Raw genomic sequence first — 57,671 nt, forward strand, 5'->3', positions numbered from 1 at the left:
TTTCCTGTTGCAATCGTAGTGTTACCTACTTTAATAGTTACATCTGCATTCGGTTCTGCCGTTCCTTCTGCTTTTGTAGAATCAGAATTTAAGGCATTAATTGTCGTTGGCGCAATATTACCTTGTGTAACCGTAGTATTTGCACTTTCTGTTTTGCCTTTCGCTGTTGCACTTGCCGTTACGACCGTTCCAAATGCTTGTTTTGGAATAGTTAACATATACGTTCCATCAGAAGCTACCGTTCCACTTGCAATTTGGTTGTTGTTTTGATCTTTAATCACAATCGTTGCGTTTGGTTCTGCGGTTCCTTCTGCTTTCACAGAATCCGTTGTAAGTGAGTTAATCGTCGTTGGTGCAATATTACCTTGGGTGACGGTTGTATTCGCACTTGAAGATTTACCATTCTTCGTTGCGGTTGCCGTTACAACCGTATTGACTGCTTGTTTTGGAATCGTAATGCTATATGTGCCGTTCGCTTGAACAACACCACTTGCAATTTGGTTGTTGTTTTGATCCTTAAATACAATCGTTGCGTTCGGTTCTGCGGTTCCTTCTGCTTTCACAGAATCTGTTGTAAGTGGATTAATTGTTGTTGCAGCAATATTACCTTGTGTGACGGTTGTACTCGCACTTGCTGTTTTTCCACTCGCACTTGCCGTTGCCGTTACCACAGTTCCAACAACTTGTTTTGGAATTAAGAGAAGATACGTACCATCTGATGCTACTCGGCCACTTGCAATTTGATTATCATTTTGATCTTTAATCACAATCGTTGCATTTGGCTCTGCGGTTCCTGCTACTGATGTAGAGTCCGTTGTCAAAGCACCAATTGTTGTCGGCGCAATATCTCCTTGAATAACGGTTGTGTTTGCACTCGCTGACTTACTATTTTTCGTTGCATCAGCTGTCACAACTACTCCAGCCGCTTGTTTTGGAATGGTGATGCTGTAGTTTCCATTCGCATCCACTTTTCCTGTTGCAATCGTAGTGTTACCTACTTTAATAGCCATATCTGCGTTTGGTTCTGCTGTTCCTTCTGCTTTCACAGAATCTGTCGTTAAGCTATTAATTGTCGTTGGTGCAAGGTTACCTTGAGTAACCGTTGTATTCGCACTTGCTGTTTTTCCATTTGCACTTGCTGTCGCGGTTACGACTGTTCCAAATGCTTGTTTTGGAATCGTAATACTATACGTACCGTCTGATGTTACTCGGCCGCTTGCAATTTGATTATCATTTTGGTCTTTAATTACAATTGTTGCATTCGGCTCTGCGGTTCCTTCCGCTTTCACTGAATCTGTTGTTAATGCATTAATCGTTGTTGGGGCAATATTGCCTTGGGTAACTGTTGTACTCGCACTTGCTGTTTTTCCACTTGCACTTGCTGTTGCCGTTACTACAGTTCCAACAACTTGTTTTGGAATCACTAGAAGGTACGTGCCATCTGACGCTACACGACCACTTGCTAATTGATTATCATCTTGATCTTTAATCACAATCGTTGCATTTGGCTCTGCTGTTCCTGCTACTGATGTAGAGTCCGTTGTCAAAGCACCAATTGTTGTCGGCGCAATATTACCTTGAGTAACCGTAGTACTTGCACTCTCTGTTTTTCCACTTGCACTTGCTGTTGCAGTTACAACCGTTCCAACTGCTTGTTTCGGAATTAAGAGAAGGTACGTACCATCTGACGCTACACGACCACTTGCTAACTGATTGTTATTTTGATCTTTAATCACAATCGTTGCATTCGGCTCTGCTGTTCCTTCGGCTACTGTAGAATCCGTTGTCAAGGCACCAATCGTTGTTGGCGCAATATTGCCTTGGGTAACCGTTGTGTTCGCACTTGCTGATTTGCCATTCTTCGTTGCGGTTGCCGTTACAATCGTACCAGCAGCTTGTTTCGGAATCGTAATGCTATAGGCTCCACTTGCATTAGATGTACCCGTTGCAATCGTCGTTTGGCCGGCTTTTATTGTAATTGATGCATTTGGCTCTGCTGTTCCTTCTGCTTTCACAGAGTCCGTTGTTAACGCATTAATCGTTGTCGGCGCAAGGTCTCCTTGCGTTACCGTTGTGGTTGCCGTATTCGATGTTACACCATTTTTTGTTGCCGTTGCTTCCACAACTGTTCCAACTGCTTGTTTTGGAATCGTAATGCTGTAATGACCACTAGCATCTGCTTTTCCTGTTGCAATTGTTGTTTGACCGACTTTAATTGTCATATCCGCGTTTGGTTCAGCCGTTCCTTCTGCTTTCACGGAATCGGTTGTTAGACTGTTAATTGTCGTTGCGGCAATCGCTCCTTGAGTGACTGTTGTGGTTGCCGTATTTGATGTTTTGCCATTTTTTGTTGCCGTTGCCTCAACAACTGTTCCAACTGTTTGTTTTGGAATCGTAATGCTGTAGGCTCCACTTGCATTAGATGTACCCGTTGCAATCGTCGTTTGACCGACTTTTATTGCAATTGATGCATTTGGTTCCGCTGTTCCTTCTGCTTTTACAGAATCCGTTGTTAACGCATTAATCGTTGTCGACGCAAGATTTCCTTGCGTGACTGTTGTATCCGCACTCTTCGTTTGGCCGTTCTTCGTTACAGCTGCCGTGACAACTGTTCCAACGGCTTGTTTTGGAATCGTAATGCTGTAGTTTCCATCAGAACCTACTTTTCCACTCCCGATTTGCGTATTGTTTTGGTCTTTAATCACAATATCCGCATTTGGTTCCGCTGTTCCTTCTGCTTTTACGGAATCCGTTGTTAATGCATTAATCGTTGTATCTGCAATAGTAGCAACTAGTGGTACTCTTGTTCTTGCAATTTCAAGATTTTCTGAGTTATAACCAATCGCATAGATTTCATCTGTTGCTGCATTTGTGATAGCTGTACGTGCATAATATTGGAAGGTACCATCTGTTCCAACTGGAATCTTCGTAAGAGGCGTCCCATTTACAACAAGTCCTACTTTGACAACAGAACCTGTGTATGTTCCGCGTACATAAGAATCTGCACCACCAACAACAAAGGTATTCGGTGTAATCGTTCCAACTTTTAAGTCGCCATCTTTCACCGTCACACGTTTCCGGTCTAATTCTTGATTGGATGCATCAAGACCCACTAAATACGCGACTTGATCCGTATTTGTTATCACGCCTTTTGCATAATATTCAAAGCTTCCTGTAACAGGAATGGTTGATTTTCTAACACCATCTACTTCGAGATACACTTTTGTAATATCCCCTGTTACTTCGGCTTGAATGCGACTGTCATAGCCCACATAGAAGTCTTCCTTCACCGTTACGGTTCCCGTATGTTCACGCGTAACTTCAGTAGAGGCACTCGATGTTTTTCCATTTGCAGTGGCTGTCGCCGTTACCATTGTCCCTTCTGCTTGTACAGGGATAGTGAAACTATAACGTCCGTCAGAACCTGCAGCTCCTTGGGCAATCGTTGTCGTACCTGCTTTAATCACCATGCTTGCATTCGGTTCCGCAGTTCCTTGGGCAATCGTTGATGTTGTTGTTAATGGATCAATCGTCGTTTGTGCAATTGTTGCGCCCGCTGTTACGGTCGTATTTGCACTCGATGTTTTTCCGTTCGCTGTTGCAGTAGCTGTGACAACTGTTCCCACACTTTGTTGTGGAATCGTCAAGCTGTATTTCCCATCAGAGCCTACTTTTCCACTTGCAAGTTGCGTATTGTTTTGGTCTTTAATCACAATATTCGCGTTTGGCTCAGCCGTTCCTTCTGCTTTTACAGAATCCGTTGTTAACGAATTAATGGTAGTTTGCGCAATACGATCATTGATGACTGTTGTATTTGCACTTGATGTCTTACCATTCGATGTCGCGGTTGCTGTTACAACTGTTCCAGCTGCTTGTGGTTGAATCGTCACCGTGTAAATTCCATCAGAACCAATTCTTCCACTTGCAATTTGGTTGTTATCTTGATCTTTTAGAACGATTGTTGCGTTTGGCTCACCAGCCCCTGAAGCCGTTACGGATTCAGTATTTAATGGGTTAATGGTAGTTTGCGCAATACGATCATTAGTAACGACCGCAACGGCACTCTCTGTTTTTCCATTTTTAGTTGCTGTCGCTGTGACGATCGTTCCAACCAATTGTTTCGGAATCGTCACACTATAAATACCATCAGAACCTACTGTTCCACTCGCAATTTGATTGTTATTTTGATCTTTAAACACAATCGGCGCATTTGGTTCTGCAGTACCTTCTGCTTTCACAGAATCTGTGTTCAATGGGTTAATCGTTGTTTTCGCGATACTACCTTGAGTGACGGTTGTGTTGGCACTCGATGTTTTCTCGCCAATTGTCGCGGTTGCCGTTACAACTGTTCCGACTGTTTGTTTCGGAATGGTAATGTCATAGCGACCATCAGAACCCGCTTGCCCCGTCCCAATTGTACTCGAACCTACTTTAATCACTACATTCGAGTTAGGTTCAGCGGTTCCTTGTGCTTTTATCGAATCCGTTGTTAACGCATTAATCGTTGTTTGCGCAAGGTTCCCTTGTGAAACGGTTGTATTCGCACTCGATGTTTGGCTATCTTTTGTTGCCGTTGCCGTTACAATTGTTCCTATGGCTTGTTTTTAAATCGTCAAGCTATACGTGCCATCAGAAGCCACTTGACCATTAGCCAGTTGGTTATTATTTTGATCTTTAATCACAATAGCCGCATTTGGTTCAGCGGTTCCTTCTGCTTTTATTGAATCTGTTGTTAAGGAATTAATTATGGTTTGCGCAATAGCTCCTTGTGTGACGGTCGTATTCGCACTCGACGTTTTGCCAGCTAATGTAGCTGTTGCGGTAACGATTGTTCCTACGGCTTGTTTTGGAATACCTAAGCTGTAATTACCATCAGCGGAAACCCTACCTGTTGCAATTGTATTTCCACCAACTTTAATCGTAATATCTGCGTTGGGTTGGGCAGTTCCTTCTGCAAGAGTAGAATTAGTCGTTAACGCGCCAATAGTTGTTTGCACAAGATTCCCTTGTGTAACAATTGTAGAATCGCTTTCTGTCTTACCACCTTTTGTTGCCGTTGCCGTTGCCGTTACAGTTGTTCCCACCACTTGCTTCGGAATGGTTACACTGTACGTACCACTTGCGGTTACAGTACCAGTTGCAATTTGATTGTTGTTTTGATCTTTAAACACAATGCTTGCACCTGGTTCAGCTGTTCCTTCTGCTTTTATTGAATCCGTTGTTAAAGGATTGATGACTGTTCGTGCAATATTGCCTTGGGTAACTGTTGTATTTGCACTTGCTGTTTTATCATTCTCTGCTGTCGCAGTTGCCGTTACAACCGTTCCTGCGGCTTGCTTCGGAATAGTTACACTGTACGTACCATTAGCGGCTACATCGCCACTTGCAATTTGATTGTTATTTTGATCTTTAAACACAATCTTTGCATTTGGCTCAGCTGTTCCTTCTGCTTTTACAGAATCTGTTGTTAGTGCATTAATCGTTGTCGGCGCAATTTCTGCATCTAAATCGACAATGCTAAAATCGCTCATTTGAATGGTCCCATTCGTTGTTTCAAACATAACGTGAGACTTGTCTGAAAGTGCTGTAAATGTACCAGTTGTTAATTGACCGTCAGCATTTGCAAAGCCATAAGGACTGTTATGATGAGAGTAGAGTGCATCGCGATCGGTTACATTCGGGAAATAATTGTCCCCATTATTAACAGCCACCTCTACTTTTCCAGTTCCCCCAGTTGGCGTAACTCTATATTGAATTCGATAGTTATGTCCTGCCACCGTGTCGAAACCTTGACCTATCCCAAAAGATGTAGCGTAAGGTTGTGTTTGATTAGCACGTATTTGACCTATTCCATTCCCAGAGAATTTAGCGGCATAATTATCATTATTCCACGTATATTCCCAACCATCTTGAGATGTTCCCCAACCAGGCCTTGTTAAATTACCTGTATTTGGTACACCAATCCAATAGATAGGATACCACTTTAGTTTACTGCTGAAACTTGCATCCACAAGATTTCCGCTACCTGCTTCCAAATTGGCTTTAAGATTATTTACGCCAGCATTAGCTGCATCTGCCGTTACTACATTAAACGGTATCGATGTCGCAATAGTCGACGCAAAAACAGTTGCTGCCACTGTACTAAGTGCAATTTTTTTCAACTTTGATTTTTTGATCTTCAAATTGTCAATTCTCCTTCTTAATTGTTTTTTGAACATAATAAAAGATAGAAAATTTACATTAGGGTTCTAATCCCTAAACTCTTTTCTACTAAATCGCTTCCCGTCTATAGATATCTAATTTTTTCGTCAATCCTCCTCTTCTAAAACAAATTGATATTCTATACTTTTTCATAGTAACACTTAAAACCTATTGAAAATGGCTATAAAAATAGATTTTCCAATTGATTTTTTGTAAATTCTGTGACAAAATGACACAACTAAACTTCAAACAGCAAAAAAAGCGAGAAAAATAAATTTCTCACTTTTTTTCGTTATTTTATACCTTTTTAAATCAGAATTTTTGAATTAGAATAACGCCTATCAGCATAATAAGAACCCCTAAAACACGGTAGCGATTAATCGGATGGCGAATAACTCCGAACCAGCCGAAATGGTCAATTAAAAGAGCGATGAGCATTTGACCACAAATCGCGAGAACAACAACCATTGCGGAGCCGAGCACTGGCAGAAGCAGGATATTAGACGTGATGAAGAAAACGCCCATTAGGCCGCCTGTGAAAATCCACCACGGTACTTTTCCGACACCGCGAAGTTTAAAAGTGACTCTTTTCTCAACGACAAGGCAAATGATGAAAAGCGCGATTGTTCCGACTGAAAATGAGATTAGCGAAGCGACAAACGGAGACCCGACGGCTTCGCGAAGTTTTCCGTTGATGGACGTTTGAACGGGCGACATCATTCCAGCGAAAAAGCCCATCATCATGAATAAAAATACTGTTTTTGGAGCTTGTTTAACCAAATGAATCCCTCCCTAAAATCTTTGCATCAAAAAGACGCCGAAAAACATGAGTAACACTCCAATGAGTCGTTCGGGGTTTAGTTCATGGACAGGCAAATTGAACCAGCCGAACTGGTCGATTAAAATTGCCATAATCATTTGTCCACAAACGGTCACCATAACGGTTAATGCCGCGCCTAATTTTGGTAAAAGTAAAATGTTATTCGTTAAGAAAATGATGCCGAGCACACCGCCGCCAAACCAAATCCACCATGGGCTTGTAGCGATGGCCTCGCTAAACACACTATAATCACGAAATGTAATTAATGAAATAATAAGTAAAACGGTGCTGCCGACTGCAAATGAAACGAATGATGCGATGAACGGTGATTGTGTGTACCCTTTTAATCGCGTGTTTACAGATGTTTGAACGGGCAGCATCATGCCAGCTAGAATACCGGCTAGTAAGTAAAAAGCAATCAATTTTTTTCCTTCTCCCTCTCTAATTCACTCCCTTAGTTTACGCGTAAATATGCCATTTGTAAACACCATTACTGTTCAGCATGTTCAAGCATTTTATAATGCGCATCTAATGCGCTTTTGGCATTTTCATAAACAAGATTTAATAGTGCTTTCTTTTCGCCTTTTTTAGGCGTGCGGACTTTGATTTCGAGCGTTTCTGCTAATAATTTCGCGTTTAGTTGTTCTGGGATGAGTAGTTCTTTTGGTTTTAAATGGTTGGGATGCGAATAAAATGTGACGAGGTAGCTTTCGACCATTTCTTCGAGGTCCGTTGTATACTCAAATACTTTTGCGGTTCGGCCAACGATGGCGCCATTTCGAACGAAGAAAACTTGAACGGCGAGAGCCGCTTCTCCGGCGACAAAATTGGCTACGTCGCGGTGGCCAAAATCGCGGGTGATTACTTTTTGTTTTTCGGTAAGGCGTTCTAACACGCTTAAAAGTTCATTTGTTTCTTTGGCTCGTTCAAATTCGAGCGCCTCCATTTGGCTTGCCATACGCATTTTCATTTCCCGTTTGACTTCTGTTTGTCCGCCGTTTAAAAAGTGCCTAATCTTTTTGATTTGCCTTGTATACTCTTCTTGACTCACATTTCTAGCACAAGGGCCAATACACATGCCTAAATGATAGTAAAAACATGGTCGGCCTCGCTTTCCTGAACAATAACAGAGGGGGTAAAGTTTTTGTAGCAATTCAAGGGTTTCTGTTGCCATGTAACGGCTTGCGTATGGTCCAAAGTAATGGGCACCGTCTTTTTCGATGTCTTTTGTGAGCTCAAGATGCGGGTTTTTTTCGTTTGTGATTTTAATGTAGAGATAGCGGATTTCTTCTTTCAACATGACGTTATAGGGCGGCTGATATTTCATGATGAGCGTCATTTCGAGCAGAAGTGCCTCTTGTTCGGTGTCTGTAAGAATAAGTTCAAAATCGTGGATATGGTGAACTAAACGTTTTGTTTTCCCAATTTGCGTTTTTGTAAAATAGGATTTTACACGTTTTTTTAAGTTTTTTGATTTTCCAATATATAAAATTTCGCCTTTTTTGTCGCGATACATGTAGCAACCTGGCGACTCTGGCAAAGTTTTGAGTTTTTGCTGCAACTCGCTATTCATTTGACGACCTCCAAAAACGTACGTTCGCCCTTTTATTTTAGCCCTTTCGGATAGTTTTGTAAAGACGAGACAGGAAATGTCTTTTGTCAAATTGAGTTGTTTATTCAAATTCGCTCACTTTATATTGAAATAAATGTGAAAGTATATGATAATATTATATTCAACCATTATCCTCTATATGTAAAATATAAAATAATCTTGTAAGTTCTATAAACTATACTGGTATCTTAACCTACTCTACTATCATATACTTTCATACATCAAATAAAACAGCTCTTTATCCGCAAATTTGGATAAAGAGCTGTTATTATCGAATTCATTTTCTACTAATCTTAATACATCTCTTATGATTTATTTATACTTCACTAGGTCATAAGGATAATAATTAACATTTTGGAGCTCCGCATCATCAAGTTGCATAATTTTAGCAACTGCCCCACTTTCATAACTCCAATATCCGTTATAGATAGCATGAGGGCTTTTATGTGAATTATACCAACCGGCATCACGATGACCTTGATACCATTCTTTTTCCACATATTGCTTCAGTAATGTTTCCGCTACCTCTTTAGTTTGAGCTTGCGTCACAGCTTTTAAAGTTTCATATGGTCTAGTGAATGCAAGTTCATTAGTTTTCACCCATGAATTATCTACACTATGAAACATATAATCAATCAGAAAATCATGAAAACCTTCTCTTTGTACTAACTGCTGCAATATTTCAAGCTCTTTAGTCTCCTTTAAGAGTATTCCAAGTGAAACAGCTTGAAGTAATTGTATATAACTTCCAGTTTCTTTATCCCATGTTGAATCAAGTGTTTCAACAAAGTAAGAATAAACTTCTTTAATCTCATTTTGGGTTTTACCCATTGAATATAACGAGTTTATTTTATCAAGATAATAGTTGGATAAAATTATATTAGCAGTCCTCACCCTCGGACTATTTTTTCCATATTCATCTATAATTATGAGTTTCATATCAGCATATTTCTTTATCAATCTATTTATTTCATTGACACGATTTTCAAAGTACAGAGTATCTTTAATAGTATCTCTCATAACGTTCTCCTTTACTGTTTTATTTTTTACCTGCTGAATCTAAAATACTCTCAACAGCATTCCCATTTACATCAATATTTACTAATATCGATTGAACATTTTCAGGATGCATTAATAATTCATCTTTTATTAATTCGGCAATTTCTGGACCAACCGCTTTTTCTAATCTATTACTTCCTAATATCCAACTTTCACTCATTTGCAAGCCATCTTGTGTTTGTTTTAATTGAGATGTATTAAACTTGGCTTCCGCAATAATATATTTTGGAGGTGGTGATGCACATTCATAGACTCCATCAATTCCCGTTTGAAGTTTATCATTCAATGTAGTCACACGCTTTCCTATCCGTGTCGCGTCTTTCAAATCTTCTATATAGTTATCCGCAACCATTTCACCAAAATTACCTTTTACTTTACTGCTATCTAGTAACGTATTCCCATTTTTCACATCATCAATTACTTGATATTGCTTTAACTTATCTGGATTGATAAATTCATCACTTTGAGTCACGATTTTCGCATTCTTCAGTATCTTATTCAACCCAAATCCAGCAATCATAAAAGCAATATCTGTACCTGCGCTCAAGATGACTTCGTTTCGCTCTGCTTGCGTTAATGGATTTCCATTCACATCTAAACCGCTCAATGCGTGATAAGCATCCTTCGCTGTCAGAACAGTTCCTGATACAGTAGCCGCTGTAGCCGAAATTGAACTAACTGCTGTTGGAACTGCAAAACCTGCTGCTCCAGCCGTCGCAATAATTACTCCTCCTACACAAACAATCACAAGACCCGTTGTGATGATATTGCTCACTTTTTCTAAGCCTGTTTCGTAATCGAAATCAGCTTGACGATATAGCGTATTAATGAATGTATCATAATTGATTTGAAAGTCCATTTGCCCTGTTTGTTCTAAAAATAGCTCATATTGAACTTGTTTCATTCGTCTTGTAAAGGGACTATTCATTAAATCCGTAAATGTAATCGAGTCTTTATAAGTCATACTTGTAGATCGCGTACTTGGCGCACTTATCGCAACTCCTGGCTGCCATGTTTCGCCTTGTACAGCAAACTGATTCACCGATACATCATAACGGGAAATATCAACCTGACTTAAGCGTTCGACAAATTGCTCCATATCCTTTTTAAAAGGTGTATCAATCAAATGACTTGTCGCCTCATAAAAGGTATCTAGAGAATTCCTAAAAGCCCACTGATTATCGTGTAGCTCATTAATTGTATCATGTTGATTAGTATAATTGAAATAGAAATCGCCTGAAAGATTCTCATCATATAAATAATCGTTTAAGTCTTTCAACCCTCGATCTACGCTATATAATTGGTCAATTATCTTAGTCATTCGACTATCAATGTCATGCATACAATCCGAAATAATACTGTCATTCAAATAAATCTGTTCAGCCATTCTGATACACCTCCTGTATCAGATTATCCCAAAGCTTAGCTAATTTTTCGTCAGTTTCTTTAAAACATAATAGTGCGTCCAAACAGTATTCATTAATCAAATTATAATATGTGATAAGCATTTGAATTTTTCCATATAAGTCAGCACCCATACCTTCCATAACTATAGTACCTTGGTATTGCCTTGATGTAGGGTTAAAAATATACTGTACATCTTCTTTGGCTTGTCCTTCAGAATAAAAAATTAGTTCTTGTAAATTTTCAAATGCAGGTATTGAAGTTTGTGCTATTGAGTTCATTAGTTGTTCTAAAGTATTCATAACACGTTCCAATTCATCTGCATTTATAATTACTTCTTTTCCCATATTATCGTTCTCCTGTCAGTATTTGTTCTGCTATAGATTGTATCTGTGGTATTCTAGTCACTAACCATTCAAATGCATTAATACTTGTTGGCTCTTGAAATCGATAATCTGAATCTAAAAAATACAATTGCTTATTCTTCATGCCAATAACTAATTCTTCCTCTAAGAGATAAGCATGATCAAATATTTCCATAACTAATGTAAATTCTCCGAGAGTAAAATATGTAAAAGCTTTTCTTTGAGTCAAGTTAGCATCATAATATTCCTGAGCAGATTGTTTCATAATAGGATGATGTAAAACAGTTTGTACCATTAACAATGCATCTCCAACTAATAATTCATAGTAAACATCTTCTCTTGAACCAATTTGTTTCAGAATTACACAGAGTCCATCTTCAGCAAGACCAAAAATATAATCTTGGATATGAATATATTTGTATGATTCAGAGTACTTTTTCAACAACTCAACATAGACTACCGTAGCATCAGAAACAGCACCTTTTTTTGTTAAAATATTTTTTTGAACAAGTTTTTCAATTGTATAGTCATTAGGTTCTTTATATGGAATACCAAATAATGATGGAATATTTTTATATTCAGCTAAATAGTAAAGTTCCTGCGCATTAAGCATTCGAGTTGTCTTCATCTCTAATCGATTCCTTTTAGTTTTTTATAATTGTCTAATTCTTCAAAAGCCTTATAATTTTCACCAAAGCTATGTATCGCTTTATTCAACTCGGTGGAGCTGTTTAACAATGCCCCGTGATACTTGACAACCATCTCCATTAAAGCCTTGATATGGACGTAATGGTCACCACTCCAACGCATACTTTCCATATCCGCTTGCAATCCCTTCGCTACTGAATAGCTATTCTCTAGTCCCTTTTTCACTTCAACAAGTTGTAACCATGCTTGATACCAATCATCATTATACGATTGTTCACGACTCATTTCTCTTCCGCCTCCAATCGAGTAATTTCACTATTCCAAAAATCAACTTTATTTTTTGCTTGCGTTTTCATAGCATTCATGTCTTCTAGTGAAATTTCTTGATTACTTTTAATCCTAGTAGCGGTAGATAAAAGCAGTCTCGCTTTTATATCAATAATACTTTCGGGTTGGCTATAAGGATTTAAATAACTGGTCATTTCTAAAGAAACTTCTTCCTTCCTCGCAATTTGAATATCTCGTTCAATTTGTTCAATTTTAGTAACTAAGTTTTTATATTTTTTTGTTTGCTTTTTGCTGCGCTTACTTCATCACTATCAAACCATCCAAACATCTTACCCCTCCAATACTTATCTTCTTTCGGATTAAGTTCTGAAAATCACAATTTAATTATATACAAATTAATACTATCTGACAAATCGTTATGTAGTATCGACAGACACTCAAATTTCAGAAATAAATTACGATAAAGTAACAAAAAACTCATCAGTAAAATTTTGAATTTACTGATGAATTTTTTGTTACTTATATTTCTTATTTATGTAATATTTCGCCATTCTCTCTATTTGCAGCCTTTATAAAAAGCCGAAAAGCAGGAAGTCTTTTCGGCTTTTCCATTTGTCTGGAAATCAAATAATTATTTGGAATTACAGTGTAACCATGTAGGAACCTGCTTTACTTCATTTTTTGAATCTTACAACAGCCAAATACACCCTACAAAATCTCAATATAACCTTTCGTGCCATTTACGCGGATCATTTGGCCGTCTTTGATTTGGCTGGTTGCGCCGTCTACGCCTACAACTGCCGGGAGGCCATATTCGCGTGCAATGACGGCGCCGTGTGTCATCAAGCCGCCGACTTCTGTCACTAAACCTTTAACCGAAACGAATAAAGGGGTAAAGCTTGGGTCGGTGAATGTTGTTACAAGAATGTCTCCTGGTGCGAGTGCCGCGTCTTCCATTTTCGTAATGATTCGGGCCCGACCTTCTACAACACCTCTTGAAACGGCAAGTCCGGGAATGGCGCCGTCAGGTAAGTTGTCCATTTTATATTCACCTGTTACCACTTCGCCTTCTGAGGTCATCACCCTAGGCGGCGTAAGCGTTTGATACCAGTCGTATGCCAATTTTCTTTCTCGGATGATTTCATCGCCTAATATCTTAGTTTCAAAAACTTTTTTTAGCTCGGAAAGCGTCACATAATAAATATCATCCGCTTGGCTGATAATTCCTTCTGTGACGAGTTTTCTTGCTTCATTTAGCAAGGCTTGTTTGTAAACAAAATAATGCGTGACCATGACGTATTTTGGATATTCACGAAACCCACTAAACGTGCGTAGTGTCGCAATGACTTTTTTTGTTTCCACAACTTTTTCTGCGCCATTTGGCTTTTTAGCGAGGCGTTCTAAAAGTGACTTTTTCTTATTTAAAACTTCTTTTAAGCCATTTTCATATTTTTCTTGGCGCGCACCTTTTTCAAAATTTTTCAAGTTACTCAAAATCATTGGGATAAGGATCTCGGGTTCCTCGCTCCACCTAAGTTTCGTTAAATCAATTTCCCCAACGCAGCGCATACCATACACTTGTAGATAGTCTAATAAGGCGGCGCGCACTTCTTCTCCCCCTTTAAACCGAGGAAGCTCTTCTAAGAAATTTTTAGTGCTCACTTGTTCTAAAAAGGTGATGATTTCAGGGTACGGGCGAATGACATCGGCTACATCAAGAAGTGCGAGCCCCATTTCTGATGTGATGTTGTCTGGAAGCGATTGCGACAGCACGTCAGCCACATTTTCCTCACCCAGCCACTCATTCATTTTGTCATTTAACCAGGCGGCTGAATCCATTGCGGCCATAATGGCAGCCATTGTTTCTTTTTGCGCTAAGAAACCTTTCACTTTGGCAATGTCCGCTTGAATAAAGTCAATTAAGTCTGCACCAGAATACTTATTTATTTCAGTTTTCAGTTTGGAAAGTGCGTTTTCGCTTGCGTTCACTAATTTCACTACGGTTTCTGGATCTAATTCGCTCGTTTTTGGGACTGCAGCAAGTTTTTTCTGCTTATTTTCATCTATTTTAGTTTCATCGAATTCATCGTTTATTTCAACAAAATTATCACGTTTCAAAATGGTTTGGAGTGCATCTTTTGTTAGCGGTTCGGAACTGAATGATTCTAAAATCGCATACCTGCTTTCTGGAGCAAGGAGTCTTGGCAACACGTCAACAAATAAACGGCCACCTGCTTGGAAGCGCTCGCCAAATGACGTTTCCACATAGACGGACATGCCAAGTGGCAAAAGGGAATCGGTCATCATTTGCTGGTGCCCAACTGACAAATAAATTCGCTTCGTCTCATCTGGATTTTTCGGAAGCGGAAACAGCGTTGTAATTCGGCGACTTTGTACGATGAAAAATTGGTCATCAAATCGGCACCATTCTATGTCTACTGGATAGTCGAAATGCTGTTCAATTTGCTTACCGAGTTCTGTGAGCTCAGCAATTTGTGTTTCCGTTAATACTGGTCTATCCTGCTCGCGCTTACTAAGCGCTACTTTTCGAACTCCTTTTTCCTCCTGAGTAAAAAAAGCTACCTCTTTTTGCGCGACCAGCTGAGAGGTAACTTTGCCCTGCTTGATGCGGTAAACGTCCGCCTGAACTTGCCCAGAAACAAGTCCTTCTCCCAAACCGTAACTTGCATCGATTGTCGCGACCGAGCGATTACCGGAAAGTGGATCTGCTGTGAAAAGTACTCCCGCGGCCTCTGCTGGCACAAGTTTTTGAATGACGACAGCGAGTTCCACGTGTTGCGAAAACCCGTTCTGCATGCGGTAGCTAATCGCTCTTTCATTATACAGTGAAGCCCAGCACTTACGAACATGTTCTAAAATGGCCGCTTCTCCGGTGATATTTAAAAATGTATCTTGTTGGCCTGCAAATGAAGTGCCTGGCAAGTCTTCTGCTGTGGCGCTTGAACGCACGGCGAAGGCCGTGTCTCCCTCATAGGAATGAAGTTGCGCTATAATTTCATTTGCCACTTCATTTGGGATGGCTTGATTTAACATGAGGTTTCGGAGCTCTTGGCCAGTTTCGCGAATGGCATTTTGTTGCCCGATTTCAAGGCTAGCCAATTGGTTTAGTGTTTGTTCTATTTCGCTTGAAGTTGTCATCATTTTTTTGAAAGCTTCTGTTGAGATGCAAAATCCTTCTGGGACGCGTACACCTTGTATACGACAAAGCTCACCTAGATTCGCTGCTTTTCCTCCAACAAGAGCTATATCTTTTTGACTAACCTCTTTAAGATTATAAACAAATGGGCGCATTTGATTTCCTCCTCGTTTTCGAAGTAGACTTATTATAGCAAGCAAAATTCTTAATAAACAGTCTATAATTCGCATTTTTTATCTGTTATAATTAAACTAGAGATACAGAATTCTTTCATGGTTTGCCCTAAAACGGGGAAAAATAAACCATGATTTTATTTTTTAGGAGGTTTTTTTATGGATGATAATGTTTTTGAACTTATGGCGGAAAAATATGATTCACCTGATCGTGAGGCGCTTGCTACTATTATTGCTACACGGATTCGTGCGGAACTTAAGGATTCAAAAAGTCACACTATACTTGATTACGGGAGTGGAACGGGGCTTGTTGGCTTGGCGCTTTCAGATTTAGCAAAAAAAATGGTACTCGTCGATTCTGCTGAAAAGATGGTACAAATTATTCAATCAAAAATTACGCAAAAAGGAATTTCAAATGCGCAAGCTGAGGTTTTTGACTTAACAGATAATGCTTTTCCAGAAAAAGTTGATGTTATCTTGGTTTCATTAGTTTTGCTACATATTCCTGATACAAAGCTGATTTTAAAACGCTTTTATGAAACTTTAAATGATGGTGGAAAATTAATTATTGTTGACTTTGATAAAAATGAAGCAGTTTACCACCCGAAAGTTCATAATGGTTTTAGAAGCGATGAACTTCAAGTTTTATTACAAGAAGCTGGTTTTTCATCTAGCGAAATCACTATTTTCCACCACGGCGAAAAAGTTTTCATGAAACAAGATGCCGACCTTTTTATTGCTGTTAGTATGAAATAAGGAGCGTTCACGATGGAATTATGGGATGCATATGACAAAAACAAGCAACTTCTAAATGTTACTCTCGAGAGAGGTAAAACTATTCCATATGGTTTTTTTCATTTTGCACCCAAATTTTCAGTTGCTCAAAAAGCAATTATTCACCGGAAATTTTATCTTTCGTGGCTGGGCTAAGCTACCTCTCCAAACGTGCAAGGAACATCGTTAAAAAGACGGCTATTCCTACCATAGCTGCACCAAAAATGGACGTTAAGTTTATCCCGAAATAATCCGTCACAAACCCGCCAATAAATGCTCCAGCTGCAATTCCAATATTGAAGGCGGAAATATTAAGGGCGGATGCCATGCTTACCGCATTTGGCGTATAGTTTTCGGCTAATTTAACCACGTAAAACTGTAGTCCAGGGACATTCATGAATGCGAAAATCCCCATTAAAAAGACCGTAATTAAACCAAACAGAGCGTTTTTCCCTGTAAAAAAAAGAAGTAGTAAAGTGATGGCTTGAAGTAGAAACATGAAAAACAGTGCTCGTAATGTATTTTGGTTGGCCAAATGTCCGCCTAGTGTGTTGCCAAACGCGACCATAAGTCCATAAATAATTAAGATGATGACGACCGCTTGCGCTGAATAGCCCATGCTTTGTTCGAGTAGCGGTGACATGTAGGTGTAGACGACAAAAGTTCCGCCGTATCCAAAAGCTGTGATCAGTAAAATGAGTAGGATGCGTGTGTTTCGAAGCACTTGTCCGATACTTTGAAAACTTATTTTCCCGCCCTTTTCTAGCTCATTTGGTACTAAAAAATAATTGCTAATGAGTGCGATGATACCAATTATCACGATAAAGAAAAATGACATCCGCCAATTGCTAATTTGTCCGATAAAAGTTCCAAGTGGCACGCCCGTCACAGTCGCGACTGTCAAGCCAGTAAACATAATTGAAATGGCGCTAGCTCGCTTATCTGGACTCACTACGCTTGCCGCGATAACTGCCGCGATGGACATAAAGACACCGTGTGCAAAAGCTGAAACAACACGACCAATGAGTAAAATAGTGAACGTAGGTGCCGTCATCGCAATTAAATTGCCGACAATGAACGTCATCATGACAAGTAATAGCAATGTCTTTCGGTTCATGCTAGCCGTTAATGTTGTAAAAACGGGCGCCCCAATCATTACACCTAACGCATAAATAGATACCGTTAAGCCCGCCGTGCTAATCCCCACATTCATATCACTCGAAATAAGTGGGAGCAAGCCCACGCTAATGAATTCTGTCGACCCAATTCCAAAAGCGCTAATTGCTAGTGCTAGTAAAGTAAACGCTGAATTTGATTTTGTTTGAATTTGTTCCATTGTTTTCCCCTCTCGTCTTGACCAATTGTTTAACATGTTATACAGTATCTTATATGCCGCATAAAATAACAAGAAGGTACTTTTAAGTTATATACGCACCTTTTTGTTCCTATAGGAGGGGAAATGATGACGAAAGTGTATAATATCGGTGTTGAAGCCACGCTCGAAGTTATTGGTGGCAAGTGGAAAACTGTGATTCTATGTCATTTACGCGAAGGCAAAAAACGCACTGGCGAACTTAGGCGGCTCATTCCAAACATCACGCAAAAAATGCTCACGCAACAATTACGTGAACTAGAAGATTCTGGGGTCATCATTCGGAAAGTTTATGAACAAATTCCACCAAAAGTAGAATATTACTTGAGTGACTATGGTCATTCTTTGTCGACTATTTTAAACCAATTATGCCTTTGGGGTGAAAATCATGTAGATAAACTTCTGGAGCGAAATGATGATGTTATCTTACTGAAACGCGACGGAGAATAAAAAAGCTGGAATTCAGACGAATTCCAGCTTTTCTTATATTTTCTTCACGAATTCTGATTTTAATTTCATGGCACCAAAGCCATCAATTTTACAGTCAATGTTGTGGTCGCCTTCGACTAATCGAATGTTTTTAACTTTCGTCCCGATTTTCAAAGCAGAAGAGCTTCCTTTTACTTTTAAATCTTTAATGACTGAAACCGTGTCACCATCTGTTAGCAGGTTCCCGTTTGCATCGCGCACAACGAGCTCTGTGTCAGCCGTAGCTGTCGCCTCCGCGCTCCACTCATGACCACATTCTGGACAAATAAAAAGTCCACGGTCCTCGTAAGTGTACTCTGATTTACATTCTGGGCAATTTGGCAAATTTGACATTTTAAACACATTCCTCCATTCATTTCTTCTATTATAGCTCAAATACTCACAATTTCACAGCGCTTTTTCATTTTCTGCTTAACAAATCGCTGTTAACCCGATATAATAAAATTAGTGTTTTTAACGTAAATATGGAAAGAGAGTGTTCTTATGGGCCGTAAATGGGCAAATATTAAGGAAAAAAAAGCTTCAAAAGATACAAATAACAGTCGAATTTATGCAAAATTTGGGATTGAAATATATGTCGCTGCAAAACAAGGCGAACCAGATCCGCATGCCAACCAAAAGCTGCGTTTCGTTATTGAACGCGCGAAAACTTACAACGTACCAAAACATATTATTGACCGCGCTATCGAGAAGGCAAAAGGGACAGGCGATGAAACTTACTCCGAACTTAGATACGAAGGTTTTGGACCAAACGGATCCATGGTCATCGTGGATGCACTCACTAATAACGTCAACCGTACCGCGTCTGATGTTCGCGCCGCATACAACAAGAACGGCGGAAACATGGGTGTGAGCGGTGCAGTTGCCTACATGTTCGATAACACAGCCGTTTTCGGCGTAGCAAATAAAGATGCCGAAGAACTACTTGAACTTTTAATGGAACAAGACGTCGACGTGCGCGATATTATTGATGAAGATGGTCAAGCCATTATTTACGCTGAACCAACTGAATTCCACAACGTCCAAGAAGCACTTAAAGCTTCTGGCATCGAAGAATTTACTGTTGCCGAAATTGAAATGCTTCCCCAAAGTGAAGTCACCCTAGAAGGCGATGATTTAGAGAAATTTGAAAAACTAATTGATGCGCTTGAAGATTTAGAAGACGTACAAAAAGTTTATCATAATGTGGATTTGTAAAAGTTAAGGTATCAATAAACAAGCATAGAGCCATAATACTCCATTTTTCATGGGATATTAAGGTTTTATGTTTTTCTATTTTTATTTCCGAGACAAAAATTAATTTATTATTTTCTCAGCATCAGTCATTAATTTTTTTACATCTATTATTTTATTATTACTATTACTTCTTAGAATTTCTGCGGAACTCGCAATGGTCAAAGTGCTGAGAAAATCCAAAATATCACTAACTAAATTTAGGAAAATAAATTCTATGAAAAACATAATTTACTTCTTGCTTGCTCTTTTATTAACAGTAGCCCTAGCATCCTCCTCAGCTTTTATATATTTATATTTCGAAAAAGATTTTTCAACTCTGTTTTTGATTAGTATTATTATTAGCAACATTGTATTACTATTTTTAGGAGCATTACTCATAATTAAGCTACTAAAAACCCGTCATTTCTTTAGCGCTCTAATCGCATGTCTAGTAGTGGTATTTAGTATAGGTTTTGCCCTAAAAATCTCTAATTGGGATGGGAGCATCGTTACAGGTTTTTATAATATTGCAGGTAAAGAAAAAGTAAATGATCAATATTATTTAGAACTTTACTACTTAGATTTAGACACATATTTAAAATTTCGAGTAGATGAAAAAGAGTATAACTCTGTTGATGTGAGTGATAGAAAAGGCTATTTGTTAGCTTTTAAATATATAAAAATCAACGGGAACATTTTTTCAAACTTAGACCATATAACTACGCAATCAACTGACATTTCTAGTGAAGAAGATATATAACATAAAAACCATTCCTTATAAAGCTTTAGCAACTATGATAAAAGTAGTGAACAATCTAAAAATATAACAAATTAATTTTATTGGAGATTCTAATTTATGAAGAAAAAGATAACTTATTTTGCTGTCATTTTACTATTTATTTGTAGTATTTCAATCGCCTCCTTGTATACATTCTTGTACTTTGAGAACGATTTTTATGGCTGGTTCCTAGCTGTAATAATACTGTCAGATGTTGTCCTGCTATTTTTAGGCTTGAATATTTTTATTAATCTCGCTAAGGGGCATCGTCTATTTAGCGGGTTAATAATAATGGGGATTGCAATACTAGGAATTTATTTTTCTATGAATACTTCTATTTTAAGTAACGGGATGTCGTCTACTGGTTTTTGGAACATTATTGATAAACAAGCAAAAGATGATACATATCATATTGTTATTTATAACGGAGACATTGATAAAAATATAGAGTTTGAAACATCTAAAAGAAACTATCAGGCAGTTAAAGTGAGTACTAAAGAAGGCTATTTAATGGATTTTAAGTATATAGAATTAGGCGATAAACTATTTTCCAATCTAGCCCATATAGATACTACCCCTGCTGAATATACGCTTGATGAAGAAATTGATTAACAAAATAAATACTAAGACTAGTAGGGGAACCTGTGCACGTGGTTCTGTCTACTAATCTTAGTATATTTTTTTATTCAAATAGCTCTACTACCTCTTCTTTATGTCTTGATAAGGAGTAGAAGCCCACACCTCACTTTATCCCTTTGAGTTTCTCAAGCGTCAAGTCCGTATCGCACAATATCTCTAAGTTTCGCGCCAACTTGTCGTTCGGGAAGTCCCACCAGGCGAGTTCTTTTAAACAAAGTGTTATCTCTTTAGAAAAGCGGTCTTTTATTTTCCGTGCGGGATTCCCGCCGTAGATTTCATACGCCCCCACGTTTTTAGTGACCACCGAATTCGCTGCGATGATGGCTCCGTCGCCAATTTGAACGCCTGGCATTACCGTCACATTTTGCCCAATCCAGACATCATTTCCAACAACAGTATCACCTTTATATGGCAAATCCGTTAATTTTGGCGTCACCTTCTCAAAGCCGCCGCCCATAATGTTGAACGGATATGTTGTGGCAGAAGCCATCCGATGATTCGCCCCGTTCATAATAAACGTAATACCTTTTGCAATCGCACAGAATTTCCCGATTATCAATTTATCCCCGAGAAAATCATATAAATGTTCCACATGCGCCTCAAAATTTTCTGGCCCGTCTGGATCGTCATAATATGTATAATCCCCCACAATAATAGACGGATTCGTCACACAGTTTTTAATAAACGCAACCGAGCGAATGTCAGGATTTGGATAAAGCTCATTTGGGTTTGGTCCAATCATTTCTCTCTCCTCCTCACAAAATTTATCCTCTTTATTATACCATTTTTAACATCTCAAAAATCAACCGCCTAGCTTCCTCGGACTCTGGGATTTCGAAAAGCGGATAAATGTGGGGAAGCTCGCCTGCCTCGTAATATGTCACATTTGGAAGTCCCTTTTCAAAAAAAAGATGGGTGTCAGGGTTTGTGATGTCGCGCGTGCTTGAGAGAATTAAAATTTCAGGGATGCCTGAAAAATCGCCAAAGAACGGGCTCACTAGGCTGTCCGTGTAGTCTCGGCCGTTCGCGTACCACGTGCGAATCTCTTTTAGCGCCGTCGTCCCGACCACATTATCGCGCTGCTCCACCTCAAAAATGGCCGGATTATCCAGGCAAAAATTCATGAACGGGGAGATTCCAACCACTTTTTTGGGTAAAGCTAGGTTTTCTAGCTTCAAAAACTGGACAAATGACAGCGCGATGGCTCCGCCTGCCGAATCTCCTACGAGCGACACATCTCCCGGATATTTCAAATAGACTTCCTTCAAAAAGCGCATCACATCGTCAACATGGTAATCAGGCGCGAGCGGATAATTTGGTACCACTAACCTAGCACCTGTTTCAAGTGCAATTTGTTCGATGAATTCGTAATGCATGGACGTTATCGGCAAAATGAAGCCGCCGCCAGCTAAATAGATAATGGTTTGTTCCGTTTTAGTTTCTGGCGTGATTTCAAAATAGGAATGTGCGCCAATTTCATGTTTGGACACATTAAAACGTTTAGCAAGTTTTGTCGGTACGGCCGGCTGTTTTTGCTTTTTCGCAATCGCTTTTTTTAACTGCTCGCCTTCCAAATTCCAAATTTTCTTCACATTAGCGACTTTCGTTGCCAGTTCAATCACGCGTAACATCATGCTTTTTTTCATATTTCGTCCTTCTTTCTACTACTTCGCAAGCCATTATATCACAAAATGTCACCCTCCTAGTGACAAAAATTTGCTGTTTTCAAAATACCATTCCTCTTATAATAAAACTAGGATCCCAAACGATAGAAATTGGAGTGATTGTGATGCCCATTATGGCGGAAAATGGAATTGATTTACAGTTGGAAGGAAAAACGAAAAACGAAATTTTAGGAAAAATTGCCGAGGTCGCGCATCAAACGGGCAAAGTAAGCGATACGAAATTGTTTTTTGAAGATTTATGTAAGCGTGAACAAGAGTCGACCACTGGATTTGGCGGTGGCGTTGCGATTCCCCACGCCAAGTCAGACGCCGTGAATGAAGTTGGTATCTTATTTTTTAGAAGCACAGAACAAATTGAATGGCAGGCACTGGACGGTGCGCCAGTATTTTGTTTTATTTGCTTGATGGTACCTGCAAATGGCGGCGAGGAACATTTAAAACTGCTTTCAAAGCTTAGCCGCAAATTGGTTGACCCTGATTTTGTAAGCGCATTAAAAACGGGTGAAGAGCATCAAATTTTAAGTCTCATTCGTTCAGTAATTTCTTAAAAAAGGAGAGGTTTAGGTTGAAAATTGTAGCTATCACGAATTGTCCTGCTGGCATCGCCCACACGTATATGGTCGCTGAGGCGCTGGAGCGAAAAGCGGTGTCGCTTGGGCATACGATTAAAGTGGAAACGCAAGGTGCGAGCGGGGTCGAAAACCACTTGACGCCGGCGGAAATTAAAGCGGCGGATTACGTCATTTTGGCGTTAGGACGCACGATTAGCGAAGAAGACTATTTCCGTTTTGCTGGGAAAAAAGTAGTTGAAATTAAGGTTTCTGAAGCGCTTAAACAAATTGAAACGCTTTTTGATGATTTGGGCGCCAAAGCAACGACATTTGGCAGCGATCAAGCGGTTAAGATGGGCAAACAGGAAACGCCATCTGGTTCTGTTATGGGTCATCTGATGGCTGGTGTTTCAGCAGCACTTCCGTTTGTTATTGGCGGTGGTTTACTTGTTGCAATTGCTAATATGCTCGTGCAATTTGGCATGCCGTATACTGATATGACAAACGGCGATCCGTCATTCACTTGGATTGTTGAGTCCATTGGTTATCTTGGCTTTAAATTTATGATTCCAATTATGGGCGCTTATATTGCGAGTTCAATTGGCGATAAGCCGGCATTTGCGCCTGCTTTCTTGGTAACTTATTTGGCGAATGATAACACGATGCTCGGCACACAATCAGGCGCTGGTTTCCTTGGTGCCGTTGTCCTCGGACTTGGCGTTGGTTATTTTGTGAAATACTTCCGTAAAGTGAAACTAGGCAAGGCACTTCAGCCGCTCCTAGGTTCGATGATTATCCCTTTTGTCACGTTATTTGTTTTTGGAATTTTAACCTACTACGTTCTTGGGCCTTTGATGGGTGGTATGATGGACGGCATGCTTCATTTCTTGAACACGATTCCGTCATCGATGAAATTTGCCGCGGCCTTCCTTGTTGGCGCTATGCTTGCCTTTGATATGGGCGGTCCGATTAATAAAACAGCCTGGTTCTTCTGCTTCGCTCTTCTGGATAAAGGGATTTACGATTGGTACGCAATTGTTGGTGTTGTGGCACTTATGCCACCAATGGCCGCTGGTATCGCTACATTTATTGCCCCGCGCCTGTTTACAAAACAAGAAAAAGGCGCTGCCATCAGCTCGATAATTGTTGGGGCTACCGTTGCAACAGAACCAGCAATTCCTTATGCGCTTGCCGCGCCGCTGCCGATGATTACGGCGAACACAATTAGTGGCGGAATTGCTGGCGTTCTAACGATTATGTTTGGTGTTGAACGTTTAGCACCAGGAATTGGAATTTTCGACCCGCTAATTGGACTGATGTCTCCTTGGTATTGGTTCTATCTGGCGCTATTCATTGGGCTCGCGCTAAATATTTTCTTGATTATTACGTTAAAATCGATTTGGTTAAAACGGAAAGAGGCGAAATTAAAAAATGAAGAAAGACTTACTGAAACGACTGGTGAAGGCATCTAGCGTAAGCGGCGACGAAGAAGAAGTGCGACAAATTTTAAAGGAAGAACTAGGAAGTGTGGCCGATGAAATTAGTTACGATGGTTTAGGCAGCTTTATTGCGCGAAAAGGTTCTAGCGGCCCTAAAATTGCGGTCGTTGCGCACATGGATGAAGTTGGCTTTATCGTGAAACATATTACAGCAGATGGTTTCATTTATTTTGACACGGTTGGTTCGTTTTGGAGTCAAAGCTTACTCAATCACCGCGTTGAAATTCGTACGGAAGACGGGGCAAAGGTTTTAGGGATTATCGGGTCGGTTGCCCCGCATGCATTATCTGAAAGCGAGAAACAAAAACCTGCTGCTATTTCTGAAATGTTTATTGATATTGGCGCAGATTCTTATGAAGCCGTTCTAAAAAGAGGGGTTAACATCGGGGATTTTGTGACACCAGAAGCGAATTTTGCTGCTCTTTCAGACGATAAAATTCTCGGAAAAGCGCTCGATAATCGGGCGGGCTGCGCGCTCATGGTGGAAATTTTCAAGGCATTTGATAATGCGAATGCGACGCTTTACGGCGTGGCGACGGTGCAAGAAGAAGTCGGCCTGCGCGGGGCACAAACTTCGGTTCAAAAAATCGAGCCTGACATCGCCATTATTTTAGACACGCTCGTCGCAGGTGACACGCCGAACATCAACCCGATTCATTTCCCGCTAAAACTAGGCGGCGGTGCTGGCATTCCGCTTTTCGATAAACGCTACTTGGCACACAAAAAACTGACAAAGGCTTTTAAAATGTTAGCAGGAAAACTGGATATTCCTTTGCAATTTTGCACACTGAAAACGGGCGCAACTGATGGCGGGCGCTACAACGTGATGGCTTCCGGGCGCCCGGTCATTGCCTTCACATTGCCAACTCGTTATTTACACGCAAATTCAAGTATGATTTCCTGCTGCGATTACAATGCGACCAAGCAACTCGTTTCTTCCTTTGTAAACACATATAGCACGTCAGTCCATACGGAAATTAGTCAGTTTTAATACAAAAACAAGGAAGCTTAAAAATTAAGCTTCCTTGCATAGTAGAAAGGGATTTTAAAATGACCTATCATTTCGACCAAGTTATTGACCGGAGAAATACGTTTTGTACGCAGTGGGACTATATTCAGGACCGCTTTGGGGAGGAAGGCTTATTGCCGTTTTCCATTTCAGATACGGATTTCAAAGCGCCGGAACCTGTTATTCGAGCCGTTAGCGAACGCGTTTCGCACGGTATTTTTGGCTATTCGAGATGGAACCATCACGCCTTTAAATCGAGTATCACTGGTTGGTATAAAACGCGTTTTAATGCCAATTTTGAAGAGGATTGGGTGCTTTATAGTCCGACTGTGTGTTACGCCATTTCCGTTTTAATTGAACTGAACAGTCGTCCGCATGATAAAATCGTCGTTTTCTCTCCGCTTTATGATGCTTTTTTCAACATCATTAAGGAGCAAAATCGTGAACTTGTCTTGAATCCATTGCATCTTGAAAACGGACGTTATACAATTGACTTTCACTCACTTGAACAGGGACTTCAAACGGCTAAAGTGTTATTATTAACAAATCCGCACAACCCAACTGGGCGCGTTTTCTCAAAAGAAGAGCTTTTAAAAATTATGGCACTTTGTAAGGCATACGATGTTTTTCTGATTTCGGACGATATTCATATGGACATCGTGTATCCAGGCTCTGCCTATACGCCGGTTCTAAGCCTTGGCACGGAGCGGGTTGCGATTTGTTCGTCCGCAAGTAAAACGATGAATACGCCGGGGCTGATTGGCTCCTATTTGCTCGTTCCAGATGAAAATTTGCGGGAAAATTTTTTGCGCATTTTAAAGGGGCGTGATGCGCTTTCTTCGGTCAGCATTCTCGGCATGCACGCGCTAATCGCGGGGTATAATGAGGGGGCCGACTACGTCGATGAACTGCTCATTTATTTGGATAAAAACATGAACCTCGTGCGCGATTTCTTTTCGGCCGAGTTACCAGGCATCGCATTTTTGAAACCCGAAGCCACGTATCTTGCTTGGCTAGACGCGAGGTCCCTCAATTTGACGGATGCCGCCATTCAAGAAGCGCTTGTCACAAAAGGAAAAGTGGCCGTCATGTCAGGCGCGACTTACGGAGCCAGTGGCTTCCTCCGCCTAAATGTCGCCTGCCCGGAAAGCAAACTTCTAGATGGACTTTCGCGCATGAAAAAAGCTTTAAATTAGGAGGTGAACAACTTTGAACGAGCGGCAAATGAACCTGATCCAACTACTATTACATCAAAATCAAACTGGTCCAGAGCTTGCCAAGCAATTATCGGCATCAAAAAGAACGATTTTACGCGACATTCATGCGTTGAATGACGAACTCATTTTAGTGGCGAAAATTACTTCGGTTGAAAACGGCTACGCGCTTATCATTTCAAACGAAGATAGCTTTAATCAGCTTTTCAAGCGCACGGCAAGCGATGCGGAACTCCTTTTGTTTGAGCTAGCAACACGCGATTTTGTCACGCTCGATGACTTATCTGAAACCTTATTTTTATCAAAACCGATGCTAACTGATAAAATGGCGTCGTTGAAACAAAGCTACGCGAAACGGCTTTCGATCCTGTCGAAAAAAAATTATGGTCACTTTTTAGATGAGCCTAAGTCCCGCAAAATTACACTGCTCGCCAATTTGATTTTGCAGAAACCAGCTTTCTTTTTAACAAAACTTGGTTTGGCGCCTACTATTTTTGAGCGATTGACAGAAAATATACGCAGTGAGCGCCACGCGTTTCATTATGAACACGCCCACTCTGCCCAAATTGCAAGTATTTGTTTGGCCATTTATGCGCTGCGTTATGAAACCGATCTTCCTGACACAAAAATAAACGGCATTTTAGAACAATCTGGTATTTCTTGTGCCCATAATATCGGTAGTATGGTGCAAACTTTTCTTTCTGAGCAAAATAAACTGATTGCATCGCTTTCAACCGAAAAGATTTTAGATTTATTGCAACTTACTTGCGAGGAGCACGGGGCGCCTTTTTACGATATCGAACTGGCGACGAGTCTTGCGAGTCATCTGAAGCGAAGCGTTGCCTATCCGATTATTCTTGCGGACCGGAAGCTTCATAATATCGCGAATATTAAGGCGCTTTATCCGCTTGCTTTTGACCTTAGCATTCATTTTATTAGTCTTGTGAGGCAAACTTTCTCTGTCCAAATTTATGAGATTGATTTGATTGGGCTATATTTTTCTTGCGCGATGGACCGTGTTAAGACCGCGCCGATTGAACTCGTGCTTTTTTCTAGTCAATATGCGATTGCAAACATTAATAAGCAGGCGATTGAGCGCGCGATTCCAGAAGTGAACGTTAAACTGGCGATGAATCTCGCCGAACTGCAAAGTTTGGTTCAAAATCGCGCGATTAAACTGGTTTTAAACAATCAAGACGGCGCCGCGCCGCAACTAGCAACCGAAAGTTATACAATCCGGCAAATCATGACGGAAACCGATTTACGAGCCATTCGCGACTTGCTCGAAAAAATTGATATTGAGCGGCATTTGGAAGATTATTTCCCGAAGACGACCGAAACCGAGTTCCACAACGAAAAAAACGCATGTTGGCAAACGGTCATTCAAGACTTAACGGCTTTTCTTGTGCAAAAAGGGGTTTTATCGGCTGGCGAACGCGAAAAAATTGTGAGTCGGGAATCAAAAGAAAACAATTTGGTGATTAACCATTTGGCCGTCCCGCACTGCACAACAAATCGCGGCACACCGTTTCTTGGTATCTTCGTCCATTTAAAACATGCTGTCCAAATTGAAGGCGAAACCGTACAAAACGTCCTTTTATCTTGCATCAACCCGAATGTGCGTAACGAATTGAAAATTTTCAGCTACTTGTATGATGTTTTAAACAAAATCGACAGTAGTGTTATTTTAAGTTGGAAAACACACGGTGAATTCATGCGAAGTTTAAACCAAAAAGATTAAGTATTTGGTGGTATAATAAACTCATCTTAACTAAAGGAGTTACTTGTATGAATAATCCCTATGTTCCACTAAATTTATTTACCAATTTTAAAGAATCCGCTGAGCGCTTCCCTGATGTGCCCATTTTCTTTGATGAAACGCTCGCCGGATTTGCCGAACTTGGTCTAGAAACGACGTATGCTGGCTGTTTAGATGCGATTGTGCAGAAAGCCACACAGTTAAAAAAGGCGGGCGTCAAGAAAGCAGACAAAATCATCATTTACAAATCCGCAAAATTTGATACCTACTTGTTCGCCGTGGCCGCAAGTTACCTCGGGGCAGTCCCCGCAATGATTTCGCCACACCTTCCCACTACTACAATGGAAATTTTAGCAGAACGCTTAGATTTGCCCTTCTTACTTTTCGATGCAGCAACGGCTGACAAAGCCCGTGCAATCTCCAATTTGAGCACAGGACAACTCATTTGCGCCGAGGAACTAGCAAGCTTCGCTGTAGAAAAAATCGCTGAGCAAGAAGAACTCCCAAAAGATATGATTTCCTACATGACGCACACGTCCGGCACAACTGGCATCCCGAAATTAATTGCCCACAGCGCAAACTCCATGGGTTGGCGCACCAAATGGCAGCGCAATATTTTAAGCCTTATTCGCGAAAAAGAATTAGCCGCTTTTCATATTTCGCCCGTTCATTCGCGCTTTAACATCGGCATTTCATCCTTGATGTCACAAGGCTTCCCGCTACTTCCAATTGCAAATCCAACAAAAACGAGCATCGAACGACTTTTCAACAAATTCCAGCCGAAAATCGTCGAAACGCACCCGAATAATTTCGTGCAGTGGGTTTCACTCGCTCGCGAAAAACCGGAAATTTTCAAGTCCGTCAAATACTATCACTCCACCTTTGACGCCATCAACAAAGAAACCATGGCCACTTTCTTAAACACATCTTCTGAAAAACGGCCAGTTTTCATGCAAGTTTACGGTCAAAGCGAGTGTGGGCCAATGATTTTGCGTTTCCATACGAAAAAAAGCCTGCAAAACCTCGACGCCCGTAACATGGGTTACGGAATGAAGGGTTTAACTGAAGTTCGAATCGTAAATGATAAAGGCGAGCCCGTTCCAAACGGCACGCCCGGTAATATCCACATGCTTTCAAAAGGAAGAGCCCTTACCTATTTTAAAGAAGACGCGCGCTTCACTGAAAATACGTACGGCTTATGGTGGGACAGCGGCGATTACGGCGTAAAAAATGAAACCGGCGCCCTATACCTCCTTGACCGCCAAGTCGACCTCGTTGAAAATATCGAAAGCACCCTCGCAATTGAGGACAAACTGCTAGATTCCCTCGATTTTCTCGATGAAGTTGTCATCATTCGCGGCAAAGACGGCAGTCCGCAGCCGATTATTTCAGTATGCGCCGACCACGAAATGAACTGGGACGCCTGGTTTAACGAACTAACCGACCTCCCGCACATAAACGAACCAATCATCATGGCTTACGACGACATTCCTCGCACAGCCACAATGAAAGTCCAACGCTTACGCCTAGAGGAAGAGTTGAAAGCGAAGTAAAATGCGACTTGATTTAGCGAAGTTGGGGCATTAAGAAAAACAAGCATAAATCTTGTAATAACACCATCTTAAAAAATGGCTTTTACTGGATTTATGCTTGTTTATTTTTATGAAACAAAACCTTTATGTTCCATACAATCTTACATTACCAAGACGTGTTAAACACTTCCACATCATTTGGCAAATTTTTCAATGCACTTTCAACTGGTAGAATGACGTCATTCCAAATGAGTTTTGTTTTCTTCTTCGTCTATTTTTATACACACATTTTCAATTAACATCCTTGCATCTTCAAAATAGCGCGTTAAATCAATTAAATTTGCCCTAAGCAATAACAGCTCCGTTAAATTGCCATCCAAACTTTTCTTTCCATCATCTGAAATACTATCAATATGTTTTAAAGCTATTTTTATATCCTCATCAAAATCTTCCCAGTAATTTTTTATATCTCGAATCTCATTTTCAGGAATCAAATTATTTTTATAATCTATATTTAACTTATCAATTTTTACAAACAGTGAAAGAAACTTATTCTGTATATCCATTACTTTATTTTCCTCCCTAAAGCTTTAATAGTTTTACCTTTATTAAAATTCCATCCAAATTTAACACTTTTTAACAATAAATAATACATGTTTTGTGTCTACTTTATAACACTAAGCTACAAATATTTTTTAATCAAATAAACATCATGTCCTACTAATACTATTATATAACATACAGATAATAAACAATCGTACCCAAATAGAGAACTTCAACTCTAAGAAAAGGAACTCACTTTACTATTGATTTTTAGATTTCAATGGATTGCTTCAACTTTTCTGAAAGTTTATATTTGATTTAAGCAGCTTCCGAACACCTATTTTTCAAAATAAATGTGTTATCATACTGATGAAATCAATAATTAACAGACTTCAAAAACCGTATTCTAAAAAAAGGATGTAACCTGCTCGGTAGCTAGGTTATATCCTTTTTGTTTATTTGGAATTTGCTCAAGCGTTTTGAATTGGTACTTTTTCGTTTGCATCTGCTTGGCTAGTAATCTGCGTTTGTGGTGTACCGTCGGCGAACAAGCCGATGAATGATGTGCCACTTGCAACTAAATAGCCGAAGAAAATCGTGAGTGCGGCAATAAAACACGCAATAAATACGTTTGTTTTTGAAATTGTTTTTTGATTTGGCTTTTTGCGTTCCTCGGAAAGACCTAGGCCAATTTTTTGTTCCTCGCGACGATCCTCGATATATTTTTTCTTTGCCTCTTTGGTAATGCTGTTATACCAATTAACAAAATTGATATAGGACTCCGAAACGGTTTCCTTATCGCCATCTTCGCGAATACGACCATAATGCATCCACACAATACGATCACATAAGTTTTTCACTTGTGTAATAGAATGGCTGACAAAAATAATCGTTTTCCCACGAGCTTTAAATTCATTGATTTTATCAACACATTTTTGATAAAACGTTTGGTCCCCGACGGATAACGCTTCATCAATAACGAGAATATCCGGGTCTAAATGGACCGAAATGGCAAAGCCAAGACGCGATTTCATACCACTCGAATAGTTTTTAATGGGTTGGTTGATGAAATCTCCAATGTCCGCAAAGTCAATAATGGACGGAATTTGCGCTTCAATTTCTTTATTCGTCATGCCGTGCATAAGGAGTTTCAAACGAATATTTTCAATTCCAGTAAGCGGACCTTTAAGACCTACTTGAATCGCAATTAAAGATGCCTCACCATTAATTTCTACTTCACCAGAAGTCGGCACGATAACGCCCGAAATAATACTTGAAATGGTTGATTTCCCAGAACCGTTAATTCCGATAAGTCCCACTGTTTCGCCGTCACGGATTTCGATACTTACATCACGGAGAGCCCAAAAACTATCGGTTTTTTTATTTAAAAGCGCCGCAGTAATCTTTTCTGTTTTATTTTTAAGTAAATCATATTGTTTTGTGACATGTTTCAGTCTGATTTTAACAGGTTTATCTGTCATTTTTATTTCACCATCCGGTAATTTACTTTTTTATAAACTGACATTCCTATTTTACCTAAAGTGGCAAGGAAAGTCTAGGAAGATTCATTTAGAAAGTGCTATAATGAGCTTAAAATCTGGGTTTTAGAAAGGAAAATAATGATGCCTATGCAAGAATGCAACTTTTATGAACTTGAAATGACGCATTTAAACGCCGAAAATCGTTCAACTATGACTGAAATCTTAAATCTGTTAGACGAAAATTACTTGGAGTTTGGTAAATCTGGAAATAAAACGCAAAAAAAAGATTATTTAAATGCCTCATTGCCGGCTGATCAATATGAAATTTTAGAGTTTGAATCGCATTCATTAGGGCAAAAAAGCCAACTAACAACTTATACGCTACTAAATCATACAACAAATGAAACAAGCTTGCGTAGCAGCATTTGGAAATATCAAAATGGGCACTGGAAATTATATTTTCATCAAGGAACGCCTGTAAATTAACAGATACGCCTAGTTTTGCGAGTCTGATTTCTCCTGAAGCAATTTGTCTTTCAAACTTTTTTCCACATTGTTTCTGTACACGAAAACTTCTGCCAAAATGAAAAATGCAATCGCTAATAGGAATGTGATTCCGATTGACAAGGAAAAATAATAGCCGGGGATAAAAATCGTATGTAAAAGGGAATATAAAACTTGTGGGATAATGGCGTAACAGAGCGTTAATGTTGCGATTTTCTTAATACGCTTGACGTTTCTCTCACGAAACGGTGTTTTCCCTTTTGAAAAGCTTCTAAAAATTTCACTTGCTAGCCATAATGCACCAACTAGGAATATTAAAGCGATAACGGCAACAAAAAAGCCGATACCAGCTTCAAGTGCTACATTTGTTTTTTCTGCCGCAACTGAAGAAGACATAGTAAAGCTAAAAGGGCTATTTTCATCAGGAAAATCGTTAAAACTAACTTCTCCCCCGTTTAGCAACATCGTTCCGCTTACGATTAATGTACCCGCGTAAATTATCGCTAACAATTTCAAAAATGCATGCAAAAAGTAACTCCATTTTGTTAGTTTCATCACTGTTTCTCCTTTTTAGTTTAATTCCGTATATTTTTGACGGGAAACCTTGCTTTTTTCTATAGGATATTTTGCTTTATTCTTCTCCAATTTGGCTAAAATTAGTTCCTCAATATTTAAATTTAAATCAGCTGCCAACATGTAGCTATAAATTAAAACATCTGCAATCTCATCACGAATATTTCCCATGTTTGCTTGAATAGCTTCCTCGCTCGTTTTCCACTGGAAATTTTCAAGTAGCTCTGCTGCTTCAATCGACACCGAAAGCGCTAAATCCTTAGGCTTATGAAACTTGCGCCAATCGCGCTCTTCGCGAAAATCATTAATTTCTTTCATCACATCACTCATTTTCAATCCGCCCCTTTTATTTTTATTATAACAAAAATGCAGAACTACAAGATTACATTTTTTAAAACGTGGTAAAAATGTAATATGTTGAGCAAACTATAAAAATGAGATGAATGTAACTTCTCACAGATTTTAAAAATTTATACGAGGTGTGTCATGAAAAAAATAATTTTTTACAGCGGGAGCTTTTGTATTCCATTCGGCATTTGTTGTATCGTTTTTTATTCGCTGCACATTGTGCCCTTTGGAGATCAAGCATTTTTAGTGAGTGACATTGGTTCACAGTACATGCAATTTTTGCACTTATTTCATAATTTTTTTACAGATGGATTTAGTCTTTATTCTTTTTCAAATGGTATTGGAGATTCTGTTTTATCGCTTAGTGGCTACTATTTGGCAAGCCCTTTCAATCTGATTAGCCTCATGTTCAACGAGGCGAATATGCCGATTGCGCTATCTTGGATGATGATTTTAAAAATTAGTGCGATGGGCTTTTCCATGAGTTATTATTTAGCTAAACACTACAAAACGACCAGTTATTCCATATGGTTATTCTCTACAGCGTATAGTTTTTGCGGTTTTACCATTGCCTATGGTGTGAATTATATGTGGCTGGATGCACTGGTTTTGCTGCCTTTTGTTGTTTTAGGGCTGGAGAAAATTTGGCTTTTGAACCGCGGGACTATGTACGTGATAGCACTTTTTCTTACCATCGTAACAAATTATTATTTAGGTTACATGGTATGCCTTTTTGCGGTTATTTACAGCCTTTATTTGTACGCAATCCGCTATAAAAAACGGGAGGACTGGCGCTTTCGCACACTGCTTTCACGAGGGAAAAAATTTGTTTTTTGTTCGCTTTTTGCTGGTTTAGCGACGAGTTTTATTTTAATCCCGTCCATTTTAGGGATGCTGAATACGGAAAAAACTAACTTTGCGTTTAGTACACTTTTACCTTATCCAAAGTTCTTTGTTTCTTTCTTGTCGCAATTCGGAGTAGGGACAATTCGGTTTGATTCGCGGCTTGATCACTTACCTACCATTTATTCAGGAATATTGATCACTTTATTTTTCATCATGTATTTTTTAATCCGCAGCATTCCTAAACGAGAAAAATTAATTGGTGCTTACTTATTTCTCGCGATTTTTGCTACATTTATCATCGAACTTTTCAACACAATTTGGCATATGTTTCAGGCGCCTGCTGGCTTTCCGTACCGTCAGTCTTTTATATTTAGCTTTCTAATTATCGCATTTGCCTATAAAGGTTTTCTTCATTTCAGGAAATCTTTCGAATCGGTTTATCTTTTTCGGGCAGCTGGAATATTTATCGGCATTCTTATTGCTGGAGAAATCGGGCTGGGCTTTCAAAATCTCGTTTTCAAGCAAGAACCATTTTTTGAAGCACAACAAGTGTGGAGTTTACTAGCGTCAGTTGTTTTTATTGGCATTTATGTTCTTTTGCTACTACTATGGGCACAAAAAAAAGCCAATTGGCTCCTTGTTTTTCTCGCACTTCTCCTTTTCTTTGAATTAGGCAGCAATTATCGAATGGGTCTTCAAGATGTAGATTTTGGTAAGCAACATACTTTTTCAACTTTCTCAAAAAATATAGCTTCCTTTATGAATAAACTTAATCCAGGCGATGAACTTTTCAGGGTTCAAACTAAAATTCCAGGCGCTAAATTAGGTTATGTTGATGTTTATAATGGCTATAATGATGCGATTTCGTTCCATTACGCGGGCACTTCCGCTTACACATCAACATTAAATAAACAAACACTTGAAACGCTCAAAAATTTAGGTCTTTATTCGAAAAATGAACGGCGCTATAGTTATGTCGATGCAAATCCTGCAATGAACTTATTGCTCAATGTGCGCTACCAAATTTCCTATCAAAACGATGCTTTACATGCTGTTCAAAATGCGGAAGCAGTTGGTTCTGGCTTTTTCATCGCTGACGGCAACATAAAATTACGTGACGGCGCTGTTTTTTCAAATTTGGAGTCTGTTCTTCAAGGTATTTTACCTAACAAAGAGCCTTATTTAGTGAAAACAACAGAAGAAATCGTCACGCGTACAAGCGGCGATGTGCTCATGTACCTGCCTAATGCGGAATTTCGCGCAACTGATGAACTCTACGTAAACGGCAAATTGCATCAAACAAACATCGCGATTAACTCTAATCAGCTTTATAATCTTGGTTTCTTTAAAAAAGGTGAAAAAATCTCGGTTATGTTTAAACCGAAAAAACGATTTTCAACTGAGAAAATGGCATTTTATACTCTGGACGAGGCCCGCTTTCAAAATCTCACCCATCATGTAAACTCCGGAGCGCTTCAATTAACGGAAGAAAATGGCGACCATTTGAGTGGCACTGTCACCGCGCCAAAAGGCAAAAAAGAGCTCTTTTTATCCATTCCGTACGATAAAGCTTGGCAAATTAAAATTGACGGAAAAAACACAACAACTAGCCAAGTAATGGGCAATTTCACAAGCATTTCAGTCCCGGAAGGAAAACATCAAATTGCGCTTAGCTACCGTCCGAAAATTGTTCCATACAGCATTTTATTTTCTATTCTTGTTATTGTCGTTGGGCTAATTATTAGACGACGCCAAAAAAAATGACTCCCTACGTTTAGGGAGTCATTTTTATAAATTTTCGCTTTCATAAATTCGCGATTTTTCACCCCACGGATGATAACCATCACCAATATAGCGAAACTGCTGTTTTTCATAGTAGCCAATCAAATTCGTGCAAAGATAGATTTTAGGAAATCCTAATTGTTTCGCCACTTCTTTCGTATGATCGATGAGAAGCTTGGCGTAATTTCTACCCCGATAAGTTTCTTCGATATACAGTGCGCATAGTCACGGGTACAAATCCATTCGGCTAATAAAGTCATTCGTGATAAGAACGGCGCAGCCGATAATCTGCTCCCCATCATAGAGCAAGAACCATTGCGGCAGCGGGCTTTCTGTCTGCATCGCATGCGTTAGACAATCCTCATAAATCGTGCTAGTATCCTCATCGGCCCATTTTGATTGGAAATACTCAATTGCTGGGCGGAGGATTTCGGGGTGGGTGCGAATGGATTTTAGTTGCATTTGGAGAGCCTCCTGACTTCTAATTATAAATTCCTTGTTAACGAATGATATAGTGACGGCTCTATCTCATTCTCCAATTTCAACAACATATTAACGATGGGCTTATCATCATGAATTTCTTCCTTAAAACTATCTTTAATTGGACTACATTTTCCTAAATAATAGAATTCACTTTTATCAGATTCATCTTTTTTTATAAACAAATGCATTTCAAGGTTTTCTTTTTCAATATTTCTAAACTGCATAATATCTTTGGAGTTTAAGTTTCGTTGCGTTTTAGAGTACCAACTTAATACATCAGGAGCAATTAATGTATCTTTATATTTATAATCTATGGCATCTTTTTCATACGTCACAAAGATTGGACAGGTATTATGCTTTATCCTATATCCGTAAATAGTTGATGACTCATCTTTACTCCAATTCATTAATCTACAGAAATCTTTTCTTGTATAGCGTTCATAAAGTGAGAAACTGCCACCATTTTTGTATCGTTGCCCTCTGCAAAGTCCTGTTTCAATAATATCATCTACTAGAATGCGAAAACTTGAATCACCTTTCATTAGCGCTACCATTGTATCCGATAGTTCTAACTTCTCACTATCATTTTTAAGCAAAGAAATATGTCTATATGGATTTTTATTATCTGATTTGAAAAACTCGAATGTTAACACAGATATTACACTAGAGATAACAGCCTCATCATAGGCAATCCCTCGACTCTGCAATAATGAACTAATTTCTTGCTTAGGTATAAAGCTATATTCTATTAAGTATTTTAGCACTATTAATTCATGCGTTCTTTTACCTGTTAAGAGCTCTTGTGTCAAGAAGTTTAAGATTTCCTCACCTTCACTCTCAACATAAAAATTCTCTTTCATAGTTTTTAAAAAGGCATAATAATTCTTTTTCTTACTCGCAATTATGATTGGGTCTATAGAATCATTCTCAATAAAATCTTTGAGTAGAGGTACTCGATTTAACCTATATTTTAGATCTAAAAATAATTCTTTGAGTTCTTTCATTGAATCTAATGTTGCTACCGTTATAGCTTCATAAACTCGAGCTTCTGCAATTCTCTCAAAATTGATAACAGATACTCCCGAGAGTACTGTTTTGCTCAAATAATCTTTGAGATTTCCTTTATTTAGAGACTTATCTCCATTCAAAGCTATTGGGATTAAGAAATTATTTTTGTAATTTCCAATAAAATCTATTACTGTAAGAAATTCTTTCTCTGGATACTTTCTTAACCCTCTACCAAGTTGTTGGATAAAAACAATGCTAGATTTTGTATGGCGTAACATTATTATCTGATTAATACAAGGGATATCTATTCCCTCACTAAACAAATCAACTGTTACAATATAATCTATTTGTCCCTCTTCTAACTCACAAATTACTTTTTCTCGTGTTTTAATGCTATCTTCACCTGTTAAAGCTTTAGTCTTTAGTCCTCTTGCCGTTAATTCTTCTGCCAGTGACCTTGCTTCCTCTTTTAGACTACAGAAAATTAAACCATGTACTTTATCCCCATCAAATCCATAATAATTAATCTTTTCAATTATATGCTCAACTCTCTCTGATTCAATTAAATTTTTCAGCTTTGTATTATCATCCACTACTACACCATCTTTTTCATAATCAACTACCCCAAAATAATAAAATGGAACTAGCATATCAGCTTCCAATGCTTCTTGTAAACGGATTTCATAGGCTACATTGAAATCAAATAAATCATAAATATTCAATTCATCAGTACGCTCGGGAGTTGCCGTCATTCCTAAAAGAAATTTAGGGTTAAAATAGTTTACAATATCTAAATATGAGTTTGCTGCAGCCCTATGTGACTCATCAATGATAATATAATCAAAGTATTCTTTTCCGTAGTAGGTTCTAACTTCTTCCTTAGATATTGTTTGCACAGTAGAAAAAAGATATTTAGCCGTATAATCACGTTGATTACCCGTTAATATGCCGTAATCTCTCTCATCTCCACCAATAATATCCTTAAAACATTCCAAAGCTTTTAACAATATTTGCTCCCTATGGACAATGAATAAAAAACGCTTTGGCTTAACATTTTGAACGTCAAAAGCAGCTAGATACGTTTTTCCTGTTCCTGTTGCAGAAATTACTAAAGCTTTCTTTTCTCCCTGATTTCGTAAAGTCTCTAACTCAACAAGTGCAACTTTTTGCATACTATTAGGTGCAATAGTCACTTCTGACTTTTCAACTTTTATTTTACCTAATACCTCAGCCTCTATTTTTTTCATTTCTAAAAACTTTTTCTCATATTGATTAATCAAGTCAGGAGTTAAATTAACCGCGCTTTTCCATTCATCTTCAAATTGTCCATTTATTTGTTCAACAACTTTTCCGTTTTCATTCGAACTAATCTTAAAGTTCCATTCATAATTTGTCATTAATGCTGACCTTGTTAAATTTGAACTGCCTATCATAATAGATTGGTAATTCCCATGATCAAATATATACCCCTTTGAATGGAAACCTTCCGAATCAGAAATTCTCACTTCTAAATTCTTAATTTTCAAAAGTTCTCTATACATCTTTGGACTATTAAATGCAAGATAATTTGAAGTAATGATTCTGCCTTTTACACCCTTAATTGCTAAGTCATATAGTACTGTTTTTAGTGCCGCTAACCCTGCATAAGAAATGAAAGCAATTGTAAATGAAAAATTTTTACACACTTTTAATTCAGACTGAAGAACTTCTAGAACTGTTTCATCAGCTTTTTGATTATTTATCACCAATCTAGGCGATAGTCTATTTTGTATGTAATCTTAGCCATCAATTAGGCTGGATTGAATCGATTCTTTTAAAGCTTCATTTATATTCATTTAGGAATCTCCTTCAAATAGATGTTATCCTTTAATTCTAGCCACTGCTTCCAAATCTGCTGGTGCCCAATCAATTAAATTCAGTTCATCTCTATCTAACCATACAATTTTGTCATGGTCATTTAATTTCATTTCTCCACTAATTATTTTTGAATAAAATACTGTTAAATTAACATCACCAAAGTCATATGAATAAGTACTCGAACAAATTTCTTCACCTATCTCTAAATCTACATTCATTTCTTCCATTATCTCTCTCTTTAACGCATCTCTAGGCAATTCATTTTCCTCTATCTTTCCACCTGGGAATTCCCACAAACCGCCTAAAGATTTATCTTTCTTCTCGCACACAATACTTTATTTTCTTTTATAATTGCTGCCCCAACAACATTGATTTTTTTTTTCATATTTTTTTAAGCCCTCACATTTTCATTTTATATTTATTATAACAAAAAACTTCCATTTTGCAGGTCAAATCAAATTTTTTATTAATTTTTGAATCACACAAAATCCTTTTGCTTTTAATTGCTTAATTAAAAGCAAAAAAGCGTAACTTCTCGTTACGCTTCATAAACTACAACCGCGGATCAATCTCCGCTTCCTTCATCGTTTCAAACAACATATTAATAGCGGCCGCTTTATAAACGTCATTGTGCTCCGAAATTTCTGCTAGCGGCACATCGAGCATTTCTTCACCGTACTTATATTCCGAAATCGATGTTCGAAGCTTTTGTTTAACTTTTTTGTTGCGTATTAATTTGGCATATTTTCCTTCAAAATGATAGTCGTAGCCGTAAATTAAGTGTAAATAGTCCTCATTGCGCACTTTCATTGCGGGAGCTACATTTTCCACTTGCTTTTCTGGCTTTATTACAATACCTTCCATTTTTTGGTCGAAAGTAATGGTTTTAAAGTAGTCTGCCGCAATTTGTGAGGCATCCTCATTTTGGAGATTAATCGTGACAAAAGAGTCGTCTGATAGCACAGCATACATTTCTGAAGTTGTTCCTGCCCAACGTTTTTCGGTACCATCATTTTGAACCATCTTTAAAATAGAAAATGGTTTGAATGTCATTTCTTCAGGTGAGCCGTATAATTTTAATTGTTCATCAAATTTTTCTGCGGCTTTTTTCAGACTTTCCGTCGCAACATAATTATTTTTTAAAACTAAGGCATTTTTAAACGTTTGATAGTCACCACTTCCATATTTTTCAATGAGATTTTTTTTACTCATTTTCACTTGGTCGTATTCAAAATCGGTTGCTTCCATTTTCTGAATCACCGCCTGAAAGGCTACATCATATCCTGCTTCAGCCAAAATATCCAATTCGGTATGTTGCGCGACACTAATTGGTGTGTATTTCTCATCAATTAAACCTTGTCCGAGAATGTGCCATGGCATGAGTTCGCCGTCCAAAATGAGCCATGATAAATCGTTTTTTTCAAAAATATCATTAAACCGCGTTTTTAGCGTAGCGAATAAATCATTTAGACGTTCGTCGCGGATTTTAAAGCCGTTACGGCTAACCGCGTAGCTTTTTTTACTGTTTTTGTGCAAATAAATATTGCAACGGGAGCCCATGTATTTAGGCTGTAACGTAATTTCGCAGCAGTCTTTAGAGCGGAAATAATCAAGCGCTTTGTCTAACGACTCAAGTTCATTTTTCTCTGCATCACTTTCAGCGGGCGCAATTGTTCCTGAAATGAAATTAATTTTTTCCTCTGCCACGTACGCTAAACGCTTCGCATCTGCCGTTGTTAGTTCAGCTTCCGACACTTGTTTTTGGCGTTTAAACAAAGTAGGCAGTTGCTCGGTTTCTGCGTTGTCGCTTTGTACGGACTGATACGACAAACGATAGTTCAGCGTCACACCCGTCAGCGAGCCACCCTGCACACATCCCGTATCAACATGAATATTATTTTTTATGCGAAAAGCCTGATTTGAAGCGATGTGACCGAAAAAGTGGTACGGGGGAATCGATTTCGCCTCATCTCTCAAAAACGACAACTGCTCTTCAATATTTTCATCTCGGAATAAACGGAAGTTGCGCATCTGCCGTTTTGATTCATCGTCGAGCTTGCCTAGGAATTTCGTTTTACACGGCGCATGAGTTGCGTAAAAGCTTGGTTGTCCTTCTCCAATGACACGATAAAACGGCTGCGCCTGTAAAACAAGTTCAACAAATTTCGCATAAAGTTCTGCATCTGAAGAGAGTACAGGAATTGAATCAAAATAGTCTCTTACGAGCGTTTCGTCCGCACCTTGAATTTTCTTTTCAATATATTTATGCACAAAATTTTCATGATTGCCTAAAACAATGCGAAAATGCGTTTTATTTTTATAAAGAAACTCGACCATCGCGCGCGTATTTTTCCCCTTGTCGATAAAGTCGCCAAGCAAAATAAATTCGTGACTTGGTTTTTCGACAATCATTTCATCCGCATCAAAAACGAAATTATATTTTTTCAAAAGCGAGATAAGGCTCGTTTTACACTCATGAACATCCCCGATAAACGTGTAGGTTTCGTCTGGCGGAAGAAGCGTACCAAGCATTTCCTCATAATTTGAAATCGCCACATCTAGTTTCTGCACCGGAAATCTTACCCGGTGAACAGCCTGATAATTTTCGCGTCGTAAAACGGGTAATACCTCACGCCGCAAACGTGTAATATGGTTCGAAATAATAGTTTTACTTCGTTCCGTTCGAAAATAATCAGCGCGATTTTTATAATCAAACAGCACTACTTCCACATTGTAATGATTTTCTACGGCAATTTTTCTTATTTGCTCGCGAAATTTATCGGAAAGTCCCGTTGAATCAATAACGACGAAATCGGATTGAATCGGAAACGATGTCGCAAGTCTCAGCTTTTCATACAAAAGAGAAAAAGCTTGCTCACTGCTCTCAAGCATGACTCTCGCATATTTGTCATGCGCATGCCCCAGTAAATCTTGGCGAATTTCATCTGAAGAAAGATAGCTGATGTTCATAAAATAGTTCTTCTCCGGTACATCTTTACGGAGTGCCGGCATCAAAAATTCCTTCGCAAATGTCGTTTTCCCACACTCACTCGGTCCAATCATCAAAAAAATCGTATGTAAACTCGTCCTAAGCTCCATCTATTCCACCTCTTTTCTATAAATAATTGCACCGCTCGACGTACTAATACCGTTCACTTTATCCCCTATTTGGAAAAAATCCACTTCAAAACGGTTAGACCTCCCGACAATTTCGCGAAGCCAATCTTGAAATTCTTCAGCAGAACTTTCGAATTTATGGTCCGTATGGCGGAACGCATCTTCCAGTTCATAAAACGCATTGAAATCCCGATTAGGCGTCGTCACAATAAAATGTTCGAAATCTGTACTATTTAAAACTTGCGTCACCAATTTGTCAGCCTGCTTTATCGGCATATGCTCAATCACTTCCGTAAGCAGAACATCCACTTTTTCAGTCGGCGCATTTTCTAAAAAATGTTCGAATGATTCGTACGTACCGATATTTTCAATTTCCTCGCGGCTCGCCCGCTTTTCAACGTGCCTTAGCAATTCGGTATCAATATCAATCGCGTAATAAAAATCCGTGTCGGCTAGCTTTTTCGCAAATGGAATCGCATAAAAGCCTTCCCCACAACCAATATCCACAATGGAATTGGAAAAATCAAGCCGCGCTAAAATGGCGTTACGACGCTGCAAGTGTGTGCCACCAAATTGCAACTCGATATCGTATTTTTCAGTCGCTTCCAATTGTTTTTTAAATTTTTGAAACGTTTTCGGACGAAAAAGGAAGTTTTGCGCGAATAAATAGCGAATAAAATAAGGCACATCTAAATCGATGAGGAACTGAATGTATTTTTGAATTAAACTATCCTCCACTTGGATGGACTCTTTACTATTCATCGCTAGGAACAAGCAAAATACATTAGCTAACTTTAATAAGTCGCCTAGTGTTTCCTCGGTTTCAATTGCCACTTCATAATAATTCTCTGTCTTCTTCACAACCGTAAAATCATAGTTCTCAAAATGTTGTTTAAAAAATCGCAAATAATGTTCTTTTCGCGCATAAATCATTGAAAAAACAAGACGATTTTTAAAACCTCGTGTATCTTGATCGTTTTCTTTCGTATAAACACTCCTAAAAAAGTCATTTGTCATCTGCAAATAAGCAAATGGGCTCGTATATTTCGATAGGTTTAAGTAATCAAAATCCGGTTCATTTTTCCCCTTAAAAGAAATTGTGTTTTGCGCATCTTGAAAAAAGACGTGGTATGTCCCTTCAGCGCTAAACCAGCCTGTCGCAATGCCTTTTCGAATGCCCCGAAAAACCATACCAGAAGCTGGATTTTTCTTAATCAGAAATGAAAATGCCGGATTTGTGCTTTTCAATTGAATAATTGCCATGATGTTCTCCTTTTTCTTTTTAGTATAACAAAATAAGACTAGCAGCACCCATATTTTTCGATGCCGCTAGATAAATTCACCCATAATTTTTTCGAAATCGCTCGCTTCCACATTGCCCCCCGCTCCAAAAATAACATCAGCTTCTTCTCGGTTTAAAACGAGTTCGCCGCGAGCCTTCCCGTGCAAGCAAAACAAATCATAGAGCGTTGGCTTTTTAAGTGTCGTCATAGCATAAGTGATTGCCTCAATCCCCGTTAAATGCGTATGGATATTGTTTGGCGCTCCCTCCTCATGCCCCAAACCTAAATCACACCAAACGAGCTCTTGTGCTTCCAAGTCAACAATAAATGGCATGACCGCCATCTGTATAGATGTTAAGTCAAACTTTTGCGACACCGTTTTCGGTTCGAAAATCTCACCTGACTCGCTATCCGTTCGGTTCATCAATCCGACAAAGCATTCCTCTAATTCCGAATACGGGATTCTTGAAAAACTATTGATAGATATCGCTGCATATTTCGCGCCAATTTCCTGAGCTCTTTTCAGTTTTATATCAATAAATTCGGAAGCCCCATCTGGCGCAGACGTAATATCACCACTATGCGTCATTGTATGCGCCGCATCTCGCAATTCATAATACGAACAGTAAGACACTTGACTATAATTTTCATCAAAAAGCATTACCGACGAATCAATATCCACCATGTCACCTTTCCAGTAAATAAACAAACGCAAAATCGGATGCTCCTCAAAATTCAGTTTGATTCTTGAACCACGGGCAAATTGCTTCAAACTTTTATTCGTGGAGCGATTCGCAAACGGAACCGTGTAGTTTTTCAACTCCTCATCAACAAAGACTTTTCCCAAATAATCTTTTTGCGCAAACTGCGAAACTAACGCATCGTCGCAAATTTGAATGACACGCAAAGCCGTCTGCATGGCGATTTTGACACGTGTTTCTTCCGTCACAAAAACTTTTGCTTTTTGACCTTTTGGGAAAAAAATACGCGCCGCCTGATTTTTCGTACGGCTTTCAAAATGGCTGCGCATGTTAAGCAAAATCGGCACCGACGTGCGAGTTGCCACTTGCTTAAATGCGTGAAACAGCTGGTTTTGTTCCGCTTCATCGAAAAAAATTCTAAGCAGATAATCGAAACGGCGCGCAAATTCGCCTGGGCGGGATTTTAAAAGCGAGATTGCTTCCGCCAAATTAGATTCAGCAAGGGCACACTCTACTTTCCGATTAAACGTAATGACTTTTTCATTGTTTCGTATCACATCAAATCCCGCCGCTGCGTGCGGATATACGTTCCGATATTCAGAAGGGTGCAATTTCTCACCAAGGCGAATGAACGCCCGTTTGTGTCGGCGCATATCCTCCGTTAAATTGGCTGTTTCATTAAGATTTTCCAGCATTAAACGGCGCATTGGTCTTTTGAAGGTAATAAAGCGAGTGGGTTCAGCAAGCGATGTATCGCCGTCTGACAAGCTAACCGCAAAGCGAAGCACATCCGTTGCCGTTTTCATTTCCGCCATCAAAGCTGCCGTGTCCAACTGGTATTTAAGACACATTTTAATTAGAAAAGCCAAATTTTCTTTTTGTGTCACATTTTCAAATTGAGCTTTCCCACCAAAATTTCTAAGTAAAATTTTCAAATCGGCTTTATCATGCCCACTGAACGCTTCCTTGCTATGAATCAGTTGGTTGGTGAGCATTATCACGTCCGCTTCACTGACACATTTGATTTCTTGCAACTTGTAGACCCCGTTTAGTGCTGCACGCGTTTCTTCTTTATCATTTGGCAAATAGGAACCGAACGTCGCATAATGCAAAACGGCTTTCCCGTAAAGTTCCAAATCGTCCATTTCCGCCACTTGTTTTGGGAAATTTTTATGGAATGCTTTATGATTTTTCACGCCTTTTATTTCATACATCGCTGCCAAGATCCCTTCTAAATGTTCATTAGAAAGGCCTTCTATTAGCTCGATTGAAACAGAATAGCCTAATTGCGCAGCTTTTGTTAGAAACTGTTCTAATTTTTTTGTAGTGACCTCACTATTTTTTATTTGAGGTAAATAAATTCCGTTTTGACGTCGAATTGTTAATTCATACATGTTGTTTCTCCTTTTTATACGGAGGAAAAGAGGCGAACTAGTTCCTATAGAAGGAAGTCCGCCAAGAGCCTCCAAATTTCGGTAGCTGGAAATGCAATAGACTAATTGAGGTTAAGAAGGAAGTCTATCTGGAGCCAGCTTGTTTTTACCCTTTTATGACCCCTAGTGTGTGTAATGTTTTCACGATTGTGACGAGGTCTTTTTGGTTTTGCATCACTTGGTCAATGTCTTTATACGCGTAGCGGCTTTCTTCAGCTACATCTTTTAAATTGGTTTTCCCAAGTGTCACTTGTTGGTTTTCTAAATCTGCCAATACTTCTTTAGCTGGGAAATTCGCTTTTGCTCGTGTTCTGGAGTAATTTCTGCCGGCGCCGTGTGAGGACGAATGGAAGCTTTCTTTACTCCCTAGTCCCATTGTAATGTAGCTTTTTGAGCCCATTGCGCCTGGAATTATACCTAGTTCGCCGTTTTTAGCACTTGTCGCGCCTTTTCGGTGGACATACACTTGTTCGTCGTAATGCGTTTCAAGCGAAGCATAGTTGTGGTGGCAATTAATCCGCCCTTTAAATTCGACCGTTTGATTTAATTCTCGCTGCACAATTTCACGCGTGATTTCCATCGTTCGGTTCAACATTGTTTCGCGGTTTAAATACGCGTAATCAAGCGCGAAGTTCATCCATTCAATATAGGCGCGCCCTTCTTCGGAATCAATTGATAAGAAGGAAAGCGCGTTTTCTGCCGACAAATTGCTGTACCATTTTTGGTTCGCTTCTTGCGCAATTTTATCAAAATGCGTACAAATTGCGGCACCAAGATGGCGGCTTCCAGAATGGAGCATAATACATAAATAGCCTTTTTCATCTTCTTGGAATTCAATGAAATGATTCCCACCGCCTAGCGTTCCAATTTGATAGTACGCATATTCAATTGTTTCGCGCACATTTGGAAGCGCCTCATAAAACGTCATTTTTTCTGCTCCATCCAGTTGCTCGGAAATTTGCTTCTCGCTGTGCTTCCCTTTTCCAACCGGAATTTTTTTTAGCGTCGTTTGAACAAGTTGCGGCATAATTTCGCGCACATCGCGTGCTAAAATATTCGTTTCAATAAAACACATCCCGCACCCAATATCCATCCCAACCGCGTAAGGCACAATCACATCTTTCGTCGCCAAAACCCCGCCAATCGGCATTCCTTTCCCAAAATGCGTATCCGGCATAAGCGCAAGCCATTTGAACACGAAAGGCAAACGAGCAACTTCTTTCGCTTGTTCTAAACAGCCTGCCTCAATATCAGACGCGCTTTCAAGCCATATTTTAATAGGTTTTCTGTTCGCTTTTTTTCGTAGTTGACAAACATATTCTTGCACTCCTTCACTAATCGATATCTTTAGTATAGAAAAAAGTCATGATTTTATCTTTTAAAAAAAGGTGCGCAATGTTAATCTGAAAGAGAGAGGAGAAGATTTTTGTGGCAAAAGAATTCCAAGAACTAATCAAAAATATGAATACGGTGCGCACTTACGCCCGCGATTTCTACATCTACGGCTTTAAAACACGCGAAGAATTTGGGCAAAAAAGCATTCGCAGCTACGATACCGAGCGCCGACGCATTGAAAGCTACTTCCATAATTACATTGAAACGGAAGTAAGTGGCACGAAAAAAGTCGTCCGCCTTGCGATTAACACCAATTCTTTAAGCGAAAACCCTTTTTTCTCGGTATGGAAAGCAAAATCCTTTACGAAGAATGATATTTTCTTGCATTTCATGCTCATTGATGCACTCACACTCGGCGCCAAAAACTTGCAAGAAATACTCGGCATCCTTGACGCGGAAAAACTAATCGAAGAGGGCACTGTTCGAAAAAAACTATCGGAATATGTCAAATTAGGAATTTTCGAGCAAACCAAACAAAAAAAAGTGAACTATTATAAGCTTGCTGATTTTCCAAAACTTTCAAATGGATTTTTAACGGCCATTCAATTTTTCAAGGAAGTGCTGCCAATTGGGGTGCTAGGCGCGTATATTTTAAACGTGCAGCAATTTGTCCCCGCTTCGCCGTTTCAATTTAAACATTTCTATCCTGTTCATACTTTAGATGAACAAATTGCGTTTGATTTACTTGCGGCCATTCAGTCGAAAAAGTACGTTGAAATCCACCGTTTCGGTCATGAAAATGTCATTTCAAAACCATTTTTACCGATAAAACTACTAGTTAGCTCGCAAACTGGGCGGTGTTACGTCATTGGGCGAATGAAGCAAAGTCGTTTTTTCACTACTTTCCGCCTAGAACATCTTGCTTCTGTAAAGCTGTTAGGTCATTCGGAAGATTTCGATCATATCGTAGCAGAATTTGATGCATGTCAGCCGTATTTTTGGAGCAATATGACTGGGAATTGTGAGAAAGACAGATTGGCGATGCAGCTTCAAATCGATGAAAAACGCGATGGATACCTTATTGAACGGATTAAACGTGAGGGGCGTTCTGGAAAACTCACGAAAATTGGGCCACAACTTTTTGAATATGAGATTGAGCTGTTTGATTTGACGGGTATCAAACCATTTTTACGAACCTTTATCGGGCGAATTGTTAAGATGGAAGCTAGTAAACGAGGTTTCGTGCAAGCATTCTTTAAAGAAATTGGCGAAATGAACGCCTTTTATGAGGAGGAAGAGTGAAATGCCCATTTTTAGCGAAATTTATGGCACGTATTATTTTATTGTCAATCAAATATTGATGCAAAATCGTCCACTTTCTGCTGATGAAATTCGGGCGATTATTCAAGATTTAGGCTACAACGAAACACTTTTCCATCTCGAACCGCAGTTATTACAGGAAGGAAATTGGGATTTGCTACATAAAAAGGAGCAAACTTTCACGCCTAAATTGCCCGCAATTCCACCTGTTTATCGTGAGCTTGAAAAACGGTTTTTGAAAACCATTTTAGAAGATGCACGCATGGCTCTATTTTTAACACCGGAAGAACAACTTGAATGGCAAAATCATTTAAAAGACGTGCCCCCATTATTTTCTTCCCAAGATATTTTTTATTTTGATCAATTCGCAGATGGCGATATGTATACAGATTCCAACTACATTCGCTGTTTTAAGGTCATCTTAGAGGCGATTCAAACGAATAAGCAAGTTTATTTGGAGTATGAGAATGCTCGGAAAAATCAGCTAACTGGGGTTTTTAGCCCACAAATTCTGGAGTTTTCTCAAAAAAATGATCGTTTTCGTCTTCATGCTAAATCTGCGCAAAATGGCACAGCCTATATTTTAAATGTGAAGCAAATTCATTCGGCCACTTTAATGGCAGAAAACGCGCGTGAGCAAACGACTCCAAAGCCTGTCACTAAAACGATTCACTGCACACTTTATAATCGGCGAAATGCTCTAGAGCGCGCTATGTTACACTTTGCAAGCTATCAAAAAACAACGAAACGGATTGATGACAAAACTTATGAGCTAGTGATTTCTTATCCTGCGCCAACTGAAAATGAACTACTTATTCAAATTCTTTCTTTCGGCCCTATGCTCCGAGTCACTGCACCAAGCACGTTCATTAGGTTGCTAAAACAAAGATTGCAAAGACAAACTGAACTTTCTTTAGGAGATTAGGTTTTCATTCACAAAAAAGGTATAATGAATACTAAGTAGAACGAAAAGGAGGATGTTATGAAAAAAATTGGGATGGTTTTTTGGTGCTCCGTTATACTTATCCTTCTCGCCGTTTTACTCGGCGTATTTTTCCCACAAGGCTTTGAAACAGCAACAGCCAACATTCAACAATTTTTAACAAGTACGTTCGGCTGGTATTATTTGCTTGTTGTCGCCATTATCGTGGCTTTTTGTATTTTCTTAATTTTAAGCCCCATTGGCGCCATACGTTTAGGGAAACCAGGCGAAAAGCCAGAGTACAGCAATACATCATGGTTTGCCATGCTTTTTAGCGCAGGCATGGGGATTGGCCTCGTTTTTTGGGGTGCAGCAGAACCGCTTTCTCATTTTGCGGTCAGCTCACCAAGCGGCGAAACTGAAACACAAATCGCGCTACAGGAATCGCTACGCTATACTTTCTTTCACTGGGGGATTTCTGCATGGGCCATTTATGCGGTCGTAGCCCTAGCTCTTGCTTATTTTAAATTTAGGAAGAAAGCACCGGGTTTAATTAGCGCAACCCTCTACCCTATCCTAGGTCACCGGTCGTCAGGAACGATTGGGCATATCGTAGACATCATCGCCGTTTTCGCGACAGTCATTGGTGTGGCGACAACTTTAGGGCTCGGCGCCCAACAAATTAATGGCGGACTTGCGTATCTTTTCGATATTCCGATCAATTTCACCATTCAAATGATTATTATCATCATTGTGACAATCCTATTCATGATTTCCGCGGCTAGCGGTTTAAACAAAGGCATCCAGATTTTGAGTAATCTCAATCTTTATATTGCGGCTCTGCTTCTTGTGCTGACGCTCTTTTTGGGTCCAACGGTGAAGATTTTGAATGAATTTATGAATGGTTTTGGAGAGTATTTGCAAAATTTTGTGCAGATGAGTTTTCGAACGGAGCCGGGCAATCCAGCTGGCCGCGAATGGATTAACAGTTGGACGATTTTTTACTGGGCGTGGTGGATGTCCTGGTCGCCATTTGTCGGCTTTTTCATCGCCCGTATTTCCAAAGGGCGTACAATTCGCGAATTTCTAATGGGCGTCATCTTGTTACCAACAATTGTGAGCGCACTCTGGTTCGCGGTATTTGGCGGTACAGCCATTAACATTCAGCGCACGGTTGTGCCAAGCTTGCAAAAATTACCAACGGAACAAGTTTTATTCGGCGTATTAAATGAGCTGCCACTAGGCTCCATTTTATCGATTATCGCGATTATCCTCATTGCTGTTTTCTTTGTGACTTCGGCGGATTCAGCAACGTTTGTACTCGGGATTCAAACGACAAATGGCTCACTAAATCCAAGTTTCCAAATTAAATTAGTATGGGGCATTTTACAAGCCGGCATCGCAAGCACGCTTTTATTCTCTGGTGGACTGCAAGGCTTACAAAACGCAGCAATTATTGTCGCATTCCCGTTTTCGGTCATCATTATTCTCATGATGATCTCGCTCTACATTTCCCTTTCAAAAGAACAAGAGCGACTCGGTCTATTTATCCGTCCGAAAAAATCACAGCGAGATAATTTATAGCACAAAAAAACAGGGCCGACTGCCCTGTTTTTTTGCTATTTGAACATCACATACAAAATAATCGACTGATCCATCTCGCTAAGCGCCTCTTCCGCAAATAAGTCATCAACAATTCGTAGGCCTTTTTCTGAGAAACCCCAGTACTGAAGAACATAACGTTTGCCGGGCTCTATTTTTCCACCCTCAAAAGGCTCTGTAGCACTTCCTGCGTGTTCAAATTTATGGAACAACTCTGCAGATAACGGCACTTTTTTTTGTGATTCCGCCCCGTTCGCGAGGATTTTAACGCGAAGCTCTTCTGGTTTCATCACATCAAAACCAACTGCGCCCCAAACAAGTTCCCCGTTTATCGGACTTTTTTCTTCGCGCGCAATTTCTACAACTTTTTGATGGCTCACGCGCTCCGCTTTTTCATACACATCGAGGTACACTTGAACCCGCTCGCCCTCCGTATTAAAAGCAACCTTTCCGCTAGCCGCCAAAAGAAGATCTAGCGTATCAATCGATTCCTTATCTTTTTTGATTAAAGCTCCGTTTGGCACCCCCGCAATTTTATCACCTTGAAACGGCCAAAGATTCCAATACGCCAGCACGCCTAAACCCCCGCCAATAAGTAACACGCCAACAACAATCATGATGCTAATTTTTTTCATGATGCACTCCTTCATTTGTTATTTATGGTACGGCTCCCCGCGCATAATTTTAAATGCACGATAAATTTGCTCGACTAAAACTAGACGCATGAGTTGATGCGGTAGTGTCAATTTGCCAAACGAAATTTGTTCATCGGCGCGTTTTAAAACACTATCGCTTAAGCCAAGTGAGCCGCCAATGATAAACGCAATTTTACTTTTCCCATATGTCATGAGGTGATGAAGTCCGTCAGCAAAATCCTCGCTCGATTTTTGTTTGCCAGCAATTGCCAGCGCAAAAACGTATGTATCCGCAGAAATTTTTGTTAAAATTCGTTCTGCTTCTTTTTCCTTTACTTGTAACATTTCAGCTTCACTTAACATTTCTGGCGCCTTTTCATCTGGGACTTCTACAACACTTACATTCGCATATGGACCTAAACGCTTTAAGTATTCTTGAATGCCTTGCACTAAATACTTCTCTTTTAATTTTCCTACTGTAATAATTTGGATTTTCATGTATCCACCTCAAAATTGCATTTTCTCCGTTTATCATACCATAAAATTAACTGATACGTGCTTTTGACCTAAATTCGCACACAAATTTCTTTTCCACAAGAAAATGGCACTTATACACAAGTTTTATCCACAGAAAGTATCCACATATCCACAGACGCATCTATATTTTGTATAAGAACAAACATTCCCTACAAGATATACTTTTAGTGAAATTCACTATCCACAGGTTATCCACATGATCATAATACTCGCAAAAACCTTGTGGCAGAAGCAATTTGGAATTTGTTAGCAAATGAAACTGTGGATAAATGAGCGTTTTTATAGTTGTTTTTCACAAAAAGGTATATCTTACTATGAAAGTTGGGCAAAAATGAAATTTGATTCAATTTTTTGTTCGAAAAGCAACTTTTTATACTTAAATTGTCAGTATTTTCGATTTCCCACAGCTTATTCACGGTTTACTAACAGGTTATCCACAAAAATTATCCACATATCCACAACCCCCTTCTATATTTAGTGCAAGAAAATATGTTCTCTCCTAAATATTGATTGCTTGACTTTTGGAAATCCACAACTTATCCACAAAAAAATACGACTCCGAGGAGTCGCATTTTATATTTATTGTTTGGATGATGTAGCTGATTCTAACGTAACGTTTGTGGATTCTTTATTACCGTCACGGTAATACTTCACGTTCATCTTTTGACCTATTTCAACATCATTGCTGTAAAGAATTTGACGCAACGTCATTGAGTTGGTTACTTTCTTACCGTTCATTTCTACAATTACATCGTATTGTTTCAAACCAGCTTTATCCGCAGCAGAGCCGCTAACGACTTGTTGAACCATTGCGCCGTAATCGACACCTTCAGGCAATTTCAGAATGTTTTGTTGTTGCTGTTCTGGAATTGTATCCACGTCGCGGAGTGTTACGCCTAGCGAAGGACGAGTTACTTCACCTTTTGTTTCAAGTTGTTCGATAATAGGTTCAACTGTGTTAATCGGAATCGCAAATCCAATTCCCTCTACATTTTCTGTGGAAATCTTCATGGAATTAATACCAATCACTTGGCCTTCTAAGTTAATTAAAGCTCCACCACTGTTACCTGGGTTGATAGCTGCATCAGTTTGAATAACTTCTGCTTCCCAGTCTTCTTGACCATCACCATTTGTATCCACTGGAACAGCACGATTTAAGCCGGAAATAATCCCTTCTGTAACGGAACCGGAGAATTCAGTACCTAGTGGGCTACCAATTGCGATGGCAGTTTCTCCGACTTTAAGGGAATCTGAATTGCCGAATTCAGCTATAGTGCTCACATTTTCATCGCTGATTTCTAGTACTGCAAGGTCGTTCCATTCGTCAGTTCCGATTAACTTGGCGGATGATTTTTTCCCACTAGAGAAAGTCACTTCAAGTTTATTGGCGCCTTCGACTACGTGATTATTCGTCACGACATATGCTTTGCCGTTTGATTTTTTGTAAACAACGCCTGAGCCAGAAGAGGCTTCCTCCTCAGAAGTTGTGGAACCGTCAAGTGAACTTGTTGCTTGATAGTTTAAAACACTTACAACAGCGTCTTGTACTTTCTCGACTGCTTTTGTAATGTTGGTTGTATTTTCATACGAAACTTTTTCTACTTTTCCCGTGTTTGAACTTGATCCAGATGACGAATCGTTTGAGGAATCACCTAAGCCGCTAACGGCGAAAAAGATAATCAAACCGCCTACTAGAACGCCAATTAGGCCTGTTAGGAAATAACCTAAAAAGTGCTTACCACCGTTTTTCTTTGGTGGCTCACTACCGCCGCCGTCATCGCCACTTGAACGTGTTGGGGGAACAGGTGGTACTGGGGGAACTGTGTTGTTTTTTTCAGAAGTATCGGAGGCTTCTTCAAAAAAAGCGTTCGTCATGCTTGCTTCGGCTTGTTCACGCGTCGCCCCCGCGAAAACTTGCCCTTCGGCTGTTACACCTTCCGAAATCGGCTCAGAAACTGGTTCTTGTCTGTGCGGACTATGTAACGTTTCTTCTGTTTTTTGTTCCTTTGTTGTTTCTGGCGATTGATTCGCATCATCGCTTACTGTTTTGCCAAACTCATTTTTCTCGTTTTCCAAAATTAACCATCCCTTTCCGCATAAAAATTCATCTATAGACTTATCTTACAAGAGAATTATGAAAAATTCATGAAATTACTTTAAATTTTTAAGAAAAAAGAGACGTACTCATTCGCTTTACGTCCCTTCTCAGCTTTACAATGCGAAAATGCTCGTCGGAATTTCTGGATCTGTGTCAAATAATTCTATCTGATTTCCGACCACAATGCCTTCACTTGCAAGCGTTTGTGTCACACTCATTCTAGCTAAATCTTTCATATTATTGTCCTTGCTTAAATGTCCAAGATAAATTCGCTTTGTTTGATCGCCAATGACTTCACTCATCGCGATTCCTGCATCTTCGTTCGAAACGTGCCCTTCATCGCCTAAAATTCGACGCTTCACATTCCACGGATAACGCCCCATACGAAGCATTTCGACATCATGATTACTTTCAAATAAATAGGCATCAGCATTTTTGATATGCCCCTTCATTCGGTCGCTCACATAGCCCGTGTCCGTAATCATAACAAACTTTTTATTCCCGTTATGAAATATGTAAAACATGGGCTCAGCCGCATCATGCGAGACTCCAAATGATTCTACTTGCAAGTGCCCAAAACTTTTTACAGTTTCCATATCAAATTGAAATTTTTGATCCGAGCTTACCTCGCCAATCATATTATCCATTGCACGCCAAGTTTTCTCATTTGCGTAAATAGGGAGTTTATATTTTCTCGCCAAAACACCTAAACCTTTAATATGGTCCGAGTGCTCATGCGTAATTAAAATTGCGTCCACTTCGCTAATATCCCGGTCAATTTGTTTAAAAAGACCTTCCATTTTCTTACCGCTTAAACCACAATCGACTAATATTTTTTGGTCGTCTGTTTCAATAAGTGTGGCATTGCCAGAACTCCCACTTGCGAGAATACTAAACTTTAATTGCGCCGCACCAGTTCCTGCTAACAGTTGACTCTTCATCATTACATTCGTACCCCCTGACATATCCTTATTTTAACCTTATTTTTTACAAAAGAAAACAAAAATCAACCCGAATGTGGATTGATTTTCGTTTTACGCCTAGTTGCCCATCATTGTTTCTGGTGACATTTGGATTGATTCGCTCATGGATGTTTCTTCTGGGTTTTGCGCGCGCGATTCATTTAAATTGATAACTTGTTCATCTTTGGCATTGATTAAAAAGTACGTCGTCGTACCTTTATGTTTGACCTCAAAACACCAGACTGGGAAATAAACATCGCCGCTCGATAATTGGACCGTTGTATAGTAGCCAAACGTTGCTTTCACAATGTCGCTATCCGTTTTTAAGTCGCCATGTTGATAAATCGCTTCTAAGGCATCCATCGAAGACATTAAATTGGTTTTTTCTTGCAAATCATCTTGCTTTCCAAGATACGTTTGCGTGTATGATACTGCCTCGTCGGCATTATTCAATTTAAAAGTAATTTGCCCGCCGCTATCAAAGAGGACCATATCTCCTTTTATCACTTGATTGTAGATTAGCTTATTTTCCTCTTTATCATATTTCCAAAATTTATAGGACGAACCTTTGTACACCTTTTCTTTGACAAAACTGGCAAGTTCAGGTGTTTCTTTGTCCTTGTCAGCGGGAATCGGTGTTTTTAATGTAGACGAAATTTCACTGGCATTATTCACAAGAAAAACATTTTGATCTTTTAAGCTCGCAACGTCCTTCGCAGAAAACGCGTCTTGGGTAGCTGTGAAAATTTCCCCCATAACCGGTTTTGAAGACAGTTTTGGATAGCTGATGTTATCTGTTTTTAAATGGTCTTGAAGCGTGTCGTTTCCAAGTTTATCAGGATCATTGGTTGCTTGTTTATTTAAAAACATCACCACAAGGAAAATATCGAGTAATAGGAAGGCGATAATAAAAATAATTTCTGTTTTTCTCCAATCCAACTTTACTCACTCTCCTTCATATCAGAAACGAACCATTGCCCGTTGTATTTGAATATCCATGTCGGTCTTAGTTCTACAATTCGGTTAAGTCCTTTATCTTCTACCCATGACATTTCATAACCGAGTGTAATCATTTGCAATGAGCGAATATCAATATTAGGATTGCTTTCCAAATTCTTGTAGACAGATAGTGAAGATGGTAGTGTCACTTCTTCGCTTTCGCGCGGAATTGGATAGTCTAATTTAAAGAATGGTCGGCTATATTTATATACTGCCTCTTGTCCTTCCGTGACATAAATTTGCGACATACCTGCTGAATTTAAAACTTGCAAATTGTTCACGAATAAACCGAAGTTTACCGTTCCAGACTGGGCATAGTAGCCAGTATAATAATAGTTGTCCGTCCAGCCTGCATGTTCATTAATAAAGTTAAAACTATCTTGAATGCGGCTATCTCGTTTCGAAATTGTTTCAGTATTTGTTGTTACTTCTTGTGCTGGATTAATATATTCCAACACCTTATTCGTTGTATCCAGCACGATTTTGCTTGAGCCATTTGTATAAGAATTATCTTCATTTTTAACAGAACCAACATCTTGGAACAGCGCCTTCGTAAACAAATTGATATCCATTGAATCGATAATATATTTTTCACTGCTCATTTTTATTCGTTCGTTTGAAAGGAAGATGGAATGCTTGCTCGGTCTTACTTCTGGGACTTCATTAAATACGTCTTCCTTGTTTGCTTCTTCAACAATATTTCGAACGCTCTCAATATCCTTTTCTTGAAGAGAACTTTGGTAAATCGTATCTTCATAATCATTTGTAAAATAAACGGTATATAAGCCGGTGTCCGTTTTATTTGTGTCAAAAATAATTCGATTGAATGAAGCATTATCAAGCTTCTTACCTTCAACTTGGAAGACTTGCGCAAAAATCGAAAATGGGATGTTATTTGGGTAAATAAGCTCAATCGCTCCGTTTTGGTGAATAATACGGTCGTACTCCTCACTCCGTTTTTTCCCCGAAAGAACGACTTCTGAAAAACTAAAGTTGCGCCCATCTGCGGCTAGCTCGTTCACATAAGTGCCATTGTTCGTTTGAAAATGTGTATCGTTT

At 39.3% G+C, this 57,671-nt stretch carries 50 protein-coding genes and 1 pseudogene (1 of these 51 running past the window's edge); 17 read left to right on the forward strand and 34 right to left on the reverse strand.

Features of this window, described 5'->3' with window-relative positions:
* From CFS60_RS11515 to rph, 12 genes are all read right to left on the reverse strand, one after another.
* On the reverse strand, nt 1–4,439 hold a 4,439-nt coding region (locus CFS60_RS11515; protein ID WP_088839267.1), incomplete at its 3' end, for an Ig-like domain-containing protein.
* A 165-nt stretch (nt 4,440–4,604) separates the two neighbouring features.
* Nucleotides 4,605–6,182, reverse strand: coding sequence for an Ig-like domain-containing protein (locus CFS60_RS11520; protein ID WP_088839268.1), 1,578 nt, complete (start codon nt 6,180–6,182; stop codon nt 4,605–4,607).
* Between the two features lie 331 nt (nt 6,183–6,513).
* On the reverse strand, nt 6,514–6,945 hold the full coding sequence (locus CFS60_RS11525; protein WP_369821476.1) for a DMT family transporter: 432 nt from the start codon (nt 6,943–6,945) through the stop codon (nt 6,514–6,516).
* Nucleotides 6,946–6,993: 48 nt separating this feature from the next.
* Nucleotides 6,994–7,443, reverse strand: a complete 450-nt coding sequence (locus CFS60_RS11530; protein WP_088810392.1) for a DMT family transporter — start codon at nt 7,441–7,443, stop codon at nt 6,994–6,996.
* 68 nt (nt 7,444–7,511) lie between these two features.
* Nucleotides 7,512–8,594 carry an excinuclease ABC subunit UvrC gene (uvrC, locus tag CFS60_RS11535; protein ID WP_088839269.1) on the reverse strand — a complete coding sequence of 361 codons (1,083 nt, stop codon included), beginning with the start codon at nt 8,592–8,594 and terminating at the stop codon, nt 7,512–7,514.
* 351 nt (nt 8,595–8,945) lie between these two features.
* Nucleotides 8,946–9,653 carry a PoNe immunity protein domain-containing protein gene (locus tag CFS60_RS11540; RefSeq protein ID WP_088839270.1) on the reverse strand — a complete coding sequence of 236 codons (708 nt, stop codon included), beginning with the start codon at nt 9,651–9,653 and terminating at the stop codon, nt 8,946–8,948.
* A gap of 19 nt (nt 9,654–9,672) precedes the next feature.
* On the reverse strand, nt 9,673–11,079 hold the full coding sequence (locus tag CFS60_RS14085; protein WP_255387566.1) for a hypothetical protein: 1,407 nt from the start codon (nt 11,077–11,079) through the stop codon (nt 9,673–9,675).
* Complete coding sequence (locus tag CFS60_RS11550) at nt 11,072–11,443, reverse strand: hypothetical protein (RefSeq protein ID WP_088839271.1); 372 nt, start codon at nt 11,441–11,443, stop codon at nt 11,072–11,074. Before CFS60_RS11550 ends, CFS60_RS14085 begins: the two co-directional genes overlap by 8 nt.
* 1 nt (nt 11,444) lies before the next feature.
* Nucleotides 11,445–12,089 carry a DUF5081 family protein gene (locus CFS60_RS11555; protein ID WP_088839272.1) on the reverse strand — a complete coding sequence of 215 codons (645 nt, stop codon included), beginning with the start codon at nt 12,087–12,089 and terminating at the stop codon, nt 11,445–11,447.
* A 2-nt stretch (nt 12,090–12,091) separates the two neighbouring features.
* Nucleotides 12,092–12,394 (reverse strand): hypothetical protein, encoded by a 303-nt coding sequence (locus CFS60_RS11560; RefSeq protein WP_088839273.1) that lies wholly within the window; start codon nt 12,392–12,394, stop codon nt 12,092–12,094.
* Nucleotides 12,391–12,591 (reverse strand): hypothetical protein, encoded by a 201-nt coding sequence (locus tag CFS60_RS11565; protein WP_088839274.1) that lies wholly within the window; start codon nt 12,589–12,591, stop codon nt 12,391–12,393. The genes CFS60_RS11560 and CFS60_RS11565 overlap by 4 nt, the downstream gene beginning before the upstream one ends.
* Before the next feature lie 514 nt (nt 12,592–13,105).
* Nucleotides 13,106–15,709 carry a rifamycin-inactivating phosphotransferase gene (gene rph / locus CFS60_RS11570; RefSeq protein WP_088839275.1) on the reverse strand — a complete coding sequence of 868 codons (2,604 nt, stop codon included), beginning with the start codon at nt 15,707–15,709 and terminating at the stop codon, nt 13,106–13,108.
* A 177-nt stretch (nt 15,710–15,886) separates the two neighbouring features.
* Between rph and CFS60_RS11575 the strand changes: the two genes are divergently transcribed.
* The gene (locus CFS60_RS11575) at nt 15,887–16,483 is read left to right on the forward strand and encodes a class I SAM-dependent methyltransferase (protein WP_088839276.1); all 597 of its coding nucleotides are present in this window, start codon (nt 15,887–15,889) and stop codon (nt 16,481–16,483) included.
* 12 nt (nt 16,484–16,495) lie between these two features.
* On the forward strand, nt 16,496–16,657 hold the full coding sequence (locus CFS60_RS13865; RefSeq protein ID WP_159458307.1) for a hypothetical protein: 162 nt from the start codon (nt 16,496–16,498) through the stop codon (nt 16,655–16,657).
* A 1-nt stretch (nt 16,658) separates the two neighbouring features.
* Here the strand turns inward: CFS60_RS13865 and CFS60_RS11580 are convergent, their stop codons facing one another.
* Nucleotides 16,659–17,837 (reverse strand): MFS transporter, encoded by a 1,179-nt coding sequence (locus CFS60_RS11580; RefSeq protein WP_088839277.1) that lies wholly within the window; start codon nt 17,835–17,837, stop codon nt 16,659–16,661.
* Nucleotides 17,838–17,963: 126 nt separating this feature from the next.
* Here CFS60_RS11580 and CFS60_RS11585 point away from each other — a divergent pair, with 126 nt between their 5' ends.
* Nucleotides 17,964–18,323: a helix-turn-helix domain-containing protein gene (locus tag CFS60_RS11585; protein WP_088839278.1), complete on the forward strand. Its 360-nt coding sequence runs from the start codon at nt 17,964–17,966 to the stop codon at nt 18,321–18,323.
* A 33-nt stretch (nt 18,324–18,356) separates the two neighbouring features.
* On the opposite strand, the gene CFS60_RS11590 is transcribed toward CFS60_RS11585, so the two are convergent.
* Nucleotides 18,357–18,695, reverse strand: coding sequence for a zinc ribbon domain-containing protein YjdM (locus tag CFS60_RS11590; protein WP_088810397.1), 339 nt, complete (start codon nt 18,693–18,695; stop codon nt 18,357–18,359).
* Nucleotides 18,696–18,845: 150 nt separating this feature from the next.
* Here CFS60_RS11590 and CFS60_RS11595 point away from each other — a divergent pair, with 150 nt between their 5' ends.
* From CFS60_RS11595 to CFS60_RS11605, 3 genes are all read left to right on the forward strand, one after another.
* Nucleotides 18,846–19,559, forward strand: coding sequence for a YebC/PmpR family DNA-binding transcriptional regulator (locus CFS60_RS11595; protein WP_088810398.1), 714 nt, complete (start codon nt 18,846–18,848; stop codon nt 19,557–19,559).
* Between the two features lie 253 nt (nt 19,560–19,812).
* Nucleotides 19,813–20,337 carry a hypothetical protein gene (locus CFS60_RS11600; RefSeq protein WP_088810399.1) on the forward strand — a complete coding sequence of 175 codons (525 nt, stop codon included), beginning with the start codon at nt 19,813–19,815 and terminating at the stop codon, nt 20,335–20,337.
* A gap of 96 nt (nt 20,338–20,433) precedes the next feature.
* Nucleotides 20,434–20,967 carry a hypothetical protein gene (locus CFS60_RS11605; protein WP_088810400.1) on the forward strand — a complete coding sequence of 178 codons (534 nt, stop codon included), beginning with the start codon at nt 20,434–20,436 and terminating at the stop codon, nt 20,965–20,967.
* A 130-nt stretch (nt 20,968–21,097) separates the two neighbouring features.
* Here CFS60_RS11605 and CFS60_RS11610 read toward each other — a convergent pair whose 3' ends face one another.
* Both CFS60_RS11610 and CFS60_RS11615 read right to left on the reverse strand, forming a co-directional pair.
* Nucleotides 21,098–21,736, reverse strand: a complete 639-nt coding sequence (locus CFS60_RS11610; RefSeq protein ID WP_088810401.1) for a Vat family streptogramin A O-acetyltransferase — start codon at nt 21,734–21,736, stop codon at nt 21,098–21,100.
* A 34-nt stretch (nt 21,737–21,770) separates the two neighbouring features.
* Nucleotides 21,771–22,640, reverse strand: coding sequence for an alpha/beta hydrolase fold domain-containing protein (locus CFS60_RS11615; protein WP_088816041.1), 870 nt, complete (start codon nt 22,638–22,640; stop codon nt 21,771–21,773).
* A 143-nt stretch (nt 22,641–22,783) separates the two neighbouring features.
* Here CFS60_RS11615 and CFS60_RS11620 point away from each other — a divergent pair, with 143 nt between their 5' ends.
* Genes CFS60_RS11620 through CFS60_RS11645 form a run of 6 tightly spaced genes read left to right on the forward strand, consistent with a single transcriptional unit; the run spans nt 22,784 to nt 30,264 of the window.
* Nucleotides 22,784–23,227, forward strand: a complete 444-nt coding sequence (locus CFS60_RS11620; RefSeq protein WP_088810403.1) for a PTS fructose transporter subunit IIA — start codon at nt 22,784–22,786, stop codon at nt 23,225–23,227.
* 17 nt (nt 23,228–23,244) lie between these two features.
* Nucleotides 23,245–24,702, forward strand: a complete 1,458-nt coding sequence (locus tag CFS60_RS11625) for a PTS fructose-like transporter subunit IIBC (RefSeq protein ID WP_088839279.1) — start codon at nt 23,245–23,247, stop codon at nt 24,700–24,702.
* Entirely contained in the window at nt 24,662–25,720 is a 1,059-nt protein-coding gene (locus CFS60_RS11630; RefSeq protein WP_088810405.1) for an endo-1,4-beta-glucanase, read from the forward strand. The genes CFS60_RS11625 and CFS60_RS11630 overlap by 41 nt, the downstream gene beginning before the upstream one ends.
* Nucleotides 25,721–25,779: 59 nt before the next feature.
* Nucleotides 25,780–26,934, forward strand: a complete 1,155-nt coding sequence (locus CFS60_RS11635) for a MalY/PatB family protein (RefSeq protein WP_088816043.1) — start codon at nt 25,780–25,782, stop codon at nt 26,932–26,934.
* A gap of 13 nt (nt 26,935–26,947) precedes the next feature.
* Nucleotides 26,948–28,693, forward strand: a complete 1,746-nt coding sequence (locus CFS60_RS11640) for an HTH domain-containing protein (RefSeq protein WP_088839280.1) — start codon at nt 26,948–26,950, stop codon at nt 28,691–28,693.
* Nucleotides 28,694–28,740: 47 nt separating this feature from the next.
* Nucleotides 28,741–30,264 (forward strand): acyl-CoA synthetase, encoded by a 1,524-nt coding sequence (locus CFS60_RS11645; RefSeq protein ID WP_088810408.1) that lies wholly within the window; start codon nt 28,741–28,743, stop codon nt 30,262–30,264.
* A gap of 218 nt (nt 30,265–30,482) precedes the next feature.
* Here the strand turns inward: CFS60_RS11645 and CFS60_RS11650 are convergent, their stop codons facing one another.
* Together CFS60_RS11650 and CFS60_RS11655 are read right to left on the reverse strand one after the other, a co-directional pair.
* A complete protein-coding gene (locus CFS60_RS11650; RefSeq protein WP_088839281.1) occupies nt 30,483–30,809 on the reverse strand; it encodes a hypothetical protein in 327 nt (108 codons plus the stop codon).
* 447 nt (nt 30,810–31,256) lie between these two features.
* A complete protein-coding gene (locus CFS60_RS11655) occupies nt 31,257–32,267 on the reverse strand; it encodes an ABC transporter ATP-binding protein (RefSeq protein WP_088816050.1) in 1,011 nt (336 codons plus the stop codon).
* A gap of 138 nt (nt 32,268–32,405) precedes the next feature.
* Here CFS60_RS11655 and CFS60_RS11660 point away from each other — a divergent pair, with 138 nt between their 5' ends.
* Complete coding sequence (locus CFS60_RS11660) at nt 32,406–32,753, forward strand: DUF4440 domain-containing protein (protein ID WP_255377323.1); 348 nt, start codon at nt 32,406–32,408, stop codon at nt 32,751–32,753.
* A 9-nt stretch (nt 32,754–32,762) separates the two neighbouring features.
* On the opposite strand, the gene CFS60_RS11665 is transcribed toward CFS60_RS11660, so the two are convergent.
* Both CFS60_RS11665 and CFS60_RS11670 read right to left on the reverse strand, forming a co-directional pair.
* Complete coding sequence (locus CFS60_RS11665) at nt 32,763–33,326, reverse strand: DUF2975 domain-containing protein (RefSeq protein WP_088839282.1); 564 nt, start codon at nt 33,324–33,326, stop codon at nt 32,763–32,765.
* Between the two features lie 15 nt (nt 33,327–33,341).
* Nucleotides 33,342–33,674, reverse strand: a complete 333-nt coding sequence (locus CFS60_RS11670) for a nucleotide pyrophosphohydrolase (protein WP_088816053.1) — start codon at nt 33,672–33,674, stop codon at nt 33,342–33,344.
* Between the two features lie 156 nt (nt 33,675–33,830).
* Here CFS60_RS11670 and CFS60_RS11675 point away from each other — a divergent pair, with 156 nt between their 5' ends.
* The gene (locus CFS60_RS11675; protein WP_088839283.1) at nt 33,831–36,302 is read left to right on the forward strand and encodes a YfhO family protein; all 2,472 of its coding nucleotides are present in this window, start codon (nt 33,831–33,833) and stop codon (nt 36,300–36,302) included.
* A 24-nt stretch (nt 36,303–36,326) separates the two neighbouring features.
* Here CFS60_RS11675 and CFS60_RS14090 read toward each other — a convergent pair whose 3' ends face one another.
* From CFS60_RS14090 to CFS60_RS11710, 8 genes and pseudogenes are all read right to left on the reverse strand, one after another.
* Nucleotides 36,327–36,536 carry a GNAT family N-acetyltransferase gene (locus CFS60_RS14090; protein ID WP_369823199.1) on the reverse strand — a complete coding sequence of 70 codons (210 nt, stop codon included), beginning with the start codon at nt 36,534–36,536 and terminating at the stop codon, nt 36,327–36,329.
* 9 nt (nt 36,537–36,545) lie between these two features.
* A complete protein-coding gene (locus CFS60_RS14095) occupies nt 36,546–36,782 on the reverse strand; it encodes a hypothetical protein (protein WP_255387567.1) in 237 nt (78 codons plus the stop codon).
* 23 nt (nt 36,783–36,805) lie between these two features.
* Nucleotides 36,806–39,556: a DEAD/DEAH box helicase gene (locus CFS60_RS11685; RefSeq protein ID WP_255387572.1), complete on the reverse strand. Its 2,751-nt coding sequence runs from the start codon at nt 39,554–39,556 to the stop codon at nt 36,806–36,808.
* Between the two features lie 114 nt (nt 39,557–39,670).
* Nucleotides 39,671–40,053, reverse strand: a pseudogene (locus CFS60_RS11690) ((deoxy)nucleoside triphosphate pyrophosphohydrolase).
* Nucleotides 40,054–40,220: 167 nt separating this feature from the next.
* On the reverse strand, nt 40,221–42,767 hold the full coding sequence (locus CFS60_RS11695; RefSeq protein ID WP_088839285.1) for a metallophosphoesterase: 2,547 nt from the start codon (nt 42,765–42,767) through the stop codon (nt 40,221–40,223).
* The gene (locus CFS60_RS11700) at nt 42,768–44,048 is read right to left on the reverse strand and encodes a methyltransferase domain-containing protein (RefSeq protein ID WP_088810420.1); all 1,281 of its coding nucleotides are present in this window, start codon (nt 44,046–44,048) and stop codon (nt 42,768–42,770) included.
* A 66-nt stretch (nt 44,049–44,114) separates the two neighbouring features.
* Nucleotides 44,115–46,163: a TerD family protein gene (locus CFS60_RS11705; RefSeq protein ID WP_088839286.1), complete on the reverse strand. Its 2,049-nt coding sequence runs from the start codon at nt 46,161–46,163 to the stop codon at nt 44,115–44,117.
* A 145-nt stretch (nt 46,164–46,308) separates the two neighbouring features.
* Nucleotides 46,309–47,529, reverse strand: a complete 1,221-nt coding sequence (locus CFS60_RS11710; protein WP_117614842.1) for an RtcB family protein — start codon at nt 47,527–47,529, stop codon at nt 46,309–46,311.
* A gap of 101 nt (nt 47,530–47,630) precedes the next feature.
* On the opposite strand from CFS60_RS11710, the gene CFS60_RS11715 reads away from it, so the two are divergent.
* From CFS60_RS11715 to CFS60_RS11725, 3 genes are read left to right on the forward strand one after another with little or no spacing between them, the layout of a single operon-like run.
* Nucleotides 47,631–48,839, forward strand: a complete 1,209-nt coding sequence (locus CFS60_RS11715) for a WYL domain-containing protein (RefSeq protein ID WP_088839287.1) — start codon at nt 47,631–47,633, stop codon at nt 48,837–48,839.
* Between the two features lies 1 nt (nt 48,840).
* Nucleotides 48,841–49,782 carry a WYL domain-containing protein gene (locus CFS60_RS11720; protein ID WP_088839288.1) on the forward strand — a complete coding sequence of 314 codons (942 nt, stop codon included), beginning with the start codon at nt 48,841–48,843 and terminating at the stop codon, nt 49,780–49,782.
* Nucleotides 49,783–49,839: 57 nt separating this feature from the next.
* Complete coding sequence (locus CFS60_RS11725; protein WP_088810425.1) at nt 49,840–51,363, forward strand: BCCT family transporter; 1,524 nt, start codon at nt 49,840–49,842, stop codon at nt 51,361–51,363.
* 35 nt (nt 51,364–51,398) lie between these two features.
* On the opposite strand, the gene CFS60_RS11730 is transcribed toward CFS60_RS11725, so the two are convergent.
* The 6 genes from CFS60_RS11730 to CFS60_RS11755 form a co-directional block, all read right to left on the reverse strand.
* Nucleotides 51,399–52,016 carry a hypothetical protein gene (locus tag CFS60_RS11730; RefSeq protein WP_088825796.1) on the reverse strand — a complete coding sequence of 206 codons (618 nt, stop codon included), beginning with the start codon at nt 52,014–52,016 and terminating at the stop codon, nt 51,399–51,401.
* A gap of 18 nt (nt 52,017–52,034) precedes the next feature.
* Nucleotides 52,035–52,514: a 23S rRNA (pseudouridine(1915)-N(3))-methyltransferase RlmH gene (gene rlmH, locus CFS60_RS11735; protein WP_088810427.1), complete on the reverse strand. Its 480-nt coding sequence runs from the start codon at nt 52,512–52,514 to the stop codon at nt 52,035–52,037.
* 618 nt (nt 52,515–53,132) lie between these two features.
* A complete protein-coding gene (locus tag CFS60_RS11740; RefSeq protein WP_369823200.1) occupies nt 53,133–54,632 on the reverse strand; it encodes a S1C family serine protease in 1,500 nt (499 codons plus the stop codon).
* A 132-nt stretch (nt 54,633–54,764) separates the two neighbouring features.
* Nucleotides 54,765–55,595 (reverse strand): MBL fold metallo-hydrolase, encoded by an 831-nt coding sequence (locus CFS60_RS11745; RefSeq protein ID WP_088839290.1) that lies wholly within the window; start codon nt 55,593–55,595, stop codon nt 54,765–54,767.
* A gap of 96 nt (nt 55,596–55,691) precedes the next feature.
* Entirely contained in the window at nt 55,692–56,552 is an 861-nt protein-coding gene (locus tag CFS60_RS11750) for a two-component system regulatory protein YycI (protein WP_088816063.1), read from the reverse strand.
* Nucleotides 56,553–56,554: 2 nt separating this feature from the next.
* Nucleotides 56,555–57,671 carry the 3' portion of a YycH family regulatory protein gene (locus CFS60_RS11755; protein WP_088810431.1) on the reverse strand. Its footprint extends 194 nt past the window's final position, so 1,117 of the gene's 1,311 nt are visible here — the last part of the coding sequence; its start codon lies beyond the right edge, outside the window; the stop codon is at nt 56,555–56,557.

This window comes from Listeria sp. ILCC792, from assembly GCF_900186135.1.
Taxonomy (GTDB): domain Bacteria; phylum Bacillota; class Bacilli; order Lactobacillales; family Listeriaceae; genus Listeria; species Listeria goaensis.

What these genes read in the sequence shown, in the direction of transcription:
- CFS60_RS11525 (WP_369821476.1), bottom strand. Translation starts at nt 6,945, where the DNA reads ATGATGATGGGCTTTTTCGCTGGAATGATGTCGCCCGTTCAAACGTCC.
- uvrC (WP_088839269.1), bottom strand. Translation starts at nt 8,594, where the DNA reads ATGAATAGCGAGTTGCAGCAAAAACTCAAAACTTTGCCAGAGTCGCCA.
- CFS60_RS11540 (WP_088839270.1), bottom strand. Translation starts at nt 9,653, where the DNA reads ATGAGAGATACTATTAAAGATACTCTGTACTTTGAAAATCGTGTCAAT.
- CFS60_RS14085 (WP_255387566.1), bottom strand. Translation starts at nt 11,079, where the DNA reads ATGGCTGAACAGATTTATTTGAATGACAGTATTATTTCGGATTGTATG.
- CFS60_RS11550 (WP_088839271.1), bottom strand. Translation starts at nt 11,443, where the DNA reads ATGGGAAAAGAAGTAATTATAAATGCAGATGAATTGGAACGTGTTATG.
- CFS60_RS11555 (WP_088839272.1), bottom strand. Translation starts at nt 12,089, where the DNA reads ATGAAGACAACTCGAATGCTTAATGCGCAGGAACTTTACTATTTAGCT.
- CFS60_RS11560 (WP_088839273.1), bottom strand. Translation starts at nt 12,394, where the DNA reads ATGAGTCGTGAACAATCGTATAATGATGATTGGTATCAAGCATGGTTA.
- CFS60_RS11565 (WP_088839274.1), bottom strand. Translation starts at nt 12,591, where the DNA reads ATGACCAGTTATTTAAATCCTTATAGCCAACCCGAAAGTATTATTGAT.
- rph (WP_088839275.1), bottom strand. Translation starts at nt 15,709, where the DNA reads ATGCGCCCATTTGTTTATAATCTTAAAGAGGTTAGTCAAAAAGATATA.
- CFS60_RS11575 (WP_088839276.1), top strand. Translation starts at nt 15,887, where the DNA reads ATGGATGATAATGTTTTTGAACTTATGGCGGAAAAATATGATTCACCT.
- CFS60_RS13865 (WP_159458307.1), top strand. Translation starts at nt 16,496, where the DNA reads ATGGAATTATGGGATGCATATGACAAAAACAAGCAACTTCTAAATGTT.
- CFS60_RS11580 (WP_088839277.1), bottom strand. Translation starts at nt 17,837, where the DNA reads ATGGAACAAATTCAAACAAAATCAAATTCAGCGTTTACTTTACTAGCA.
- CFS60_RS11585 (WP_088839278.1), top strand. Translation starts at nt 17,964, where the DNA reads ATGACGAAAGTGTATAATATCGGTGTTGAAGCCACGCTCGAAGTTATT.
- CFS60_RS11590 (WP_088810397.1), bottom strand. Translation starts at nt 18,695, where the DNA reads ATGTCAAATTTGCCAAATTGCCCAGAATGTAAATCAGAGTACACTTAC.
- CFS60_RS11595 (WP_088810398.1), top strand. Translation starts at nt 18,846, where the DNA reads ATGGGCCGTAAATGGGCAAATATTAAGGAAAAAAAAGCTTCAAAAGAT.
- CFS60_RS11600 (WP_088810399.1), top strand. Translation starts at nt 19,813, where the DNA reads ATGAAAAACATAATTTACTTCTTGCTTGCTCTTTTATTAACAGTAGCC.
- CFS60_RS11605 (WP_088810400.1), top strand. Translation starts at nt 20,434, where the DNA reads ATGAAGAAAAAGATAACTTATTTTGCTGTCATTTTACTATTTATTTGT.
- CFS60_RS11610 (WP_088810401.1), bottom strand. Translation starts at nt 21,736, where the DNA reads ATGATTGGACCAAACCCAAATGAGCTTTATCCAAATCCTGACATTCGC.
- CFS60_RS11615 (WP_088816041.1), bottom strand. Translation starts at nt 22,640, where the DNA reads ATGAAAAAAAGCATGATGTTACGCGTGATTGAACTGGCAACGAAAGTC.
- CFS60_RS11620 (WP_088810403.1), top strand. Translation starts at nt 22,784, where the DNA reads ATGCCCATTATGGCGGAAAATGGAATTGATTTACAGTTGGAAGGAAAA.
- CFS60_RS11630 (WP_088810405.1), top strand. Translation starts at nt 24,662, where the DNA reads ATGAAGAAAGACTTACTGAAACGACTGGTGAAGGCATCTAGCGTAAGC.
- CFS60_RS11635 (WP_088816043.1), top strand. Translation starts at nt 25,780, where the DNA reads ATGACCTATCATTTCGACCAAGTTATTGACCGGAGAAATACGTTTTGT.
- CFS60_RS11645 (WP_088810408.1), top strand. Translation starts at nt 28,741, where the DNA reads ATGAATAATCCCTATGTTCCACTAAATTTATTTACCAATTTTAAAGAA.
- CFS60_RS11650 (WP_088839281.1), bottom strand. Translation starts at nt 30,809, where the DNA reads ATGGATATACAGAATAAGTTTCTTTCACTGTTTGTAAAAATTGATAAG.
- CFS60_RS11655 (WP_088816050.1), bottom strand. Translation starts at nt 32,267, where the DNA reads ATGACAGATAAACCTGTTAAAATCAGACTGAAACATGTCACAAAACAA.
- CFS60_RS11660 (WP_255377323.1), top strand. Translation starts at nt 32,406, where the DNA reads ATGATGCCTATGCAAGAATGCAACTTTTATGAACTTGAAATGACGCAT.
- CFS60_RS11665 (WP_088839282.1), bottom strand. Translation starts at nt 33,326, where the DNA reads ATGAAACTAACAAAATGGAGTTACTTTTTGCATGCATTTTTGAAATTG.
- CFS60_RS11670 (WP_088816053.1), bottom strand. Translation starts at nt 33,674, where the DNA reads ATGAGTGATGTGATGAAAGAAATTAATGATTTTCGCGAAGAGCGCGAT.
- CFS60_RS11675 (WP_088839283.1), top strand. Translation starts at nt 33,831, where the DNA reads ATGAAAAAAATAATTTTTTACAGCGGGAGCTTTTGTATTCCATTCGGC.
- CFS60_RS14095 (WP_255387567.1), bottom strand. Translation starts at nt 36,782, where the DNA reads ATGCAACTAAAATCCATTCGCACCCACCCCGAAATCCTCCGCCCAGCA.
- CFS60_RS11695 (WP_088839285.1), bottom strand. Translation starts at nt 42,767, where the DNA reads ATGGAGCTTAGGACGAGTTTACATACGATTTTTTTGATGATTGGACCG.
- CFS60_RS11700 (WP_088810420.1), bottom strand. Translation starts at nt 44,048, where the DNA reads ATGGCAATTATTCAATTGAAAAGCACAAATCCGGCATTTTCATTTCTG.
- CFS60_RS11705 (WP_088839286.1), bottom strand. Translation starts at nt 46,163, where the DNA reads ATGTATGAATTAACAATTCGACGTCAAAACGGAATTTATTTACCTCAA.
- CFS60_RS11720 (WP_088839288.1), top strand. Translation starts at nt 48,841, where the DNA reads ATGCCCATTTTTAGCGAAATTTATGGCACGTATTATTTTATTGTCAAT.
- CFS60_RS11725 (WP_088810425.1), top strand. Translation starts at nt 49,840, where the DNA reads ATGAAAAAAATTGGGATGGTTTTTTGGTGCTCCGTTATACTTATCCTT.
- CFS60_RS11730 (WP_088825796.1), bottom strand. Translation starts at nt 52,016, where the DNA reads ATGAAAAAAATTAGCATCATGATTGTTGTTGGCGTGTTACTTATTGGC.
- rlmH (WP_088810427.1), bottom strand. Translation starts at nt 52,514, where the DNA reads ATGAAAATCCAAATTATTACAGTAGGAAAATTAAAAGAGAAGTATTTA.
- CFS60_RS11745 (WP_088839290.1), bottom strand. Translation starts at nt 55,595, where the DNA reads ATGATGAAGAGTCAACTGTTAGCAGGAACTGGTGCGGCGCAATTAAAG.